The organism is Pedobacter sp. KH_004 (genome assembly GCF_057840755.1).
This window is the reverse complement of the sequence record NZ_CM174519.1, coordinates 575,626-633,296: the sequence shown is the minus strand read 5'-3', so window position 1 is coordinate 633,296 and position 57,671 is coordinate 575,626. Positions and strand designations below refer to the sequence as shown.

Annotated in this window: 54 protein-coding genes and 1 tRNA gene (1 of these 55 running past the window's edge); 16 read left to right on the top strand and 39 right to left on the bottom strand. The window is 39.0% G+C overall.

The genetic code is table 11. The features are described from left to right. The first annotated feature begins 516 nt into the window (after positions 1 to 516). The 3 genes from AC3ITD_RS02955 (at position 517) to AC3ITD_RS02945 (ending at position 1,868) form a co-directional block, all read left to right on the top strand. Entirely contained in the window at positions 517 to 759 is a 243-nt protein-coding gene (locus AC3ITD_RS02955; protein ID WP_489363850.1) for a hypothetical protein, read from the top strand. A gap of 125 nt (positions 760 to 884) precedes the next feature. Next, positions 885 to 1,526 (top strand): DUF3667 domain-containing protein, encoded by a 642-nt coding sequence (locus tag AC3ITD_RS02950; RefSeq protein WP_489363848.1) that lies wholly within the window; start codon positions 885 to 887, stop codon positions 1,524 to 1,526. Positions 1,527 to 1,616: 90 nt separating this feature from the next. Next, positions 1,617 to 1,868, top strand: a complete 252-nt coding sequence (locus tag AC3ITD_RS02945; RefSeq protein WP_265797737.1) for a hypothetical protein — start codon at positions 1,617 to 1,619, stop codon at positions 1,866 to 1,868. Positions 1,869 to 1,935: 67 nt separating this feature from the next. Here AC3ITD_RS02945 and AC3ITD_RS02940 read toward each other — a convergent pair whose 3' ends face one another. The 3 genes from AC3ITD_RS02940 to AC3ITD_RS02930 form a co-directional block, all read right to left on the bottom strand. Beyond that, complete coding sequence (locus tag AC3ITD_RS02940; protein ID WP_265797738.1) at positions 1,936 to 2,709, bottom strand: NIPSNAP family protein; 774 nt, start codon at positions 2,707 to 2,709, stop codon at positions 1,936 to 1,938. 342 nt (positions 2,710 to 3,051) lie between these two features. Continuing rightward, entirely contained in the window at positions 3,052 to 3,669 is a 618-nt protein-coding gene (locus tag AC3ITD_RS02935) for a hypothetical protein (protein WP_489363845.1), read from the bottom strand. Between the two features lie 4 nt (positions 3,670 to 3,673). Beyond that, positions 3,674 to 4,093 (bottom strand): RNA polymerase sigma factor, encoded by a 420-nt coding sequence (locus AC3ITD_RS02930; protein WP_489363843.1) that lies wholly within the window; start codon positions 4,091 to 4,093, stop codon positions 3,674 to 3,676. Positions 4,094 to 4,202: 109 nt separating this feature from the next. Here AC3ITD_RS02930 and AC3ITD_RS02925 point away from each other — a divergent pair, with 109 nt between their 5' ends. The 3 genes from AC3ITD_RS02925 to AC3ITD_RS02915 all read left to right on the top strand — a co-directional run bounded on the left by AC3ITD_RS02925 (position 4,203) and on the right by AC3ITD_RS02915 (position 6,507). Continuing rightward, entirely contained in the window at positions 4,203 to 4,982 is a 780-nt protein-coding gene (locus AC3ITD_RS02925) for a MutS-related protein (RefSeq protein ID WP_489363841.1), read from the top strand. Then, positions 4,979 to 5,302: a MutS-related protein gene (locus tag AC3ITD_RS02920; RefSeq protein WP_489363839.1), complete on the top strand. Its 324-nt coding sequence runs from the start codon at positions 4,979 to 4,981 to the stop codon at positions 5,300 to 5,302. The genes AC3ITD_RS02925 and AC3ITD_RS02920 overlap by 4 nt, the downstream gene beginning before the upstream one ends. A 212-nt stretch (positions 5,303 to 5,514) precedes the next feature. Further along, positions 5,515 to 6,507, top strand: coding sequence for a hypothetical protein (locus tag AC3ITD_RS02915; RefSeq protein ID WP_489363837.1), 993 nt, complete (start codon positions 5,515 to 5,517; stop codon positions 6,505 to 6,507). Between the two features lie 295 nt (positions 6,508 to 6,802). On the opposite strand, the gene AC3ITD_RS02910 is transcribed toward AC3ITD_RS02915, so the two are convergent. The 12 genes from AC3ITD_RS02910 to AC3ITD_RS02855 all read right to left on the bottom strand — a co-directional run bounded on the left by AC3ITD_RS02910 (position 6,803) and on the right by AC3ITD_RS02855 (position 18,706). Continuing rightward, a complete protein-coding gene (locus tag AC3ITD_RS02910; RefSeq protein WP_489363835.1) occupies positions 6,803 to 9,148 on the bottom strand; it encodes a mechanosensitive ion channel domain-containing protein in 2,346 nt (781 codons plus the stop codon). Positions 9,149 to 9,433: 285 nt separating this feature from the next. Beyond that, positions 9,434 to 9,898, bottom strand: coding sequence for an SRPBCC family protein (locus AC3ITD_RS02905; RefSeq protein ID WP_489363833.1), 465 nt, complete (start codon positions 9,896 to 9,898; stop codon positions 9,434 to 9,436). 476 nt (positions 9,899 to 10,374) lie between these two features. Then, a complete protein-coding gene (paoC, locus tag AC3ITD_RS02900; RefSeq protein WP_489363831.1) occupies positions 10,375 to 12,573 on the bottom strand; it encodes an aldehyde oxidoreductase molybdenum-binding subunit PaoC in 2,199 nt (732 codons plus the stop codon). Position 12,574: 1 nt separating this feature from the next. After that, on the bottom strand, positions 12,575 to 13,525 hold the full coding sequence (locus tag AC3ITD_RS02895) for an FAD binding domain-containing protein (RefSeq protein ID WP_489363829.1): 951 nt from the start codon (positions 13,523 to 13,525) through the stop codon (positions 12,575 to 12,577). A 22-nt stretch (positions 13,526 to 13,547) separates the two neighbouring features. Beyond that, positions 13,548 to 14,195, bottom strand: coding sequence for an aldehyde dehydrogenase iron-sulfur subunit PaoA (paoA, locus tag AC3ITD_RS02890; protein ID WP_489363827.1), 648 nt, complete (start codon positions 14,193 to 14,195; stop codon positions 13,548 to 13,550). A 64-nt stretch (positions 14,196 to 14,259) separates the two neighbouring features. Continuing rightward, positions 14,260 to 14,742, bottom strand: coding sequence for a cyclophilin-like fold protein (locus tag AC3ITD_RS02885; protein ID WP_489363825.1), 483 nt, complete (start codon positions 14,740 to 14,742; stop codon positions 14,260 to 14,262). A gap of 7 nt (positions 14,743 to 14,749) precedes the next feature. Further along, on the bottom strand, positions 14,750 to 15,811 hold the full coding sequence (locus AC3ITD_RS02880) for an alpha/beta hydrolase (protein ID WP_489363823.1): 1,062 nt from the start codon (positions 15,809 to 15,811) through the stop codon (positions 14,750 to 14,752). Position 15,812: 1 nt separating this feature from the next. Beyond that, a complete protein-coding gene (locus tag AC3ITD_RS02875; RefSeq protein ID WP_489363821.1) occupies positions 15,813 to 15,992 on the bottom strand; it encodes an acyltransferase in 180 nt (59 codons plus the stop codon). Next, the gene (locus AC3ITD_RS02870) at positions 15,968 to 16,363 is read right to left on the bottom strand and encodes an LbetaH domain-containing protein (RefSeq protein ID WP_489363819.1); all 396 of its coding nucleotides are present in this window, start codon (positions 16,361 to 16,363) and stop codon (positions 15,968 to 15,970) included. Before AC3ITD_RS02870 ends, AC3ITD_RS02875 begins: the two co-directional genes overlap by 25 nt. A 696-nt stretch (positions 16,364 to 17,059) precedes the next feature. Beyond that, positions 17,060 to 17,533 (bottom strand): MarR family transcriptional regulator, encoded by a 474-nt coding sequence (locus AC3ITD_RS02865; protein ID WP_489363817.1) that lies wholly within the window; start codon positions 17,531 to 17,533, stop codon positions 17,060 to 17,062. Continuing rightward, complete coding sequence (locus tag AC3ITD_RS02860) at positions 17,520 to 18,020, bottom strand: GNAT family N-acetyltransferase (protein ID WP_489363815.1); 501 nt, start codon at positions 18,018 to 18,020, stop codon at positions 17,520 to 17,522. Before AC3ITD_RS02860 ends, AC3ITD_RS02865 begins: the two co-directional genes overlap by 14 nt. 266 nt (positions 18,021 to 18,286) lie before the next feature. Beyond that, positions 18,287 to 18,706 (bottom strand): nuclear transport factor 2 family protein, encoded by a 420-nt coding sequence (locus AC3ITD_RS02855; RefSeq protein WP_489363813.1) that lies wholly within the window; start codon positions 18,704 to 18,706, stop codon positions 18,287 to 18,289. A 104-nt stretch (positions 18,707 to 18,810) separates the two neighbouring features. On the opposite strand from AC3ITD_RS02855, the gene AC3ITD_RS02850 reads away from it, so the two are divergent. Next, entirely contained in the window at positions 18,811 to 19,179 is a 369-nt protein-coding gene (locus AC3ITD_RS02850) for a winged helix-turn-helix transcriptional regulator (RefSeq protein WP_489363811.1), read from the top strand. A gap of 314 nt (positions 19,180 to 19,493) precedes the next feature. Here AC3ITD_RS02850 and AC3ITD_RS02845 read toward each other — a convergent pair whose 3' ends face one another. The 3 genes from AC3ITD_RS02845 to AC3ITD_RS02835 all read right to left on the bottom strand — a co-directional run bounded on the left by AC3ITD_RS02845 (position 19,494) and on the right by AC3ITD_RS02835 (position 21,663). Continuing rightward, positions 19,494 to 19,883: a RidA family protein gene (locus AC3ITD_RS02845; protein WP_489363809.1), complete on the bottom strand. Its 390-nt coding sequence runs from the start codon at positions 19,881 to 19,883 to the stop codon at positions 19,494 to 19,496. A gap of 109 nt (positions 19,884 to 19,992) precedes the next feature. Continuing rightward, on the bottom strand, positions 19,993 to 20,556 hold the full coding sequence (locus AC3ITD_RS02840; RefSeq protein WP_489363807.1) for a Crp/Fnr family transcriptional regulator: 564 nt from the start codon (positions 20,554 to 20,556) through the stop codon (positions 19,993 to 19,995). A 339-nt stretch (positions 20,557 to 20,895) separates the two neighbouring features. Beyond that, entirely contained in the window at positions 20,896 to 21,663 is a 768-nt protein-coding gene (locus AC3ITD_RS02835; protein ID WP_489363805.1) for an SDR family oxidoreductase, read from the bottom strand. Positions 21,664 to 21,811: 148 nt separating this feature from the next. Between AC3ITD_RS02835 and AC3ITD_RS02830 the strand changes: the two genes are divergently transcribed. Further along, on the top strand, positions 21,812 to 22,147 hold the full coding sequence (locus tag AC3ITD_RS02830) for a winged helix-turn-helix transcriptional regulator (protein ID WP_489363803.1): 336 nt from the start codon (positions 21,812 to 21,814) through the stop codon (positions 22,145 to 22,147). A gap of 143 nt (positions 22,148 to 22,290) precedes the next feature. On the opposite strand, the gene AC3ITD_RS02825 is transcribed toward AC3ITD_RS02830, so the two are convergent. Further along, the gene (locus AC3ITD_RS02825) at positions 22,291 to 23,250 is read right to left on the bottom strand and encodes a Na/Pi cotransporter family protein (RefSeq protein WP_489363801.1); all 960 of its coding nucleotides are present in this window, start codon (positions 23,248 to 23,250) and stop codon (positions 22,291 to 22,293) included. A gap of 427 nt (positions 23,251 to 23,677) precedes the next feature. Here AC3ITD_RS02825 and AC3ITD_RS02820 point away from each other — a divergent pair, with 427 nt between their 5' ends. Further along, the gene (locus AC3ITD_RS02820; RefSeq protein WP_489363799.1) at positions 23,678 to 25,168 is read left to right on the top strand and encodes a PhoX family protein; all 1,491 of its coding nucleotides are present in this window, start codon (positions 23,678 to 23,680) and stop codon (positions 25,166 to 25,168) included. A gap of 77 nt (positions 25,169 to 25,245) precedes the next feature. Next, positions 25,246 to 27,027: a cytochrome-c peroxidase gene (locus AC3ITD_RS02815; RefSeq protein ID WP_489363797.1), complete on the top strand. Its 1,782-nt coding sequence runs from the start codon at positions 25,246 to 25,248 to the stop codon at positions 27,025 to 27,027. A 306-nt stretch (positions 27,028 to 27,333) separates the two neighbouring features. Here AC3ITD_RS02815 and AC3ITD_RS02810 read toward each other — a convergent pair whose 3' ends face one another. From AC3ITD_RS02810 to AC3ITD_RS02785, 6 genes are all read right to left on the bottom strand, one after another. Continuing rightward, entirely contained in the window at positions 27,334 to 28,236 is a 903-nt protein-coding gene (locus tag AC3ITD_RS02810) for a metallophosphoesterase family protein (protein ID WP_489363795.1), read from the bottom strand. A gap of 115 nt (positions 28,237 to 28,351) precedes the next feature. Beyond that, positions 28,352 to 30,205, bottom strand: coding sequence for an alkaline phosphatase (locus tag AC3ITD_RS02805; protein ID WP_489363793.1), 1,854 nt, complete (start codon positions 30,203 to 30,205; stop codon positions 28,352 to 28,354). Further along, a complete protein-coding gene (locus tag AC3ITD_RS02800; protein ID WP_489363791.1) occupies positions 30,199 to 31,722 on the bottom strand; it encodes a RagB/SusD family nutrient uptake outer membrane protein in 1,524 nt (507 codons plus the stop codon). The genes AC3ITD_RS02805 and AC3ITD_RS02800 overlap by 7 nt, the downstream gene beginning before the upstream one ends. 10 nt (positions 31,723 to 31,732) lie before the next feature. After that, complete coding sequence (locus AC3ITD_RS02795) at positions 31,733 to 35,035, bottom strand: SusC/RagA family TonB-linked outer membrane protein (protein WP_489363789.1); 3,303 nt, start codon at positions 35,033 to 35,035, stop codon at positions 31,733 to 31,735. Between the two features lie 103 nt (positions 35,036 to 35,138). Further along, positions 35,139 to 36,080 carry a FecR family protein gene (locus tag AC3ITD_RS02790; RefSeq protein ID WP_489363787.1) on the bottom strand — a complete coding sequence of 314 codons (942 nt, stop codon included), beginning with the start codon at positions 36,078 to 36,080 and terminating at the stop codon, positions 35,139 to 35,141. Between the two features lie 68 nt (positions 36,081 to 36,148). After that, complete coding sequence (locus AC3ITD_RS02785) at positions 36,149 to 36,709, bottom strand: RNA polymerase sigma factor (RefSeq protein ID WP_489363785.1); 561 nt, start codon at positions 36,707 to 36,709, stop codon at positions 36,149 to 36,151. A 902-nt stretch (positions 36,710 to 37,611) separates the two neighbouring features. Between AC3ITD_RS02785 and AC3ITD_RS02780 the strand changes: the two genes are divergently transcribed. The 3 genes from AC3ITD_RS02780 (at position 37,612) to AC3ITD_RS02770 (ending at position 40,006) form a co-directional block, all read left to right on the top strand. Next, positions 37,612 to 37,824 (top strand): hypothetical protein, encoded by a 213-nt coding sequence (locus AC3ITD_RS02780; RefSeq protein WP_489363783.1) that lies wholly within the window; start codon positions 37,612 to 37,614, stop codon positions 37,822 to 37,824. A gap of 294 nt (positions 37,825 to 38,118) precedes the next feature. Then, a complete protein-coding gene (locus AC3ITD_RS02775) occupies positions 38,119 to 38,700 on the top strand; it encodes a TetR/AcrR family transcriptional regulator (protein ID WP_489363781.1) in 582 nt (193 codons plus the stop codon). Between the two features lie 127 nt (positions 38,701 to 38,827). Continuing rightward, complete coding sequence (locus tag AC3ITD_RS02770) at positions 38,828 to 40,006, top strand: MFS transporter (RefSeq protein WP_489363779.1); 1,179 nt, start codon at positions 38,828 to 38,830, stop codon at positions 40,004 to 40,006. Between the two features lie 514 nt (positions 40,007 to 40,520). Here AC3ITD_RS02770 and AC3ITD_RS02765 read toward each other — a convergent pair. Both AC3ITD_RS02765 and AC3ITD_RS02760 read right to left on the bottom strand, forming a co-directional pair. Then, a tRNA-Leu gene (locus AC3ITD_RS02765) sits at positions 40,521 to 40,600 on the bottom strand. Between the two features lie 80 nt (positions 40,601 to 40,680). Then, on the bottom strand, positions 40,681 to 40,986 hold the full coding sequence (locus AC3ITD_RS02760; protein ID WP_489363777.1) for a DUF3817 domain-containing protein: 306 nt from the start codon (positions 40,984 to 40,986) through the stop codon (positions 40,681 to 40,683). A gap of 223 nt (positions 40,987 to 41,209) precedes the next feature. Between AC3ITD_RS02760 and AC3ITD_RS02755 the strand changes: the two genes are divergently transcribed. Together AC3ITD_RS02755 and AC3ITD_RS02750 are read left to right on the top strand one after the other, a co-directional pair. Next, positions 41,210 to 42,367: a pepsin/retropepsin-like aspartic protease family protein gene (locus tag AC3ITD_RS02755; RefSeq protein WP_489363775.1), complete on the top strand. Its 1,158-nt coding sequence runs from the start codon at positions 41,210 to 41,212 to the stop codon at positions 42,365 to 42,367. Between the two features lie 501 nt (positions 42,368 to 42,868). Next, complete coding sequence (locus tag AC3ITD_RS02750; RefSeq protein WP_489363773.1) at positions 42,869 to 43,480, top strand: GIN domain-containing protein; 612 nt, start codon at positions 42,869 to 42,871, stop codon at positions 43,478 to 43,480. Between the two features lie 138 nt (positions 43,481 to 43,618). Here the strand turns inward: AC3ITD_RS02750 and AC3ITD_RS02745 are convergent, their stop codons facing one another. After that, positions 43,619 to 43,888: a DUF3072 domain-containing protein gene (locus AC3ITD_RS02745; RefSeq protein ID WP_265797872.1), complete on the bottom strand. Its 270-nt coding sequence runs from the start codon at positions 43,886 to 43,888 to the stop codon at positions 43,619 to 43,621. Positions 43,889 to 44,302: 414 nt separating this feature from the next. On the opposite strand from AC3ITD_RS02745, the gene AC3ITD_RS02740 reads away from it, so the two are divergent. Beyond that, positions 44,303 to 45,460, top strand: a complete 1,158-nt coding sequence (locus AC3ITD_RS02740) for an alpha/beta hydrolase-fold protein (protein ID WP_489363771.1) — start codon at positions 44,303 to 44,305, stop codon at positions 45,458 to 45,460. Between the two features lie 39 nt (positions 45,461 to 45,499). On the opposite strand, the gene hscB is transcribed toward AC3ITD_RS02740, so the two are convergent. From hscB to AC3ITD_RS02685, 11 genes are all read right to left on the bottom strand, one after another. Beyond that, positions 45,500 to 46,039: a Fe-S protein assembly co-chaperone HscB gene (hscB, locus tag AC3ITD_RS02735; RefSeq protein ID WP_489363770.1), complete on the bottom strand. Its 540-nt coding sequence runs from the start codon at positions 46,037 to 46,039 to the stop codon at positions 45,500 to 45,502. Between the two features lie 76 nt (positions 46,040 to 46,115). Next, positions 46,116 to 47,504, bottom strand: coding sequence for an RIP metalloprotease RseP (rseP, locus tag AC3ITD_RS02730; RefSeq protein WP_056849609.1), 1,389 nt, complete (start codon positions 47,502 to 47,504; stop codon positions 46,116 to 46,118). Positions 47,505 to 47,533: 29 nt separating this feature from the next. Beyond that, positions 47,534 to 48,694, bottom strand: a complete 1,161-nt coding sequence (locus AC3ITD_RS02725) for a 1-deoxy-D-xylulose-5-phosphate reductoisomerase (protein ID WP_265797876.1) — start codon at positions 48,692 to 48,694, stop codon at positions 47,534 to 47,536. Between the two features lie 251 nt (positions 48,695 to 48,945). Then, the gene (locus AC3ITD_RS02720) at positions 48,946 to 50,448 is read right to left on the bottom strand and encodes a GH3 auxin-responsive promoter family protein (RefSeq protein ID WP_489363767.1); all 1,503 of its coding nucleotides are present in this window, start codon (positions 50,446 to 50,448) and stop codon (positions 48,946 to 48,948) included. 114 nt (positions 50,449 to 50,562) lie between these two features. Next, the gene (locus AC3ITD_RS02715) at positions 50,563 to 51,351 is read right to left on the bottom strand and encodes a hypothetical protein (protein WP_265797878.1); all 789 of its coding nucleotides are present in this window, start codon (positions 51,349 to 51,351) and stop codon (positions 50,563 to 50,565) included. Then, positions 51,348 to 52,316 (bottom strand): glycosyltransferase family 2 protein, encoded by a 969-nt coding sequence (locus AC3ITD_RS02710; RefSeq protein ID WP_489363764.1) that lies wholly within the window; start codon positions 52,314 to 52,316, stop codon positions 51,348 to 51,350. Before AC3ITD_RS02710 ends, AC3ITD_RS02715 begins: the two co-directional genes overlap by 4 nt. A 70-nt stretch (positions 52,317 to 52,386) precedes the next feature. Beyond that, positions 52,387 to 53,337, bottom strand: a complete 951-nt coding sequence (locus AC3ITD_RS02705) for a glycosyltransferase family 2 protein (RefSeq protein ID WP_489363762.1) — start codon at positions 53,335 to 53,337, stop codon at positions 52,387 to 52,389. Positions 53,338 to 53,453: 116 nt separating this feature from the next. Next, on the bottom strand, positions 53,454 to 54,023 hold the full coding sequence (locus AC3ITD_RS02700) for a DUF4199 domain-containing protein (protein WP_265797881.1): 570 nt from the start codon (positions 54,021 to 54,023) through the stop codon (positions 53,454 to 53,456). A gap of 15 nt (positions 54,024 to 54,038) precedes the next feature. Next, positions 54,039 to 54,707, bottom strand: a complete 669-nt coding sequence (locus AC3ITD_RS02695; RefSeq protein WP_489363760.1) for a hypothetical protein — start codon at positions 54,705 to 54,707, stop codon at positions 54,039 to 54,041. 121 nt (positions 54,708 to 54,828) lie between these two features. Then, complete coding sequence (locus tag AC3ITD_RS02690; protein WP_265797883.1) at positions 54,829 to 56,085, bottom strand: dihydroorotase; 1,257 nt, start codon at positions 56,083 to 56,085, stop codon at positions 54,829 to 54,831. After that, on the bottom strand, positions 56,082 to 57,671 hold the 3' portion of the coding sequence (locus tag AC3ITD_RS02685) for a vWA domain-containing protein (RefSeq protein WP_489363757.1). 450 nt of this gene lie beyond the right edge of the window; 1,590 of the gene's 2,040 nt are visible here — the last part of the coding sequence; its start codon lies beyond the right edge, outside the window; its stop codon occupies positions 56,082 to 56,084. Before AC3ITD_RS02685 ends, AC3ITD_RS02690 begins: the two co-directional genes overlap by 4 nt.

The following is a 57,671-nucleotide window of genomic DNA, read 5'->3' as shown; positions in this document are numbered from 1 at the left end:
GGCTTTGTTTAACGATAGATGATGCCTCACCAGTTTTTGTTCACCGTATTCAGCCCTATCTTCCTTTGAAAAATTGTTACCTGTTTAAGATTTTAGCAAACGTAAAATAAATTTAACTCTCAATGTTGAGATATAATAATATTTTGATAAATTTGAAGCAGGCATCGGGAAATTAAATAACTAGAAGAAGCTACAATTTTTACATAATTCGTAAAGGCATCACCTACTATTGAAACCCATTTTTACAGTTTTGAATAATGTTAGCTTTGGTACTGAATGAAATTTTCTCGGATGGCTAAATTTGGTTACATTTTACGATGAAACGATTAAGATTTGAAGAATAGCATGCTGACAGATAAGAATTACATCGCCCGTTAACGGATGATGTGACGTTAAAAACGGAAACACTAACCCTGTTGCTTTAACCGAAAAATTATGTTGCTCCTTCGCTAACGCGCCAGAAGGAGCAGGATAAAATGTTTAGAAATTTAAGCTTTTAACAATACATATAAACGAATGAAAACTGAAGTCTCAGATCAAAGTATCGAATCATTAAAAAAACAGCGAAACCTAATGAAAGGCGTCGCGATAGGATATGCGCTGGTAATGGCTGTTGCCATAAGCTTAGCTTTGTATTTAACCTTTACCAAACATAATGCATATTTACTGGCTATCGTTCCAGTTTGCCTGCTCGTGATGATCCCTATATTGATGAGAGTTAATCAACTTAATGCTGCTATAAAAAACAGAAATAATTGACAGTGGAAGGCTCAAAACATCTAGATCTACATTCCTGCTTAAATTGTCAGTCGGAAACCTCCGGGACTTACTGCGCAAATTGTGGGCAAAAAGCAAGCACTCATCGCTACTCTTTAATTCATTTCATGGAACACGATCTTATTCACGGTGTTTGGCATGTTGATAAAGGAGTCTTATTTACACTAAAAGAGCTGATTTTAAGACCGGGTGATAGCGTTAGGGAATTTATTCAGGGAAAAAGGGTGAGGTTTTTTAGTTTTGTTACCCTGATTATTCTTTTACTGGCCATTTCGAGTTTACTATCGCCATATGTAAAAATCCATTTATCAGACATCATGCCATTGAACAGTAAGCAGACAATGAGTACCTATGAGGGTTTCGCCACCAAATATCCAAAGGTGATTATTTTGATATTGATCCCCCTTTACTCTTTATTTAGCTATTTCTGGTTCAAAAAGGCTAAACTTAATTATAGCGAACACCTGGTCTTGAATTCTTACAAGACGGCAGTAGAACTTATTCTTGCTTTAATATTTACAGTAGTTACGATTTTTTACACGCATATCCCTACGCTATTATTCTTCTATTATTTATTTGTAGCGGTAGGCGGCTTCCTTTACAGTATTTGGTTTTATAACCAGTTTTTTACCGGGTATGGCTATTCAAGGAGATCAAAACTGTTAAGAGCAATAATGATCCCTGTCTCTTATTTAATTATTTCGGTGTTGGTAGGCTTTTCAATGGCGCTGATCAAACTGATTAATTAAAATATTTCAATTGCCTTCAAATTCTAATCGAGTGGTTCAATCAAACAGGAAATTTTAAACGGTGTAATTTACAATATCAAATTTAACCTTATGAATACGATACAGGAAATCAAGCAGCTATCTGACCAAGAGCTACTTAAAAGACATCAGACAGCAAAATCAAGTTTAATTATTACCTGTATACTTATTGGTGCTTTGGTGGGTGTTGCAATCTATAGTTCACTAAAAAACGGGCTTGGCTTTTTTACTTTTTTCCCTTTATTTTTTGTGTTCCTGATTATTAATGGCCAAAAAACCAGCAAAGCTATTGCCGCAGAAATTAAAAACAGAGGGTTAACTTAAGAATTTCTTCTTAGAACTACTAACATCAGCCTTTGCCATCTCATAAAAGAGGGAAAAGCCTGTCTGTTTAAAAATCAGAATAATCTGCTGGATATAAAAATAAGGTGACATTTTTGGACACATTATGCTGATACTGAGGCAAACCGCTGATCTTTTTATATTCAGGACCAAAAGCTGCCCAATGGCTATCTCTATCGACCTTATTATTAAAAGTTGTCAAATACATTAAATTAGGCATTTTACCACCTGAAATCACCTGCCCATAAAAAACAGCATTGAAATTCAACTTTGAAAAAATTGCGACTTCATAATCGTTGAACATCTCAATTTTGTTGCGGGAAAGATTTTCCGTTGCCGCTTCGTAACTTCTTAATTCATAAACCCGTTCATTTTTAGGTGTAGTGAGTTTTGGAAGCGAATATTCTGGCATCGAAGCAAAAGCCTTCAAAATGATTGATTCTATACGGGTATACGGCGGTTCATTATATGACGCATTTAAATAAGGGCTTCCTTTTTCAGCAAACGCTTTGTCCTTGCCAACCGCCGTATTGATTCTATCCAGATCCGTCAGTTTTTTAAGCGGTATAAAAACGTAAATCAGCCTATCTGAAGTATCTTTGGCAATCGGCTTAAAAACACCAATATCCTTAATGCCTTTGGTGTGCAAAGCGGGCAAAAACGCAGTTTTTAAATATTCATCAATGACTTTCTCCTGCTGATCAGTTTTAAAATGATATACTTTAATCTGATAATAAAATGACTGCTTTACGGCATAAACATGAGCTGATAAAGCAATGAAAGCAACAGTTGAAAAAAGGATTCTTTTGAGGAAGGATTTCACGATATGATCTGATTTAAATTAACATCTACAACTTTATAAATAAGATTTTGTTTAGTCCAAATTTACGATAATCCTTGTTTGAAAATCATCTATTTCAAAAATGGTTGTGCACTATCATAATCTAATACTGACATAAAATAAGTTGACTATCACTATCTATTATATTTAAGGGTGACGTTAAGATTTAAACCTGTGCTGTTTTTTTGACTTTCATCCCCGTGATTGGCCGCTCAATCATCATCAAACCATAAGACGATACTAGTTCCTCGAACGTAAGTTGGCAAAATTCACATCTTTAAAAAAGATCCCGCAGCCATTGGTGTTTTCATTATATTTTGAGTGTTATTCATTTAGGCTCTTCGTTTCAAATTCAATGAGCTCTGCCAGATGAGCCTCGGATTTTTTTAAGGTCCTATCGTATTCTGCGTAGGCTTTTCGGCTTAAAGCTATCATAAGGGAAAGCGCAACACAACCAACCAAACAAAAGATTGCTAACGCCTTATTGCTATTAAACAACGAAAAATTGTAAACAATTTTAATGAAAATAGGCACTACACTTAAAACCCATAATGCAACTAGAAAGATGTCGTACTTGGCATTTGCGGCCAAATGAATCCTAAATTTGCAAATATTCTTTTGTAATTGGACTATCGAATCATTATAGTCAGGTTTTTCTATTGATAAATGAGAGATAAATGACCAAAGCATTGCCATGCCACCGAATATCGCCGGTACGCTGTATTCAATTGCACCAATCATAAAAATAGCCATGCCAATTGATATAAAGCAATAAACTAAGGCCATATTCCTCCCTAACAATGATATGTTGATAATCTTGCTAAATTCTCCGGCTGCATTCTCTATATTCATTTTCATCAATTGTGTGTTGTTAAGTCTTATTCTGCTATCTAAGTTCTTGTCATCTGCTTGCCAGAGATTTTTTAATTCGTCGAGTTCCATATAACTAGTCATTTAATAATGAAATGCTTTCTTTCAATTTTCTTTTAATTCGGTTAATCTTAGTGCCCACATTTGTTTCCGTTAATCCAATGATTTCTGATATTTCTTTATAGCTTTTATCTTCTAAATAAAGGATAATGATTGCTTTATTTAGCTCATCAAGCTTGTTTATAAATTTATATAAGAGCTGCGTTCTATAGGTATTCTCTTCAGAACAATTTTCTTCCTCGGAAATTTGAAAGACAGCATCATCATAAGGTTCATTAGTCTCCTTGCGTTTCACATCTCTTCTATAATGCGATATTGCCACATTCAGAGCTATTTTGTATATCCAGGTAGATAGTTTGAATTCCTGGTTATAGTTTTTAAATGACTTCCATAGTTGGATTATAATTTCTTGCTCAAGATCTTTCCTGTCGTCCAAATTTCGGGCAATAAGAATAAGTCACTTTATACAGAAGTCTCAGGAGGGACGGTGTTAGGTTTTTTTTGATAACCAAATTAATTTTGATATCAGAAATGAAGAAATCGATTTGATTGATTTCTATCTTGAAAGCAAATTTAAGCACTTTAAAAATAATCCACTTGATGCTTTATCGGATTACTTAATACGTAATTCTAGTAATAATTATTATATTATAAAAACTGGGCTCAATTATCTTATCAAGACTACAAAATACATTTTAAACTTCATAAACGATCAAAAAGCAAATAATCCTCCAACATATCTTCATGAAATTTTCGATGAGATTTTTGATATCATTGATGGAGGTGTTTTGATGAAAGCTTCATTGCTCAACGAAAAACATCTTCGTTTCTTAGATGTAACAAAGTTAGACAGAGCTATACGCGGAGCAGAAAAACATAATATTAAAAAATTCCTACAGCTGATGTATGAATTAGACGTTTTTGAAAATGTCGCTTTAGTTGCTGCTTCTAAAGAATTTTCGTTCCCGATTTTTAATATTGAGGAAGATTTAAATATATCTATTACTGGCCTCTTTCATCCTTCGATTAAAGAACCAGTTAAAAATGATCTCCAGATAGATGTTACTAAAAACATAATATTTTTAACAGGATCTAATATGGCTGGAAAGTCCTCGTTGTTAAAGTCCCTGGGGTTAACAATTTATTTATCTCACCTAGGCTTTCCCGTCCCAGCAGAGGAAATGAAATTGAGTGTGCTCAATGGTTTGGTAACTACAATTAATCTTCCTGACAATATCAACGATGGTTTAAGTCATTATTATGCGGAAGTAAAGAGAGTAAAGGAGGTTGCAGAAATTTTGTTAAGAACCAAAATGTTTTTGTGATATTTGATGAGTTATTTAGAGGAACTAATGTAAAGGATGCCTATGATGCATCTTCTCTAATTATAGCGGAGCTACAAGCTATTCAAAATTCAGCATTTGTTATCTCTACTCACATCATAGAGCTAGCTACTTCTTTAAATAACTTTAAAAATATCTCATTTCGATACCTAGACACCTATTTTGAAAACAAAAAACCGATTTTTACTTATTCACTTAAAGAAGGAATTTCCAACGAAACTTTAGGAATGTATATAGTAAAGAATGAAGGGATTGTGAAAGTCTTAAAACTGGCTGCAAAAAAATCTTTATATAAATCTTAGTTTTCTACTTTCAATCTTTAAATTTGATTTTCAAAACCTGGGGATTTTCTTGTTTGTAATTTTAGATATGAATTTTAGAGTATCTTGTCTCAAAAAACGAATGTATTCTGCCCCTCTTACCACTTCCTTTTACTAATGATTTCATTAAATATCAGCAAAACCAAATCGCTCATAAAGTGTTTAGATGTTTAAAAAATCTAAAGCCCTTGTCATTGAAATCATTATCGAAAACCCGTTGGCGGATTGAGCCGGACCGTATAACAGTTTACCCATATGGCCTATCCTATATTCTTGCTGCCGTACTATCCATTTTTTTCCTGAGCGGATACCTGGTCTATCTTTATTATCTCCGAAATTCTTTTACTTCTTCCCTGCCAATACTTATTATCCTGATAACGGTCGTTACCCTATTCATCCTGTGGGCGGGCACATCTGTAGAGTTTGACATTAGTGCGGGCGTCATGCGAAAAAAAATAATGGGCTTGCTGACCATATCTTCCCTTCCATTTTCTAAAATATACAGTATTTCACCTGTTTCCAACATGGCTGGGTCCTATACCTACAGGCTATTTAAAAAAAAGGATCGATATGGAAAAGGGATATTGGTATCATCCAGTTATGGAAAAAATGATGATCCCAATGCAATCGCCTTTGTCGATGAGGTAATCACCCCTCTACACCGTCATCTGGAGGCGCATGATAGCCTGGGAGATTTCGCCCCACAGTATATTGATGAGTATAAGTTTTTTATCCCAAATGGTGGCGCATACACTCTTAAAAGAAACAGAATCGGCAGCCTTTTACTTGGCGTTTGTCTTTTGGCTATAGGCATTCACGAAATTACACCCTATGCATGGCTAGGCGGCGGCTTTAATATCGGGAGAGTTTGCTTTCTGCTCTTTACCCTCGTTGGGGGACCAGCGATTATCCTGTCGGGTTTTACCGAAATTACTCTTGACAAGGGTTCCAGAATGCTCACGCGAAAAAACCCTATCGGATTGGGGAACAGAACTTATTCATTTGATGATTTCAATGGAATCCAAACGGTTAGAAAATCAACTAATATGATTTATTCGGGAACCGATGTACAGGTATATTTTTTTAAACCGGGAAGCCAGAAAGAAGATGTGTTGGTTCTATCAAGTTTTTTTAGCACAAAAAAAGTGGAACGTTTTGTAGCGGAAGTAAACAGCATCCTTCTTTAACAAATCATATAGTCAGAACAGACCGGTAACTCAAATCAAAAGAAATTAAATATTAGCAAACGATTAGTTAAATAAGCTATTATCAAGGGCGACCCAAATTGAAACTCACAAAGAATATAGATCTAATGCTTTTTTCTTCAGGTTCCGTATATTTATTAAATCTTCATCTGGAAAAATTAAAAAATGAGACTGGGCTTTTGCGCATTGGCAAATAGTAATTTGCACAAAACAAGAAAATATGCAGGGATTTTCTTCAAAGCGTTTACTCAACCTATCTGATGTAACAAATCGCGAATTACATCACTTTGATATCTGCTTCCTGGAAAGCAACCATGATGCGCAAGAGCGTCTCGCTTTTAAAAGCGGCTTCTACATACACATTGTTAACCCAAACTAAAACTTTAATTTCCACACTATCGGCTGCCAAATTATTAACTAAAATTTCTGGTGGGAGCTTGTTTACGGTGTGGACTGATCCTTTAATCACGTCGGAAATGATTTCCTGAACCTGCTGCATGTTAGCAGTAGAGCTTACTTTGATTAGTAATTCGGATTTCAGATAATCATTGCTCAGCGTCCAGTTGACCAACCTGCCGGAAAGCAAATCACCATTTGGGATGATCACTTCTGAGCCTTGTGGCGTGAGTAATTTGCTCGACCGGATACCAATATCCTGGACCTTGCCTTTCTTATCTGCAAGTTCAACATAATCACCAATACGGAATGGTTTCTCGAAGATTAAAATAATACCGGAAACGAAGTTGTTGACAATGTTCTGCATGCCTAATCCAATTCCAACACCAAGTGCGCCCAAAACAACGGTAAGTTTATCCATCGGGAGGCCAGATGCGGTAAAAGCCAGAAGCAGTCCAATCACGATAATGATTAACCGAAAAAGTGCCACTTTTGAACCCTTATGATCACTGGCGCCATCGAAACTGATTTTTTGTTCCCCAAAAAATAACGGCACATGTTTTTGTAATTTATTGGAAACGTATATAATGATGAAGAAGAAAAGCACATTTCCAAGCGAAAAGTGGATGCTTCCGAAACTTCTTTCTTTGGAGAGTATGCCGGTCATCAGGCTATAAATCCCGGATGACATCCCCAGATTATTAAATAAGATTAAAAGCCAAACAATAAAACTGAATACCTTAAGTACCTTTTTGAACTGCGATTTCATCGCATCAGGATTTAACCTGGAGAAGAAGCCTTTGTTGCAAGAACTTATTTTGATCTGCAGTTCGAGTGCATCCAGCATAATCTGAATAAATACAGCCAACGAAATCATTTGTGTCAGATTAATGACCCCAGCTATGCCAAAGACTTTAGATAAGCTGATTCTGCCAAACACATTCATGATTATCGCCAGTCCGTTCATCAATACCAGCACCCAGATAACTAGTTTAATGAACCTTTTGGAAAACTGCGGAATTTTTGTTTTCCCATACATCCTCACTCCTAAAAATAGCAAACCCAAATGGATGGCCAACAACATCAATCTTGGCAAGAGCGCCTCACTGATCAGGCTCGAGGCAAAAACCAGGAACACAAAGCCACCGAGAATCATAAACCACAACCTTAACGCTTCTTTTGGCAAAACTCTTCTCAAATGGATGGTAATCAAAACCATCAAAATAAGTTGTACCACCTCGATAAAAATAGAGGGTGCATCGGAGTGAAAGGCGAGCAAAAGACATAAAAGAACAATGGAACTGGCCATGATGGGATAAGCCCGCAAATAGTCGAATTTGAGTTCTCCTATCTTTCGTTTAACTGATAAACGATTTGCTGTTACAAAGTTCCGGTGAACCCAGATAAAAAAAGCCAGAACAACAATCAGTAACACAACGCCGGTATCCCAGATTGAATTGATAAAATATTGGAAGATTTCTCCCTGCCCGAAATAGGCATCGGACAATCTTGAACCAATTTGGCTAAACCCAAACAAGCGTAAAGGTGCTGACCAGATGTATGGAACTTCCCTATTAGCAGCAATTCGCCCAGATTTTTCCAGCTGGTCATCAAGGGCAACCTGTAAATCATTTACCTCACTGCTCATGGAAGAACTTTTCGCCAAAAGCTCGCTTACTTTTGAAAGATTTTTGCCTGTAACCTCTCCTGTTTCATGTAAACGGGTTTTTATTTGCAAGAGTTGAGGTCTGTACAACATTTTTTCTGAATCCTGATCTGCAAGAAGCAGCGAATCTGAACTGAGGTCGATTACCTGTTGCGACATTCGCTGAAGTTCAGAATTGGTTTTGACCAGGCGGGCAGAGATTGCCGAAAGTTCAGTCCGCACATCTTTGAGGATCAGTTTAAAACTAACCAGGCTTCTGTTTTGCGCATTATTTTTTCCATTGCCAAAATCCCTTTTTACGGAAGCAATACTAGAACCAAGTGATGCTAGCCGATCCTGAATTGCACTCACATCATAGCCTGTTTTATTGGCTGCATTAATTTCCGTAATGGCCGCCTGGGCAGTCTGGATTCTGAACAGCAATGTATCAGGGATAACCTGAGCAGAATCCTGCGCTTTTTTTAAAGAATCTTGTGCCTTGGATGATCCTACCCAAAACAGCGAAATTGTCAATAAAACTATAAGATTAAGTAAAGCTTTTGGAAACCGGGATTTATTCATTTTTTTTTAAAGTGATTTGAGTTGATAACGGGCCCTGATTCTGGCGGCCGCTAAAATAGCAGATTATCAGTTTTGCTTTAAGTTTATTTGAAAATATCAATTAATGAGCTCGACCTTCTCCCCAAATTTGGTTGCCTCATAGACGGCATCAGGCATTTTCGCGATTGCAGAAAATGACTTTGCATATAAATGGGAAAGACTAGATCGTTGATGTTATTCGAGATGCCCATTTCAACATCTCAAATAACAATAAAACAGGGATACTTTAAACAACTAATGTTAAGCTTACTTTCCGTTTAACGCTTCGTTTTCCAGGTAAGTTTTTAAAGACTCCAGCGCTTCTTTCCAACCCTCCTCGTGTGGATGTATTCCTTCAGTTTCACTTTGATTTTCCTGAGTGATCGTTAGTTCAGAGCCCTCCCCCGCAACTTCAAAGCCAACAGTAAGCAGATAATTACCATTTTCAAGTGCTGCATCATTAACTATCCAGTTCCAGGTATAAACCAGTTTTTGTTCCGGAATTACAGATTGATACTTACCTTCAATGGTTAATTTACCGGTGGTATCGGCTTCACTTTCGAAATGATACGCAACTTTTCCGCCATCCTTAATATCGTTTTCTACATTTGAAAGCGTTTTGCCTGTTGGTTTCCACCAGGCTTTCAATGCAGATTCATCTGTCCAGGCCCTGAACAATGTTGCTGTGTCAACATTAAATTTTTCACTAATTTTAATGGGTTCGTTTTTCATGTTATTGATTTAAAAGTATAATTTACAACATCATAAAACTGAAAAAGTTCCATTAATCTAACTTCACAGGTGGCTATTGCGTGTTATCTTAACGAGAAATCTTATTATAAAACCATGCGCAATCGCTTCCTAAAAAGGCGCAACAACAAAAATTTTCATCCTAAACCAAGTTCTTCAGCCTGCTCACAAACCATATGGAGATCCCAAATAACGAAAACTATGTTTGACGTTAGTGTCAGAAGTTGTTGTTCAGATTATTTTTAACAGGTACAATAACACATTAAGCGGAAAAATTTGAACCAAAAAACTAGATTAATTTTGGGCAATTATTCGCCCAATTGTCTCTATTTCAATTCATTAAAAACTCATTATAACACTAAGAAATTCACGGGATTATTGGAATAAGTTTACAAGAATCATGCTCAAAAAACCATTTTTTTTTGAAAAGGCTGCAACTAGTTGTTTCCTTCTTAGTTCTAACTTGATTCAAGAATTTTATGAAGAGTTATAGGGTATTCTCTGATCCTTACTCCGGTAGCATTATAAACCGCATTTGCAATAGCGGCAGCCACACCTACCAGGCCAAGTTCACCAATGCCCTTGGCTTTCATAGGCGACATCGTCGGATCAAGGTCTTCCAACAAAATAACATCCTGATGTGGAATGTCGGCATGTACGGGAACCTCATATCCGGCTAAGTCATGGTTCACAAAAAAACCAACATTAGTATCAACTACCAACTCTTCCATCAATGCGGCACCCACACCCATGGTCATCGCACCGATCACCTGACTTCGGGCGGTTTTAGGGTTTAAAATTCGGCCAGCATGGCAAACGGCCAACATCCGCCGGACTCTGATTTCGCAGGTGTATCTATTAACGGCAACTTCTACAAAGTGGGCACCAAAAGTATCCTGAGCAAACTCTTTGGAGAGTTCGCCGTAAGTCATTTCATCCTCAGCTATTAGCTCCCCAGACTCAGCCGCTTTCGATAAAGGATACTTCTTACTCCTCACGCTAACTTTTCCATCAGAAAACTCTGCCGTTCCAGGTTCGAATCCGAACAACTGCTCAACCTTTTCGCGAAGCTTAACGCATGCAGCATAAACTCCCGATGTGGAGGAAGCAGCACCCCACTGGCCCGCTGAGCCTGAAGACTCGGGGAAAATGGAGTCACCTAATTTTACAATAACCTTATTAATTTCAACGCCCATCATTTCCGCTGCCGTTTGTGCGATGATGGTATAACTACCGGTACCAATATCAGTCATATCGGTTTCCACCGTAACAATCCCCTTATTACTCAGACGAACTCTGGCTGCACATTTGGTAATCGGTGCACCCCGCACCGCGGAAGCTACACCCATTCCCATCAACCAATCTCCTTCCTCTTTACCACGTGGTTGCTTGCTGCGGCTTTCCCATTTAAACTTTTTTGCCCCTGTTTGCAGGCACTCCACCAGTAACCGGGTTGAAAAGGAGCGCTTTGGATTTTCAGGATGAACTTGTGTATCATTTTTTATCCTGAACTCTACCGGGTCCATCTTGAGCTTTTCGGCCATTTCATCCATAGCGATTTCAAGAGCCATCATACCCGAGGCCTCGCCTGGGGCACGCATAGCTGCTCCCTCGGGCAGGTTGAGCAAAGCCAGTTTAAGTTGGGTCATCCTGTTCTTGCCGGCGTATAGTGTTCTTGTGGATGTAGTAGTATATTCCGCAAACCCCCGTGGAATATTGCCCGAAAGGCTTTCATGTCCAATGGATGTTACGGTACCATCAGCGTCTGCTCCGATCCTCAATCTTTGAATGGTGGCGGGTCGGTGAATGGTATTATTGAACATCAAGGTCCTTTGCAGGGTGATTTTGACTGTTCGTCCGGTAAGCCTTGCAGCAAGTGATGCTGCCACGATATCTGAAAGCACGGTGCCCTTTCCGCCAAATCCCCCACCGATAAAAGTAGAAACCAAACGGATATTCTTTGGGTCTATGCCTAAAATGTTAGCCAGATCCCGAACGCCCCAGTTAATTTGCTGAATGGAGCACCAGCAGGTAAGTTTTTCCCCCTCCCATTTGGCAATGGTTGCATGAGGTTCCATCATCGCATGAGATTGATCAGGAGTAGTATAGGTTTCATCAAGCTTGAAAGGCGCAGATTTAAAACCGTCTTCAAAACTGCTGACCTTTGATGTAGCTGCTGTCGAGGGTCGGCCCGGGTTCAGTATTGTTGCCGAAGCTTCTGCTTGCTTTAAATCAAAGGAACCTTGGGATTTGACATAATCGACCCTAATTAAAGCAGCACCTGCACGGGCCTGCTCAAAGGTTTCGGCTACCACTATTGCAATTGCCTGATGGTAATGATCAACATCCGGGCCTGCTAAGAGTCTATCTGCATAAAATTTTCCGGTTTTAAGTGGGCCAGCATTCGAAGCGGTGATCACCCCGATGACACCCGGAAGTGCTTTTGCTGCCGTTTGATGAATAGCCTCAATTCGTCCCTTTGCAATACCTGCGCCAACAATAAATCCATATGCCGGTTTTGTATTAGCTATTTGATGTTCATAGGCGTAGGTTGCACGGCCTGTTGTTTTCAATGGCCCGTCTATCCTATCAATCGGTTTACCAACCACTTTGAGCTGATCGATAGCATTTTTTCCTGCTGGTTTATCAAATTTCATATTACCTTTTAGCTTGCTGAATAACGGATTCTATGGTGCGCTCGACCAGCATAATTTTATACCGGTTCTCTACGGTTGGTCTTGCTCCCACCAATAAACTTTCTGTAACCTGTTTAGAACCTTTGGGCAAAAGTGCCTCAGCTTGCTCAATACGCCAGGGTTTCGCAGCCACCCCCCCAACCGCCAGTTTCCCCGATCCGTCTGGATAGATAATTGCGCCCACTGAAATGGTTGCAAAAGCATACGATGCTCTATCCCTTATTTTCTGGTAGATCTGTTTACCACCCACGGGTGGGGGAAGAAGGACTGAAGTAATCATTTCGCTTGGTTGGAGTGTGTTTTCCAGATGAGGCGTGTTTCCTGGAAGACGGTAAAAATCGGCTATCGGGATTTTTCTTTGCTCACCTTTTGCATTCAAAGTTTCAACTGTAGCATCGAGGGTCATCATTGCTACCGCCATATCACTGGGGTGGGTAGCGATGCAATGATCGCTGCTACCGATTATAGCCAGTTGCCTACTGAATCCCGCAAGAGCAGCACAACCGCTACCGGGCACCCTTTTGTTGCAAACCTGATTGGTATCATAGAAATATGGGCATCGGGTACGCTGCAGCAAATTGCCGCTCGTGGTAGCTTTGTTACGGAGCTGACCGGATGCACCTGAAAGCAGTGCTCTTGCCAACAACCCATAGTCGCGACGAACCACATTGTGCGCCGCCAGATCGGTATTATTTACCATTGCTCCTATGCGAAGCCCGCCATCTGCGTTCAGTTCAATCTTATTTAACCCGGTTTTGCTGATATCGATGAGATGGGCAGGTGCTTCAATCTGCAGTTTCATTAAGTCAAGAAGATTGGTTCCTCCGGCAATAAACTTTGAACCCGGAATTTTTTCGGCGGCCTTTGCAGCATCCAATGCGGTAGGGACTCGCTGATAGGTAAATGATTTCATTTTTGCTTTTGATATGGACTGTTTATCGGGCTTTTTTAACTGCTTTTGAGGCGACTTCTGAAATGGCCTCTACAATATTTGAATAAGCACCGCAACGGCAAATGTTGCCGCTCATTCTTTCTCTGATCTCCTCATTATTTAATAAAGGAGATTGGTTCAAATTACTACTCACATGACTCGGTATCCCGGATTTTATTTCATTTATGACGGCCACTGCAGAACAGATTTGCCCCGGAGTACAAAACCCGCATTGATAGGCATCATGCTTTATAAATGCAGCCTGCATGGCATGAAGTTTATCCGGCGAGCCAAGGCCTTCAATAGTCATAATATCATCGTCTTCATGCTGAAGTGCAAGAGAAAGACATGAATTAATTCTGCGGCCATTTACCATTACAGTACAAGCTCCGCATTGTCCGTGGTCACATCCTTTCTTCGTACCGTTTAATTTAAGATGTTCTCTAAGGGCATCAAGCAACGTTGTTCTGGTATCAAGTGCTAACTGCTGTTTTTTTCCATTTACAACAAACGAAACATCTGCTAAAGCAATTTTATTTGATTTGCCAGCCGCTATGCCTGTAACTTTGGTAGCAGCTATAGCCGAAATCGCTGCCGTTGTGCCAATTATCATTTCCCTACGGGACAGCTTTAAACGATTATCGTTTTCCATAAATTTTTATCAGATGATTACTCTCGAAGCTATGTTTACATTGATTTTCACATCGTATGATGTTCTATTTATTCTCAAATTTTACGACAACATTTCCATTGCCCAAAGCCGTGGCAAGTCCGTTGGGATTGTCAACATAGCCTAGTTTTGTATAGCTGTATGACGTGTTGAAGCCTTTATAAAATAAAACAAGGGTATTGCTTCCGTAAAGCGTTAAATCGCCCACTTTGATATTTCCACCAACCGAGGCATTGGCGGGCAAACTGTTTGGCAGATCGTAATATTTTTCGTTGCCGTTCAGTTCCGTCATATTGATGGTGAGCGGCAACCTCGCCCTCAAAGCGCTCGCACTTGGATTGTCATAAAGCGTTACCGTAAATACATCGCTTCCTATTGTAATTTTCATTTTGGTGGTAGATAGGTTGGTAGTGATTAAATTTGAATCTCCATTCTCCTGGATGGAGATGGTTTCATTACCCTTGTCGCAGCTTGCCATACCTAACGATAGGGAAGCAAACAGGATCATGCATGACAGTACGTTTTTCATCCTATTTCTATTTTAAATTGGTTTTAAAGAATTTTTCCAGTTTATCAAACGGGATCAAATCGGTTTTATCATAAAGGTCTACATGGCCTGCACCTTTTACATAAACCAGCTCTTTGGGCATCGCTGCTCTTTTGTAGGCATCTTCGCTAAATTCTTTTGAATGCGCCTGGTCTCCGGTGATGAAAAGCAGTGGACGTGGAGAAATGGTTTCGATATCATTGAAAGGATAAAAATTCATGAATTTCGTATTACTGCTTGAGGTTGGTTTTGTTGTCGTTTCTTTAGATGCTCCTTTTGGCGTGTATTCCCCACGGGGAGTTCTGTAAAAATCGAAAAACTCACGCTGGATTGGATGGGTGTTTGCCTCTAATTTTAGAACTGTTCCGCCAGTGTATTTAGCTTCACCACCTGTAAATTCTGCATATCTCTGTTGTGCCGCCTCAGCAATAATCTGCTTTCTTTGTTCGAGGGTTTGTGAATGGTTCAGCGCATCACGGTTCGCCGATCCCATATCATACATACTCACCGTTGCGATGGCTTTCATCCGGGGATCGATCTTTGCAGCACTGATCACAAAGCTTCCACTTCCGCAAACGCCGATAACCCCGATATTATTCCTGTCAGCAAATGGTCGTGTTCCCAAAAAGTCAACGGCCGAACTGAAATCTTCAGCATACACATCAGGCAAAACTGCGTTACGAGGTCCGCCCTCACTTTCTCCCCAAAACGAGAGGTCGATCGCTAAGGTGATAAAGCCTCTGTCAGCCATATTCGAAGCATATACATCGGCGCTTTGTTCCTTCACCGCCCCCATCGGATGACCGACAATAATTGCAGGGTTCTTCGTTTTTCTGTCCATATTATTGGGGATGAAAAGATGCCCTGCAACTTGCATTTGATATTGGTTCCTGAAGGTAACTGCATACATGGTTACCTTATCACTCACCTTAAACGTGGTATAGTTCTTTCCTGATATTTCTTTCATCGGTAGTGAATTTGATGTAGATTGTGCGACTGCCGTACCATAAGAAAAGATCGCAGTCAGCGCTATAAAAAGTAATTTTTTCATGTTAAATGTTTTTAATGAATTTTGCCGGAACTCCCCCGACAATTGTATCTGGAGCAACATCTTTGGAAACAACTGCTCCCGCGGCAACAACGGCGTTTTCGCCGATGGTTACACCCGGAAGTATGGTTGCACCCGCACCAATCCATGCATTTTTTTTTATGTGAATGGCTTTTGGAACCAATGAATGCCGGTCTTCAATTGATATTGGATGTCTTCAGATAGCAGACTTACTTTCGGAGCGATAAATACATTGTCCTCAATGGTAATTCCGCCCAGATCCAAGAACACACAATCGAAATTGATGAATACATTTTTGCCTATCTTGGTATGCTTCCCATAATTAATATGCAAGGGCGTAAAAACCACAACACTCTCATCGATTTCCGAACACGTTATTTGGCTTAAATAATTTCTTATTTCATTGGGATCTGTGGTGCTGTTGATCTGTACGAGAAATTTCAAAGATTCTTCCCGCATTCTGTATGCTTGGGGATCGTTCGGTAAAATGGCTTCCCCATTGCGTAACCTCTTGAAAATATTCCTATTGCTCATTGTCCTGATTTTTATACTGAAACAAAGATAAAAGGAACTGAGAGGTATTCTGTTACATTTATTTCGCAAGTAATGTCACATATCACCTATTACCGGATAAACAGGAGTACGTTGATCCCGTCTAACCAGTACAACATTTGTTGCAAGTTTTAGAATATTTATATATGTAAATTGGAAAGAAGGGTTCAAATTTATTGGGATATCCAATTAACCAACCTCCAATCCTTTCTAAGCATTGGCCGATAGACGAACCCGCTAATTTAAAAATGAACAAGCTAGAATACTCTTTCTTATTTGATAAGAATGATACTTTGGGTCCGCTTAATTGAAGATGCGACCAAAGTTGAAGAAATGATTGATTTTTATAAGGGAAGAAAGGAAAAGTTCAAATTACGCTCTCAAATTAGGAACAAATTCGCTCACATGAGTTCCGTGTCAGATTACAAAAAGAGTATACACACCAAAAACAAAGTCCTTTAATTGTTTAAATTACAGGACTTGCTTATTTAAGAGTACCGATCAGCGGCACTATTTTCAATATTTAAAAGCCTTTTTATTGCTTATTGAACCAATTGCGGACGGTTTAAAATTGAACGTTCCTTGAATCACCTCAATCATCGTATAATCACCTACATTAAGCGCAACAACTGTCATCCTAAACACCTTATCGATACCACTGGTGTATAAAAACTCATGCTAAGACTTTAAAGCAATTGCCCTCTGCAGGAAGCTCTGTCTTTCTAAGGCTTCTTCGGCCTGTTCAATCGCTTTTAAGAGATTATCATTATTCGTTGTAATTTCTGTTAGTGCAGTTTTCATTATTGACCATATAGGTTTTAGCTTTTCTACCAGCTTCTCACCTTTTGAAGAAAGACGTAGGCGACGCTTACGTTCATCAATTTTATCTTTCCTTGAAAGGATAAGCTTTTCCTTCTCTAACTCCTTAAGTAAGCTGATGGTAGAAGGATGAGAATACCCAATCTCTGTCGAGAGCTCACTCACGGTGAGCAGAGGTTGATGAGCAAGAACTAAAATTACAGGAAACCATTTAGGTTCGAAAGCAATACCATATGTATTATAAAAAAGCGCTCCATCTTTCCTTAATTGCTCAGCGAGGCTTTGCAGCCGTGAGGACAGCGCAAGTTCACCCGCATCTTTAATGATTTTCATTGCCGAAACCTAGTTTAAAATAAATATTGTCCGATTTCATCAAAGGAAAATCCACAGGAAGTTCGCTTTTATCCACTTCTACAAACCCATTTTTTTCATAAAACCTAATTGCCGCTTTTAAAATATCAACCGTACCTAGATAAATTTCAGATATACCACCTTCTCTACTGTATGTTATCAATTGCTTCAGCAACGCTACAGCAAGGCCGAATTCCTTACCTCGATATTCTTTTCGAACAAACATTTTCCGAACTGCAGCTTGATTTTTACCAAACCTCAGTAGTCCAATAGTGCCACATAGCTCATCATCTACAAAAGCCCCCCAGAAATTTCCGCCCTGAATAATGTAATGGGTTTCTATATCTTCAAGGTCTGGTTGATCTTCAATGGTGATGGGTACTCCAAATTCTAATTGTTGAATAGGCAAAATGATATCAATTATGCGCCGGGCATCTAGATTTTGCAAGGGTTTTATTGTTATTTTCATGATTATATTTACGTACAATATACGTAGTTGGCTACATAAATGGAAATAATTCATTTGGACCGATATCTCCGGGCAGATCTAAACGGTAAATAAACGAGATATCCTGCGCTAATGCAAACTGAAGATGGGCTTTTAAAGGCAGCGCTGGTGACAATAAATGCAATTAAAGATCATGAAATAGAAAACCTTTGGGGCAGTCCATTCCCCCAAAGGTTTCCTTTCTTTAAGCATCTTTACTTTTCAGGGTTTGATTCGATCCAGAAAGTCTACATAAATGCGTCCATGATCCATATCGGATTCCAGAACTCGCGATAAGCCGATATTTTCCGGTCCCTTAAAGTTATACGACCAATATAGAGCTGATGGTATTTTTTTCCGGTAGCGATTACCTCGGCACTTCCGCCAAATTCTACAAAGACCGTATTTGGATCAGTTGTTGCCGAAAACTGAAAATTTTTAAAGTTCCAGTTTTTTGCTCCGTTAACAACATTTATGATGTAATCCGCAATAGCATCCCGACCGGTTACTTCTTTTGCATAAGGGGCCGGTGCATATGGAAATTGCTGCACTGCGTCTTCGGTAAATAATTCGACATAGGCGTCACGGGTCATATCCGGATTTGTAAATTTAGTAAGGTGTGAATGAAATAAACGTTCTGCGACGGTAATGTTTGTTGTATTGCGCATAATAATCTTTGGATTAACTTATAATGTAATTGATGCGACAAAAATATTAATGTATAGCGATACCTTTGCCATGGGTTACAAATAGGATACCATCTAAAAAAGATATGATGATAAATAAAGATCGTTGTCTGAAGCCTGTCTCCGACGAAGAATGCAGGAAAGCATGGCTGACGCTTAAGGATACAATGGACATCGTTGGAGGGAAGTGGAAACTGGTGCTGATCTCCATTTTGCGGAGCGGCAACTTCAAATTTCGTGAACTTTGCAGGGAAGCCGAAATATCACCCCGGATTTTATCGAAAGAGCTAAAAGAGCTGGAAATAAATGGGCTGGTTAAACGAACTGTTCTAAACACCAGACCGATCACTGTTGAATACCAACTTACCGAATACAGCAATTCTTTGAACGGCTTGATAATGATGATGTATGACTGGGGCCAGATCCACCGGAAAAGGGTAACCGGAAAATCATAATATTCTAAAATCAATACTTTGCCGATTCTGTTTACCAAGATTGGTATTTATACCAATAGGCTGGGAAAACTAAGGCAAGGGCAATACTGGAGATGCCCTATAATTTTTGCATCTTAGGTCCTCCCCTTACCTAAGATGCAAAATCCGTAAATCATTATCCGCTTGGCTAGTGATAGCTGATTTAGAATGGATTCGGTAATTAAGTTATCCGCTAAAAAGACTAATTTCAATCCATGTCCCGTAAGCTGAAATCACTTTAGATCAATTAATAAATCTAAATATTCGTTTCATTACCCTGAATTAATTGAAAACTGTTATCGAACCACCGTTGCTTCGAGCTCCACCTTTAATGTTTCAAATAATGTTTTCACCTGCATTACTGTTGTAGACTGTTTGATATTTTTCTCTACAATCCATTCCTGCAAAACGTGAAATGCACTAAAAAATTCATTTGTGCTGGTATGATAAACGTTGAGCCTAACAATATTTCTGCATTCGTATCCTGCCTGAGTGATCAAATGTTCGAGATTAGTAATTGCCCCTTTTAATTGGGTCTCCATATCTTCATTGCTGGATATCCCATCCGCACTTATTGCGGTCTGACCTGAACAATAAAGTGTACCTCTAACATCGGTGACCTCAACAGCCTGTGAATAATTTCTTTCCTCCTGCCATTTCCACGGATTAATCTGCCTTATTTCCATTATAAAATTATTTTGATAAGCACTATTGCTTGACGTCACAAATATCAAAGGAAATTAAAGAATGAAGTGGTGAGGTAAGGCACCTTTTTCAAGTGATCTATATCACACATCAATCCGAGAACCTGCTTAGGGTCTCTCTTGATACACCTAAGAAGGAAGCCAACATTGATTTTGGAACACGCTGAAACAATGTAGGATATTGTTTCAATAACTGATCATGCCTTTCCTTTGCATTCGAAGTCAGCAAAGACAGAATCCGTTTTTGTGCAGCAATATTTCCAAAATGCGCTTTTTCAAGAAAGAAGTACGATATTTTAGGCACGTTTGCACACAAATTTCTGTAATCTGCTAAAGAAATTCGGAGTACGCTAGTATCCTCGATGCATTCCAGGGACAAGGTGGCATTCTTACCGGTAAGGAATGCCTGAAAATCACTTTCCCACCAGTCTTCCATAGCAAAGGATATGATATTGCTCTTCCCGTTTTCAGCATAATGAACCAACTTAAGCAGGCCTGAAATTATGAAATAAGAATATTTAACAAGCTCCCCCTCCTGAATAATAAATTGATGCTTTTTATACTGGCGATAAGAAAAATACGCTTTCACTATTTCGAATTCGCTATCTGTTAAGGGGACATGCTTCTCCAGATGTGCCCGCAAAATATCGTACATAATGGGGTTATTCAGAGGTCAGGTTGTCTAATTAATTATAAAGTCACGGGTTAGCACGATAACGACTGTAATTTTACCGGCCTTTCGTATCTTATTATTGCAAACGCTGTTGCAATAATAGGTATCGTAATTAGTTTTGCCAACATTTACAGCTATAAAATTTAGATATTGCATCACCTATCAGACCCGGAATAAATCACGAAGAACACTGCCTGATTCGAAAGTTAGCCTATTTAGCATGGAATGATTGATGAAATTGTCAGGTAATTTATAACTTACGAAAAATAATAACCACAACCGATGGAGAAATATAGGATTCACTCAATCTTATTCTATCATCTATAGAGCATTCCGTAACTGCACTCGCTGCTTAGCTTCATCATTATTCAATTTATAAAAGCTATATCTTGGCGCTATACGCGATAGTAACTTAGCCACTTTAGAAAGCCCTATCAATATTTCTTCTTTGCCTGTTATTACCTGTTCAAAAACTTTTTTCGCAAATAGATCAACATCGATCACTGATACACTCTTACCCTTATTCATTGGTGTGTCAACAGCGGGCGGCACCACCTCTATCACTCGAATGTTAGTTTTTCTAGTGGTGAATCTAAAACTTTGGGTAAGGGCACGAAAAGCTACTTTGCTCGCACTGTATGCGGAAGCCTGGGCAGATGGGATAAAAACGTAACCAGTAGTAACATTTATAATGGTTGCTTCGGATTGCATTTCCAGAACCGGCATCAGCTGTTGCGTTAAGGCAATGGGCGCAATCAAATTTACATTTAATTCCATTTCCAACACTTTTATATATTGTGGATCCATCATGTCTGTCATACTATAAATACCAGCATTATTTACCAGTACATTAAGCTTTGGAAAACGCGTGAGTATTGCTGTTTTCAAGGATTCTCTTCCATCGACTGTGGACACATCAGCAACGATAGTATGTAGCTCAGGAAAAGTCTGTTTGGCATCATCAAGCTTTATCTTGGTCCGCCCGCAGATAATTACTTCGTTTCCTTCACTTAGAAATATTGCAGCTAAAGCTAGTCCAATCCCAGAACTGCCGCCGGTTATTAAAACTGTGTTTCCTTTTCTTTTCATTTATTAAACATTTTATTTCTCTTGCAAAACTAAGGCTAATACTATACTTTTGAAAGCAGTTACCTAAATGTATATTAATATACTTTTGGTTACTTAACTGATTATCTTTCAATTAAATTTAATAGGCATGGAGCAATATGAGAATTGCATGATGAATGTATCCGACCTTCAATTTATTCTGCAGGTTTTGGGAGGAAAATGGAAGCTCCACATACTTACTAATTTATATTTTGGAAAGAAGCGTTTCAAGGAACTGGAAAGAGAAATTGTGGGGATCTCCCCAAAAATGTTGATCAAAGAGTTAAAAGATCTTGAGGCTATTGGCATTCTTAGAAGGCAAACGTTTAATACTGTTCCCATCACAGTGGAATACAGCATCACAAAGGAGGGCTCATCATTGAAGCCGGTTTTGGATAAAATTAGAGAGTGGGCAATCGATTATAAAGTGCAACTGCTTAAACTAAGCGCCGATAAAACTTCTTAAGGCAGTGTAAAGTAGCCGTAATAACGCAAACAAAATCTAACAGCATCCGGACATTACTGAAAAAGACCTGCTTTGAGGAATTAAACTTGTGAGCATTCAGACAACAACTAAGAGCAATTTTGGACACTTAAAAGCTCTTTGCATTAATCCTTCGCTGATTGAAGGTTAATCTTTGTGGTGGGAAGCAGCCTGTTCAACAGCTTTTCGATCAGCGAAATTAGCGGTATAAACACGAGTACACCGGCCGTGTTGAAGATCATGTGGGAACTGGCTATTTTTTGCTCCATGCTGGCATTTCCTGAAATCTGTTCAATCAAACCTACAAACAGCGGAAATACCAATAGGCCGATAGCAATTGAAATGATATTAAAGAGCAAATGAAATAAACCCGTCTTCACTGCCTGCCTGTCCGAACGGATGGTCGCCAGCAGAGTGTCAGAACAGGTGCCGAGTTCAGCACCGATCATTACCGCAATACCACCACCAAGATTGATGAGTCCTTTTTTGGCCAGGGTGATCACCATGCCTACGGTGGCAGATGACGATTGGATAACGAGTGTGACCAATGCACCAACAGCGGTTCCCCTTAACGGATTATCTAGTTTTTCCATCCAGCTCAAAAATGCCGGATCATCTTTCAAAGGTTCAACGGCTCGTTCCATCGTATATAAGCCAAAAAACAGGATGCCGAAGTAAAGCACCACTCTACCTGTTTTGGAAAGTTTTTCGCTCTTAGCAAACAGGCTTAATAAGAGGCCGAGAACAATGGGTATGGGCGAATATTGGCCGATATCCAGAGCAATAAGCTGACTTGAAAAAGTAGTGCCAATGTTTGCGCCCATTACAATCCCTATAGACTGCCTGAAAGTAAGTGCACCTGCATTGACCAGCACAATGGTCATGATGATGACAGCTGAAGACGAATCAAGAATAGTGGTAATCACTATCCCACTTAATATAGCAGTGAACATGTTTTTGGTAAAGTAACCCATCCATTTTTTTGCCCTAACTCCAAGCAGCTCTTTCAGCGTATCAGACAGATTGTTGATCGCGAAAAGGAACAGACCAAGTCCGCCCAATATCATCAAAATAATTTCCCACATAGGTTACTAAGCTTGCCTGTAATTTTATTTTCGCAATGAGCCTTGTAGATTAACAATGTGCCTGTTTTCAGGTTTGATGTGCTAGGTTATGATTACGTTAATAAATGCTACCGCAAATTACCAACCTAGCGCAGTAATTTCGAATTTATGAAACGCTGTTTGCTCATTCCGTTTTTGACTCGACAGCTTTATCTAAGTTACTTCGAGCAGGAATATGAAAAAATAGGTTTAAGTGAAGAAACAACATTTTACCGTTAATTATGAATGAGATCAACACTTGGGCAAGTTCGGTCTGATGGGAATTGAATTTTGAAATACACCTGCCAGTAATAATCATTCTAAATTGTAGGCAAACAAACACTTAACAGGAAATTAAAATTGCCGACATATCCCCTCACTAGTTTTGCAGCAAACGGAAAACAAAACTATGAAATACAAACTGATCAGCAAACAGTCACTGGCGCTGGCAGTGGCTGCCTTTGTAGGTGCTGCCATTACCATTAGCGCTTGTAAGAAGGATCGCGACGAGGAAACACCGGCGCCGACCACTCCAATCGATTTAAAAGATTATTCTGTCAATCCTTCACTATTGATGAGCATGCCAGGCTTTGAGGCCCTGAAGATCACCACATTGATCAGTTCCGATGATGTGTTACCAGAATCCCCAGCATTTGTGTTCGGCGCTCAGCCAGATGGTGCCGGGATTCTGAAAAACCCAAGTGGCGAAGGCTTCATCATGATCAATAACCATGAAATCCTTCAATCGGTTTCAAGAGTGTATCTTGATAAAAACTTCAAACCCATAAAAGGCGAGTACATTGTAGATTCTGATGGAGGAATGACCCGTCTTTGCTCAGCAACCCTGGCTACCCCGGAAGAGCACGGTTTTTCAAAGCCAATGTTCCTAACAGCTGGAGAAAGCGGAGCGGAATCCATGATCCATGCGATCGATCCGTTAGCCACTGCTGATAAAAAGAACAACCAAAGAACCTTAAGTGCATTGGGAAGGTGGAGTGCAGAAAATGCTGTTCCATTACCAAAAGCAAGCTACACTGGTAAAAGTGTTATCCTTATCGGCGAGGATGAAAGCGATGGTCAATTGGCGATGTATGTTTCCAATACACAGGGAGATCTGCAAAACGGAAAATTGTACGTCATGAAACGAAGTAATAACGACCCGATCGAAACCAATATGGATAAAGGTACCGCTTATGATGTGGAGTTTGTTGAACTTGACAATGTTAAAAGCAGCACCGGGGCACAGTTGCAACAACAGACCATTGATAAGAAAGCACTGATGCTGGCCAGAGTCGAAGATATTGATTACAGAAAGGGAAGTGCTGCCAATGGCAGGGAAATATACTTCACGGCTACAGGCGTCAGCCAGGGTGATAAAATCACTCCCGTTAGTGGAAAAACCATGTGGGGCCGAGTGTACAAACTGGTTCTGGATGAGAGCAATCCATTAAAGGGCAAACTGGAAGTGGCGGTAGATGGAAATGATAATCCCGGAAAAAGCATTGTCAATCCCGATAACTTATGCGTAACAGAAAACTACGTTTATATTCAGGAAGACGGTGATTCATTTTACAAAAACAATGATCATGATGGTACCATCTGGCAATATGCAATGGGTTCAAAAGTAATGAAACCAATGCTTAGAATGAATCATAGAAGAACTGATGCTACATTCAATGCGAAATACAATCCATCAAACAACCTGCAGTTAAGCACCTGGGAGTATGGCGCAATGTACGATATCTCTGCTCTTACGGGCATCCCAGAAACATTTGCGGTTAATTTGCATCCACACACCTGGACAAGCGATAAATATAAAAATGCTGATGGCGGTTCCACAAGGCTGGTTAACAACAGTGAGGGAGGCCAGGTAGTTATTGTAAGAGGCATCTCAAAATAAGCACATCTTTTAAAAACATTTCTCAAACTAAAATCCCTGGTCACAGATTGTGCCAGGGATATTTTTATATTTACCACATGCGCTTCAACAGGATTGCCATTATTATTTCACTCATTGTCTTTTCTACGTTACTTGCTGTATTCTGTACCTCCAAAAACAATCCTGCGGACAGAATAAAAACATCCTTTTCAGGTTCACTCAAAGACCTGCAAAAATCGGTCAAGCTATCGTTTTATACCACAGTAGAGAGAGGTGATCACGAGGAAATCAAAAAAGCATTTCTGAAAGCACGGTCTAAATACAAATCAATAGAGTATTATATTGAATATTTCTTCCCTACTACTGCCGTTATGCTTAACGGAGCACCCATCGACGAAATTGAACTGGGTGAAAACCTTATTGAAAATCCGACCGGTTTTCAGGTAATGGAAGCCTTGGTTTATGAAACCCCAACCAAGGTAAATAAAACTCAACTGCTGAATGAGATAAAAAAAATGAACCTTAATCTGGAAAGAATAGGCAGATTTAATGAGCAGTACCAGATCACGGACGCACAGATTTTTGACGCGATCAGGCTGGAAATTTTCCGCATTACTTCACTGGGAATTACAGGTTTTGATGTGCCGATAGCATTAAGTTCCATTACAGAGGCTGATGCCGCATTGCAGGGCATCGGCAATGCAGTTTATCTTTATCATGATCAGAAAACAGCAGAAAGCATCACCGCGGCTAGAGGTTATCTAGAAAAGAATACTGATTTCAACAGCTTTGACCGACTAACATTTACCACCAATTACCTTCAGCGGATCAGCGATAACTTAGACCGGCTGAGAAAGCAGGAAAACATCCCAACAGTATCCAGTGGTTCAGGTTTTAGTGACAGCACTGTAAACATGTTTCAGCGCAATGCTTTACTGACCGACCGGTTCGTGGGCAACAGTACCTTGTACCTTACTAAAGAAAAGGCGATGCTGGGAAAAATGTTATTCAGTGACGTCATCCTTTCCGATAAAGGAAACAGAAGCTGTCAATCCTGCCATCAGAACGATTTGGCATTTACAGATGGAATGGCTAAACCAAACGCACAAACCAAAGGCAAAACTTTGGAACGCAATACCCCTACCCTTACCTACGCTTCATTACAGCGAGGTTTCTTTTATGATCTTAAGGCTGGTAGTCTGGAAGACCAGGCTTTGGATGTGATCCATCAGAGCGAAGAGATGGGCGGATCGCTTGACAAGGCAAGCCTTAGAATTAACCGATCAAAAAGGTATCAGCAGCTCATCAGAAAAGCATTTGGTGATACCACAACAAAAATAAATCCATGGAAGATCCAGCATGCACTGGCATCCTATATCCGTACACTAAATTCGTTCTCCTCAAGACTAGACGGGTATATGAGGGGAGAAAAAAATCAGCTCGACAATACGGAAAAAGCAGGATACAACCTTTTTATGGGCAAAGCAAAATGTGGGAGCTGCCATTTTGCACCACTTTTCAACGGTACGCAGTCCCCAATGTTTTCAAAAAGTGAAGCGGAAGTATTGGGCGTTCCGGCAAAAGCAGATACCAGTATGGCCAAGATTGATGGTGATCTTGGAAGGTATGCGCTATACCAATATCGACAATACAAACACTCCTTTAAAACCCCTACCTTAAGAAATATTTCCAAAACAGCACCCTATATGCATAACGGCGTATACAAGACATTAGAAGAAGTGCTGGATTTCTATAGTCGGGGCGGAGGTGCCGGCATCGGCATTAAACTTGAGAATCAGACCCTTTCTTCTGAAAAACTCAATTTGAATAAAAAGGAGATTAATTCAATTATTGCTTTTCTTAAAACGCTCGAAGATTAACCATTAACATTCTTCATCACGAGTTCAACAGATGTTTGGGACTTAATTGAAAATCGTACAATTTTATCTATGCACAACGAAAAGAACAGGGAAGCAATGAACCCTCAATTTTTGCCTATTACACAGAAGTTCATCTCTAGATAATCTGTAAAGAAGAATAATGTTTAATTAACGTTTCGTAAATAATCAAGCCTTATTTTTGTGGCGTAAATATTTGGTTAATATATACAAGTTTAGGTTAGTTGATAAGAAAAGCCCTGATGGATATCCGGGCTTTTTGTGTAACTGCTATTTTCGAAACCTCTTTTAATAAGGAACGTAGCTTTCTTCAAAACGTCCATCGGCAAATACATCTATAACACCGTATCCTGGAGCTGTTTCTCGCCGCTGCCCTTTCCACCAGGCGCCAGAAACGGCACCATTGCATAGATAAGTTACATTGTTGTAAACCACCTTGTCTCTCATGTGCAGATGACCGCTTAGGCAAAGCTTTACATTGGGATATTCGTAGAATAGATCGATGATCTTTGCCGTATCGGTATGCATATCGCCACCGAGCATAGTCCATTTGTTTACGATATTATCTTCGATCATTAACAAAGCCGTAAGAATTGGAATGTGAGACATCACCAGAACAGGCATATCTTTTGATGTATTTTTTAGTTCCTGCTCGAGCCAGTCAAACTGCGCATCACCAAGTTTCCCGATGTACCAGGTTTGATCTATATCCAGATGAACGCTATCTAATATCAAAAATTTCCATCCGCCTTGCACAAAACTATAATATGGTTTTACCAGACCTAGCTGATCCATAGAATATTTTTTCCCATAAAAAGCTTCATTTTTACTGGTTTCATTCCACCAGATATCATGGTTTCCCAGACAATAATGAACGAGAAGGCTTGACTCATCCTTCATCGTGTCTTTGACCAGTTTCCACTGATCGTTAATGGTAGAGATATTCTCTTTATTCATATCGAAAACCACATCTCCCCCATTAAGGATGAGATCTACCTTTGGCGACTGCGATTGCAAGTGATGTAAGCATTTGATAAACTTTTCTGGTGCACCAAATTCGTTCTTCAGATGCACATCAGTAATGTGGGCAATCCTGAGTGCTGGCATTTTTCCGTTTTCGCTAGCACTAAATCCCAAAGATGGAAGAATTATGAGTCCACCAAGATTTTTAATTGCTGATCGTCTTTCCATGATATGATATTTTTTTGAGGCAAAGCTAAGCTTGCGGTATTTCCTTAATATTAATTTTTACGAGCAAAAAAAAGCGCTGCATTTCCTGCAGCGCTCCAAAGAAAAATAATCTATCCTATTTCAATTGATAAGCCCTAATGATCTTGGAAAAGATGTTGGTATTTGGATAGACACCGATGAAATCGGTGGAGCCTGGCCCATAAGCAAACACAGGAACCATAATATTGGTGTGGTCATCAGTACTGAAATTCCCCCTCACCGTTCCTTTTTTATAGGAGGCATCTAAAAGTGATAACCCTCCGGTTTCATGGTCGGCAGTTACGATAACCAAAGTCTCTCCATCCTGATCGGCAAATCTCAACGCCTCTCCCACTAAACGATCGAAATCGTGCTGCTCGGTTACTGCAAACGGAAGATCATTGGCATGACCACCGTGATCAATCTGTGCACCCTCAGCCATGATGAAAAATCCCTTTTTGTTTTTTGAAAGCAGTTCTATTGTTTTCAAAAAAGATGCTTTAAGCATTTCCCCTCTACCATCAAGCTTTCTTCGGGTAACAGAATCATCAAGCAATACAAGCTGTTTTGTAGTATTTGAGGCAATAAAACTTTGCAAATCCTTTTGGTAGGCATAACCTTTGCCAGCCAATTGCTCCATCAATCTGGAATTTTTATTATCAAAAAAGCTTTTGCGCTTAGATCCTACAAGTATATTCACATGGCTGTTGAGCAGGTCAGCGGCAATTTCCTGCGTCATCGATCGCTCGTTTTGATGGGCATAAAATGCTGCAGGGGTGGCATCTGTGACATCTCCATTACTGATAATGCCACTTACAATACCGTAGGAAGCGAGCAACTCTGGAATTGCTTTTAGCGGCCTGCCATTTGAATCGACACTGATGTACCGGTTATTGGTTTTGCTACCGGTGGCCATTGCCGTTGCTCCAGCTGCCGAATCTGTAAAATCTGAATTGGATGCCTCTGTTCTTGAAAACCCAATATGTTTAATGTTAATCATATTGGACTGCCCAAAGTTTGCGCTCAAACCCGCCTGTATTTGCGCCAGGCCCATTCCATCGCCAATCAATAGAATTACGTTCTTCGCTTTGTTGGTTAATCCATCTGTTTTGTAACTGGGTTTGTAAGGTGTGTATGCTGCTGGGTTTATATATTCGAGCTTAGCACGGTTTTGATAAAAGTCTTTCAACATCGAGGGATGATCCGTGCCGATCCAGTCAACGCCCATGTGCTCCAGTTCCTTCCAACTGTTGGGATTATCTTTTGTAGCCCAAAAACGAAAAGCCTTACCCTTTGTGTGAGCTTCTGCAATTACAGCCTTCATTTTCTGTAAATCAGCTGGAGTAGGCGTACCTTTTCCATTCCATACCGAATAGTTGGACATATCATCGCTGATCATGCCGATACGCTTCAACTGTTCAGCAGTATATTTTTTCCCTGGCCGGCCATCAAAACTGATCATCTGCGGATACTCCCTGAACTGATCAACCGGTGGAATGTCGCCGCTCATCACAATTTTAATGGCAGATGGATTAATGTTGGGATCAAAAACAAACTCATAACCCTTTAAGTCAGCTAAAAGTGTGCTAATAACCTTCTGGTAATCTTCCTTAATGTCGATAATCAATTGAAGTTTCTGTCTCAGATCCGGGTAAGGATGTCGATCATTTTCCTTATAGAGCCTGATCAAGGGATCAAGGTAAAGTTTCTTTAATGTTTTACCCGGGTTGATTTCTTTACTTTCATGTGCCACAAACAATTCACCATCACGGTAAAAAACATCGGCCTCAATAGAACCCATTCCGGCGTAGTAAGCTTCCAGAAGTGGGATCTGCTGTTTATAATCATTATGACTATGTCCATTGCCAGCATTCAGTTTCTGCTGCGCAGAAACTGAATGAATGCCCAAAAAAATAAATAAAATCCATATCGACCTAGCGCTTTTTACCATCCTGCGTTTTGTTTGATTAAACCAGAACTGTTATCAATCTCTCTTTGGGGAACTGCCCAAACATCGTGCACCTGTGGGTTGAAAGTTCTTGCTTTCCAAATCACGCTTCCATCAAAATCATGCAAAGGCTTTGCGTAGGTCGCTTGTGCGTCTTCCCATCTCACCAAATCGCGGTGGCGGTCTGCCCATTCTCCGGCAAGTTCGTTTCGGCGTTCACGTTTTAAATCCACCATCTTCATGCCTGATTTTGGCGATAAGCCTGCTCTGACCCTGATTTTATTGAGTTCTGCATCTCCGGCTCCTGTACCGCTTAAAGCAATCGCAGCCTCTGCTTTTATTAACAGCACTTCTGCGTAACGCATCAAAGGAACGTTTAAATCTGTTGTTCCGTTATCCCCATTGGGATTAACATGAGTTGGAATAGGATTGGCATAAGTAAACGGCTCCATATATTTTTTAAACTGATAGTTGGATGTCGCCCCGGCATCTCTGGCAAAGCTCCGCTCAGCTCCGAAGAACATAAATTTATCACCAGGTTTTAAGATGGTAGCCTCACGACGCTGATCGCCCGCTTCAAAGGAATCATAAAGTTCTTTTGTAGGCAGATAATAGCCCCAGCCGTTGTAAATCCCCCAGGCCTTATTGGTTAACATTACGCCTGGCAATTTGCTTCCCCAACCTGTTCCACCGCCACTCGGGGTACATACTACAGACCAGATATACTCTTTAGACCAATTGTTAGAAGCCTTGAAAACATCTGCAAAACCCGTTGTAATCAATTCATGCTGACCAGAAGTGATCACCATATCGGCATACTTAACCGCATTTGCATAATCTTTTTTGTACAGATATACCTTTGAAAGATATGCCCAGGCAGCAGTTTTATGTGCTTTGCCATAATCGGCTGCTTTCATGGCAGTAAATAAAGGAAGGTTATCTGCCGCCTTTAAAAACAGGTTGATAATATAGTCGTAGTTTTCGTTAACATTTTTTGCTCTTGGAACTGCCACCGCCGGATCACCCTCCGGGGTTACAATCGGAACGCCGGCTTTATCGTTTCCATAGTTGGCGGCCAGTTGGAAATATACAAGCCCGGCGTTAAAATACGCATCACCGATAATCTGTTTTTTTAATGTTTCATCCATATCAATTCCAGGAACATTGCTGATAATATCGTTCGCTCTTTTGATGATGGCATAACGCAGGCTCCATTGGCTTTCTGTATAGCCTCCACCGATGTAACTTCTGTTAAAATCCTTGATATTGTCCCCTTCTGGTTTATTTCTCCCTGTAACCATATCATCACTGGCATTGATAAACCAAAACATCCCTCTTCCATAGAAATCCTCTGAATTATAATTTTCATACATACCAGCTTCCGCTTTGATCGCATCTTCTTTGGTTTTCCAAAAATTCTGTGCCGACGGCGAACCTTCCGGCGTAATATCCAATTGCTTGGTACATGAGGCAAATACGGCTACTGCCAATAAGCCTAAATATTTTATATTCGTTTTCATTTTTCAATTATTAGAGGTTAACACTTAATCCCAGGATGAAACTTCTTGCTTGTGGATAACGGCCTACATCAAGTCCATTATTATCCATACCAATCTCCGGATCGAAACCAGAATAATCAGTAATGGTGAAAAGGTTGTTCGCAGTAGCGTAAATTCTAACCGCACCTGTTTTAAGTTTGCTGGTCAGCGATTTTGGCAGACTGTAACCCAGGGTTACGTTACGGATTCTTAAATATGATCCGTCTTCAATATAAAAATCAGAGGCATTAAAATTTCCGTTGTTATCGCTCGTTGAAATGATGGGCACCTTCCCACCCGGATTTTCTGGCGACCAGGCATCCAATATCCCTACAAGCTTGTTGTATGATGGACCACTGGCGCTGTAAGTAGTTCTTTTTACAGCATTAAATAATTTATTTCCCTGAACACCCTGTGCGAAAATATTGAAATCGAAATTTTTATAACTGGCGTTAAAGCTCAATCCATATGAAAAATCCGGGTACGCACTACCTGCCAAATAACGGTCCTTGCTATCAATTGATCCATCGCCGTTAATATCTACAAACTTGAAATCACCCGCTTTTGCATTGGGTTGAACTTTCTGCCCATTTACATTTTTATAATTATCTGCCTCGGCATTGCTTTGGAAAATCCCATCAGTTTTTAACACGTAATAGCTGTATAAAGGTTGCCCAACATTAATGGATAAAGGAGCAAGTTCGTTTCTAAAATTGGTGCCAACTGCAATGTTCTGCAATCCCGGAGCGAGCTCCTCCACTTTATTATTCAGCTTAGTTAAGGTTGCATTAACCGAATAGGTAAATGCAACCTGTTTGTTGCTGTTGTAAGTTAAACCCAGTTCAATACCCTTATCCTTAACCAAACCAGCGTTGATGGTTTGCGTATTCAGCCCGGCGGTACCAGGTAAGGTTCTGGTTAAAATCATTTTATTGGTTTCCTTGATAAAATAATCGGCAACAAAACTCAGACGGTTAAAAACGGTAACATCAAGTCCGATATTAGTCTGTTTACTTTCTGCCCAGGTGAGGTTTTTATTGGCCAAAATGGTTTGAATATAACCTGTTTGCAAGGTTGGCGATTGTCCAAAATAACTCTGCGTGGCGCTTAATAAAGGATTGACCGCTGATGATTGTAAACTACCCAGGTTGCCAAGAATACCATAACTACCCCTTAACTTCAGCTCGTTTAACCAATTTACTGATGAAAGAAAATCCTCTTTACTGATGGTCCAGCCCGCAGAAACAGAACCATAATTCCTGTATCTGTTTTCTTTTGTCAACATCGAAGAACCATCTCTCCTACCGATTAACGAAAGCAGGTATTTTTCCTTGTAATTGTAATTAGCCCTCAAGAAAAATGACGAAATCGCTTTAGCATCATAATAACTTGATGAAGGCTGAATTACTGTTGCATTAACTAAATAACGGTATTGCGCAGATTCATCATCAAATCCTGCACCCGATGCAGACAAACCACGGCTTTGCGTTTTCTGAAAAGTATAGCCCCCTGTGAAATCAAGCTGATGAGATCCGAGCGCTGTTTTATAGCTCAGTACCTGTTCTGCTAAAAAGTCATTGGACTGCGCTGAACTTTCTGATAAACTGTTGCTTAATACCGGCTTGCCCACTTCTGGCCGTTTTGGAACAAAGCTTTTGTATTGAGATGAGTTTCTGGTGATGCTCATATTGGATCTAAAACTCAGACCTTTTGCCAACTGAACAGTTGCGTATGGATTTACCACTAAAACATTGATGGGATTATTGATGTCTATCCGCTTAAGTTCTGCTACAGGGTTTACAATATCACCATAATCGCCGGCATATTGCCCACCTGGCAAGCCTGCAAAACTTCCATCGGCATTGTAAGGGGTTCCGTTTGTTGGATAGTAAATAGCCGATAACAATGCACCTGTATAATCGCTGCTGGTATTTGCGCCATTACCGTTGGTATTGCTGTAGGAAAGATTTTCGCCAACTTTTAACCAGGGTGTTACCTGGTGCTCAGAGTTTATCCTGAAATTATAACGCTGGGTTTTGGTATTCAGCACAATCCCTTCTGCACTGCGGTAATTGAAGCTCATGTAATAATTCGATTTTTCACTTCCACCATTGATTGCGGCGTTATAATCCTGTAATAACCCATCTCTAAAAACCTCATCCATCCAGTTGGTACGGGTAACCTGTCCATCAGGGTATTTGGCTACATCAAAAGCTGGAAGAATGGTTGTACCACCATTTTTGGCCGCGGTTGCCGCTACCTGGGCACGTTGCGCAGCATTTAATGGCGCTAACTTTCGCCATGCACTTTGCTGACCCACTTTAGCATCGAAGCTGATTTGCATTTTTCCGCTTTTACCTTTTTTGGTGGTGATCAAAACAACTCCGCCTGATGCTCTGGCACCGTAAATTGCTGCAGAAGCATCTTTCAGTACTGAAATCGATTCGATATCGTTTGGATTGAGCTGTGGCGTACCTGAAAAGATGGAACCATCAATTACATACAAAACATTTTCACCGTTTATCCCACCGGCACCCCTGATGTTAATTCTTGGAGTTGAGGTTGGATCGCCGCCCTCGTTGGTAACAATTACCCCTGGAGACTTACCAGCAAGTACTTCGCCAACGCTATTTAAAGATCTGGAATTCAGCTTATCGAGTGAAACAATACTCACTGCGCCAGTTAGGGTTTCTTTCTTTTGTGTACCGTAACCCACCACAACCACATCGGCCAATAGTGACCGTTCTTCGCTCAAAGTAACGTTGATCACCTGGTTATCCCCGACCGTTAGTTCTTTGGTACGGTAACCGATCATTGAAAAGGAAAGTATACTTTCTGCACCGACTTCAATTCTAAAGGCACCGTTAGCATCAGTTATGGTGCCTGTTTGCGTACCCAGCACTTTTACTGATACACCTGGTAAACTCAGGCCCGTTGAATCTTTTACCAAGCCGGTAACGATACGATCTGGCTTATTGAAGGTGGCATTATTTAAAATCACATAATTACCATGCTCCATCACTTTTAAACCTAATTTATCCAATAAAGACCGAACGGGTTCCCTTTTGAAATCGCCACTTACAACGGTGTTCCTGTTTTGAAGCAACTCCGGATTATAAACAAAGCTCAGTCCTGAGCGGGATTCGATTTCCCGGATAATCTCCGTTAAGCGGTGTCCTTTGGTGATTTTGATACTAATTCTACTGTTCTCCAACCGCTGGGCCATGCCCGCTGAGGCGAAGATTGAGCTGCAAAATATGCAGAGTATTGAAAATGTTAAGCATGAATATTTCATGATTTTAAAAAGGGCTAGTGTCCTCTTGAGTGAGGTTGTTCTCATTTGTTTGATTATTGTATAAGTGAAATTTGTCTGTTGCTACTTTGGGTTTATTTTTCTATTATTGATAGATTATAAAGCGTTTATGATCTTTACTTTCGATGAGTCGCAGGTGATGCAGATCGCAAAGGATGTCCAGGATTTCTGATGGCTCTTGTCCACTGTTGAAGTCTGCGGTACATTTTAAACTCAAAAACTGTTGCTGGCCAACCTGTATTTTAATGTTGTAGATATATTCCAGTTTTTCAATAACCTCAGCTAATGAACTGCCGTCAAATGCTATTTTTACCACTTTTGTCCGAGTACCAGCCTGAACAGCAATCTTTCCCGATTTTTTATCGAAGCTTAGTACGTCTCCCTTTATTAAAGCGCCGAGTGACGTGGATCCCTGCTGTACGGCAACCTTTCCAGTTGCTACCGTGATGTTCATGAGATCTTCATCGGGAACATCGCGAATGCGGAATGAGGTACCCAAAACCTTTACTTCGAGATCGGATTGTAATTTTACCAGAAATGATCTTTTAGGTTCGTGTACCACAGAGAAGAAAGCATCTCCGGCAAGAAGTTTTACGATTCTTTTTTCAGTTGAAAAATGAGCGGGGTAAGAAATTTTAGTGTTCGGTTCGAGAAGAATTTTTGAGCTGTCCGGCAATATAATTTCCTTGCGCTCATTAACGTTGGTGTAAGCCGTCAGCTCAATTTGTGGTTCACCGTTTCGCTCTGTAGTTTTCCAGAACAATAACCCAATTGATAAGGTTACCAGCAATAAGGCAGCAATTTTTATCCAAGGGGAATAAATTAGTTTTCTTTGAGCGCTTTTTGAATGTGTGGCACGTTTGATGTGCTGACGCATGCTCTCTGCGATTTGCAGTTTGCGCTCGTGAGCTAACGATTGATAGGAAGGCAATGCACCGTACCATTGATCAATCCTGTTGATCTCATCTTGATCAGCATTTCCTTCCGAATATTTTTGCAGCAATTTGACTGCTTCTTTCTGTGTCATTTGAATAGATGTCAATTCAAATAAAAAAAGGTACTAGCTAAACTTGTTATCGCTAAGTTAAGTTTTGGTTAAGAAAGAAGAAACGCGATGAAAAGGACGTAGGAAAGGTTTTCGCGGAGTATTTTCATGGCAGCGGTAATCTGATTTTTTACGGTTTGTACCGATATACCAAGTTCTGCTGCGATTTCTTTAATCGACCGGTCCTGTGTTCGGCTCATAAAAACTACCAAACGCATTCGCTCTGGCAGGCGGTTCAAGGCGGCCTCAACATCCTGGCTCAAATCCTTTAAAAGAAGTGCTGAGTCAGTTTCTTTGGCCTGTTCCAGGTTCATCAGGTAACTGAGTTCTGCATGGTGGCCATTACGCATAGCTTCAGCCCTGAAGTGGTTAATTACCCGATATTTGACTGCGCCATAAAGGTAGCCTGTTAAACTTCCTGTAATTTCAATAGCCATTCTATTCTCCCACAAGGAAATAAAAATTTCCTGCGTAATATCCTGAGCAACTTCCTCATTCCCTGATTTCTTGAATGCGGCATCAAAAACAAATTCCCAATAACGGTCAAACAGTTCATCCATTGCCCGATGATCGTTGATTTTTAAAGAATCGATTAAGGTGTTGTTCAGCATAGTTTTTACTGCTGACAAAACTAGGCGGCCAATATTCCCTTATCATTAATAAATCTTAAAGATTCCAGATTGCAAGTGATTTGTGTAGCATATTTGCAAATAGAATGTTCTATAAAAGAATTTTGGTGAGCATCATGCTCAAAATAATGGATTATAAAAATCTAAGGAACCCCAACACCTACTACGCAAATCGATAGCTTGAGGAATTGTAATTGTGATAAAACTTACGTACCAGTAGGTTTTAGTGAACAACCAATTCTTGCTCGTCTAAAATATCGGTTTTAAACCCTCTTTTATTGATCGTAATTAAATTATGTAAAGCAAAATTTGCCATAATGATGATCATATATGTTAAAGACTACAGTTCTAAATTCCTCACCAAATCGGTACAATCATTCCAAATGTCTGATGTCATTTTACTAAATGGTTTTTATTATCTCTTTTTTGGAGTTTTCCAAAAGTATTGAATATAAAAAAGAGCGGTAGTTGAGAAAGAAATTCTTAGGGATCCCTACCAGGAGTGTGTAATAACCTTTCAAATTCGGTTATTATTACGATAGAGTACAGTGGAGAAACTACGAGATTAGACACCGACATTAAAAATAACCTTAAATCATTCTGTTTGTTGAAAAATCACCAAATACATTCGGCAGCTGCTTTTACAGAAACAATAAGTAACAGCGCAACAAAAACCTGGTTTCAAAAAATTCGAAAATGAAAAGCCAATGCTCAACTATTCGTTAAGCGGCAATCAACCATCTAAATCCGAAATGAGCATGAGCTTATTGACCGAATTTTATCTACCCTAATAACCTCAATAAGATTTATCAAAAAGGCAACATTACACAGAAGCATACGCTGATGAGTAGGGTGTTAAAGATTATCTGTTATGAAGTGACGATATGTTTAGAAACGCTTTTATTGACCCAACGCTCAACGATAACATACTGAAAGTGAAGCAAAAAGGGTTGCTTTTAAATGAGCAACCCTTTAAGGTTTTGGGCTTGAGCCCGGTTAGTACCCATGAGCGGGAATACTTTGAACACCTTGACAGGTTTCTAAGCCTTCTAGAACCGATAATTGATGATTTAACAACTAAAGGTTTCATGGATTAGCGGCTGTTTATTTTGTTTATTATTCTGTTGATTTCAAAAAAAAGACCCTGTAGCGGACTACTTTAGAACCAAAAATTTGGATAATACAAATATCCTATTTTCGGTTTTCATAGGTGCACAAATGGAATTTAAACTATCATGATTTCACCTTTATATTCGTGACTGGACCAAGATGATGAGGTAATGGCTCCCAGTATTACTCTAATAGTTGTCGGTTAGGTATTCAATTGCAATTAATATATCAAAAATTCAAATTAAATTATAAACTGATCGGTTTATAATTACCTTTGTACCATGGGAAGAAACAAAGAATTTGATTATGACCAAAAACTGGATGTTGCGATGAATCTCTTCTGGTCACAAGGCTACCATAACACTTCTATAAGTGATTTGGAAAGTCATATGGGGATTAATCGAAGTAGTATTTATCCGACTTATGGTGATAAAAAGGATTTGCTTATTAAGTGCTTAGATAAATATTTAAGCGGTAAAATTTTAGAATACGCGAGGATTTTAAAGGGAAGTCACTTAGGCGCAGTTAAAAATTTGAAAAAAATTTTAAGATTGGCAATAGATGAAAGTATCAGCGAAGGCAGGACATGTTTAGCTGTTAAAATTGCCTTTGAAATTTCAACAACTGATGAAGAGATTATACGTCTATTATACAAAAATGAAAAAATGATTGAAGAGATCTATTTTCAAATCATAAAAGATGGACAAGAGAAAGGTGTTTTTAGGGATAATCTAAATACAGAACTGACAGCTGCTTTCTTTTCATCTTCATCCAGTGCATTGTTAAAAAAATATGCGCTAACTAAAAACCGAAAAGAAGTTTATGATATGATAGACACTCTAATCCAAATGGTTACAGCCTAATTACAAACTACAGAATTAGCTTCATTAACCTAGTAAATATTGAGCGTAAATTTGTCCTAAATAGCGCTATAAAAGTACAATTTAACAAATAATTTTTTTTCTATATTTTTAAACCGATCAGTTTATTATGAATGTAATTACAAATAAAAGAATAGCGTATATAGGATGCCTGGGCGTTATAGGTATCATAAGTACCGAGTTTGGTATCATTGGTATTCTACCCCAAGTCGCTGAATATTATGATATAAATATAGGAACAGCTGGGTATCTTCTAAGCGGATTTGCATTAGCAATCGCTCTCACAGGGCCTTTTATGGTATTATTTGCGTCAAGATATGACAAAAAGAAAGTTATGATTTACGCTCTAGGCTTATTTTTAATTTCTAATTTCTTGTCTTGTTTCAGCCCCCCTTTCTGGTTATTAATAATACTGAGAATACTGCCAACAATTTTGCATCCGGCATTTTTCTCCATGGCAATTGCTGCTGCAACAAAAGATACTGATCAGAAAACTCAGATGCAATTAACCAGTATAATAATTGGAGGTATAGCTCTTGCACAGGTGACCATTATTCCCTTTACAACATTTATAGCCGGTATTTACACATGGCAGCTGAGCTATGTTATTCAAGGCACTGTAATTCTTTTCGCATTACTGGTTATTTATAGATACTTGCCATCTATGCCTAACAAAGAAGTGAAGTCCTTCAAAAATCAACTAAGCATACTGTTCCGACCAACGTTTATTGCGGGTACAGCATTAAATTTATTATTAATAACGGCCTGGTTTTGTTCCTATAGCTATTTTGCCGACTACCTTTCAAAAGCAAAGGGTTTAGGTACGCAAGAAATAAGCTACATGTTACTTTTATTTGGTGTAATGGGGGTAATTTCAAATTTTGTAGCAGGTCGTTTATTAGGAAAACACATGGTCTGGACGGCCTCCTTTTTCATTATAGGTACATTTTTACTGCCATTTGCATTTGAATATATTAATAGTTCAATAAGCAGTATTGCATTTGTGGTGGGGTTTTGGGGAATTATGTACGGTCCGTGTTTCCTAATAGGTGTTGGTTATATGATATCGGCGGCTCCTGATGCTAAAGAATTTGCAAATAGTCTGCAAACCTCTTTTGGAAATTTAGGGGTATCCTTAGGTACCGCCACCGGAGGATGGTTCATTAATCATTATGGTATACAAATCACTCCTTGGGTAGGGATTGGGTTTGGTTTTCTGGCAGTTATCGTGATCATTTGGAGGGCTTTTTTAGATAGAGCTATTAAAAAATTAATCAAAATCAAATGATTCACCTTGATATTACTACATACCATTAAGCCGTAGTAGAGAAATGATCGACTATGCCTTGTGATCAGGTCAGGCTTTTTCTGGTGTTTTCCTAATAATTATCAATATTCCCTAATTTTTTGATCACCTACAACGAAACACTCACAGGATCCATATAACTTATAAAACAGAATTTCTGCTAAATAGACTTAAACCATGATCTTCAGTAATCTATCAAGAACTCATTTCATTAATCAAATCCATTTTGCTGTTTTTGATGATGAGTTTATGATAAAATAAGCAAAGTAGTTAGGCATGGAAAGATATGGCATATATATAAGGTTCCCTACAGAGTGATTTCTTGTTATGCCGATTGGGATCAATTGATTATACAACATCTTGGTTCAAAGATAGCCCGATTACATTGTTTGAGTAAATTGATGTTTATCATAAATACTTTGAACACACCTTAATGAACTTTTAAGTAGGAAAAAGTCGTAAAAAAACCGGAATCGATGTGTTCGATTCCGGTTAGTACCCAGCGCCGGAGTCGAACCGGCACGGTTTCCCACAGGTGTTTGAGACCAGCGCGTCTACCAATTCCGCCAGCTGGGCATGTGTTGGACGGGGTTGCAAATGTAGAGAACGAAAGTTAAAATGCAAAAAATAATTTAAAATAATTTGTAATGCATTTATTATCGGGTACTTGCATTCTCCGGCCTCTCATCTTTTAGCTTCCTGTCTACAATAAACGGTGCAAAAGGCAACAATGAAGCCACAAAAATAAGGAGCGCTTTACCAAATTTCCATTTTTGTTCTTGCCAGGCAAGAACCAGTGTAGCAGTATACAGTACAAACAATAAACCATGAGCCCAGCCCGTATATTTAACAAATAGTGGCAAATCGGCAAAATACTTTAGTGGCATCGCGACGAAAAGCAAAAGCAAATAGGAAATTCCCTCTGCTACTGCTACCTTTCGGAAAATGGATAGTGAACTCATAAAATCTGATTTTGAGTCGAAAGTAACCCAAAGGAAGGCACAAACAAAAAGTAAAAAATGATTTTACACTTTGATGTTGCAATAGAACACGAACTTTTCAGGACTGCTAACAAGATGAAAATCACATTCTTCTTGCATACGAACATGGTTGCAGGTGAAATCAATCAGCATAAATAAAAACATTTCAATAATTATTTTCATCTTTAGGGCTGAACTATTTTAAATGAAAGCCCTCATCACTACACTATTATGTGCTTTGTCTTTGTGTTTACAAGCGCAAACTAAAATTCCGGTAATTAAAGCTGGAAGCAAGTCCGCCAAAATTTATGAAGAAGGTAATTCAGTTTCATCATGGGGAATAGATCCTAAAACCTCTCCCGATATCTATACCACTAACAAGAATACCAATCGAAAAAAAGTTACTTTCCAAACCGATATAGATTCCATTACCTTGTGGGTTAAGCCTGGCGAGCAAAAAGATTTCATCGTATTGCTGAACGGTAAAGACTCCTGCTTGACAAGGATTAAATCTCCGGAAATCAAAAATTTTAGCAATCTGAAGCCAGAATTGCATGACTCTATCCCATTCCGCCTTAATCAATACAATACCAATCTGATTGCTGTTTTCTTCAACCACCAGGATTCGCTTCAAATGAATTTCGATACTGGAGCAACGGAGATGTCGTTAACTACCGATGCACTTACAAAAAAAGTAAAATCCAATCCTGAATTATATTCTCGCCTATTGGACATAAAACTGGGAAAGCGGACTTATCAAAGTAAAGTTTATGATACTCAGGTGGTGGGTCATGAGGCTGATGGTTTATTGGGCTGGGACATTTTCGACGGGATGGTGTTGGAACTCAATTATGATAAAAAGCTGATGGCTATTCATTCTAAAATGCCGGATAACATCATCAATAATCGCAAAACCTCCAGATTTAAGATCAAATACATCAACAACAAACCTTTTATAGAAGGATTCATCTTTCATAATAAGCAGGCTTATAAAAACTGGTTTCTCTTTGATACGGGTTATCAGCGAACAGCGATGTTAGATAACGACTTGCTTAAAACAGATAAATTTCCAACGGAAAAGATGGAAGTAATTAAAAAGGTAATCATGCGTGGAACCCAAAACAATGAAATTCCTGTGATTACAGCGAAACTTCAGAAGCTTAAACTTGGAAAATTTGTTCTTGAAAATATACCCGCACAGCTTTTAGGATCAGCTAAACCCATGCCTGGGATAAATATCCACATCCTGGGTTCTGATATCCTGAAACGTTTCAATACATATATTGATTTGCAAAAGGACCTAATTTACTTAATGCCTAATCAATTGTACAGCATGAAATATGCTGACCAGAACAAAAGCTAATTCTTCTACCCTAGCCCCCACAAATCATCTAGTTCTTCCTTCTGATTCTCGTTTTTAAAAGACGTATCGCTGCCGAACGGCAATATAAATTACCTATTCCCCTGGCCATATTTTTATCCCGCTAACAGCTTTTTGCACAAGTATCTATAAAAGCCAAGTTTGCCCACAACCACCGCATCCCTATTGCACCGCTAAGGCAGGATAAAGGCATTTTAGGGCATAGATAAAAATGTTAGACTGGAAAGTGGAAACTTATAAGCCAGAAGAATCCGCTCGAAAATCTCTTTTTAACAAATAATTCTACCTATAAAGGAGAAAGCCTCATTACGCCAATCATATTCTAAAACTAAAGAACCATACCAACACTTTTTCGTCGACAAATTACAGGCGTTGGTCTGATGCTTTCTTCGGCTGGTATAAAAGCCAATTTTCCGCTGAAACGTTTCCTGGGTGACCACGTCTTATTATCAGAAAACATTAAGAAACTTAAAATATAAAGTCATGAAAAATTTAACAAAAACATTATTCGCAGTAGCATTAACAGCAGTAGTATTTACCTCTTCAGCAATCAGCAGCGCTGCTTCAGAACCATTAATTAAAGAAACTAAAGCTGCCGTAGCTCCAGGCTTTAACAGAATTTGGGTTAGCGGCAACGTTAAACTGGTTTTAACAAAAGGAAAAACTCAGCACATTTCGGGTGCCGAAAATTTTGATGCCAGCAAAACTTCAGTAAACAGTGATGGAAAAACCTTATTCATCAATTCGATGGAGCATAACCTGGTAACCATCAATATCACTATGCAGGATTTGGAAAGAATTGAAGCTTACGGACAATCTATCGTGGTAACCAGCAACAATTTCGATGTTAAAAACCTGCAGTTGTTTTTGCACCAAAGTGCAACAGCAAAAATTAAAACTTCCGCAGCCAGCTTGTACACCGTAGTTAATGAAGATGCGGTATTAAAACTAAACGGAAAAGCAGAGGAAAGCACCTTAATTGCAACCAACATGAAAAATGTAAGCACTAAAGATTTTGCTACTCTAAAATCAGCTACCTACTATTCAAAAGCAATGATGGAAGCAGAACAAAATGCGCTTGCATTAGCCAAGTAATCAGATAATCCTAGTAACAACTAAAAAAAATGTCCCACGAAGTAAATACTTCATGGGACATTTTTATTAAAATATAATTTGAGTAAATCAGGTGAAAATCGGACATAACCGCATCATGATCATGATAACAATCAGATCTTATTGATGAGATTCCAATCCTCTACCGGTTTTGTGTTGCAATTCATCGATCCTTTTTGATGCTTCTGATTTAGATAAAGTTTCATCAAAGGATTCACCAGCTTCATCAGAAAGGGTTTTTAGATACGACTGCTGTGCACCCGTCATCGGCTCATCTCCTGTTGTCCAATCATCGGGATTTTTCACTGTATTGGAGCCCGTTAAACCATTGTGTTGATCATTGGCAGAATTTTCATTCTGAGGAATTTGTTTTTCTTCGTTAGTATTCATGACATGATTGTTTTAATGTTCAATTTCAACACTAAAACAAGAGGCAATGTTTTGTTTATTCCGATAACGAATCGGAATACTGATATACAGCTAACAAATAAAAATTAGAAGCCCGAAGTATCCGCTTAATACCCCGTTCCCCGGCCGCCCCTTGGACTAAATTTGCTTTGAAATGCCGGACATGCTCTTTGCGAACAAGCTGAAAATAAAGTTAAAAGTATTAAGACAGTGAAAATGTAAGCGAGCTTCATGGGATCTTTTTCTTACAAAGAACAGCTTCTGCTTTCATTACTGAAATAGTCTTTTATGGCTACAGAAAAAAATTTTTAGTAACTAAATCGGTAACATTCTCAATGCAATATTTTCTTATTTGAGCTTATAATATTACCTTGATGCTGCTATATGAATCCTCCAATGAAAAATTTCATCCTCGTCTTTTTACTCATCGCTTCTTTTAGATTATCTGCCCAGGAAAACTTAAATTTTGGCAAACAGAAGGAACTTGTCTCACCAGAAATTCATACTGATAAACGTGTAACTTTCCGATTGTATGCACCACAGGCAAATAAAGTAGAGCTGCAAGGCGATATGCTTAATCAGCCTGGAAATGCGCAAATGCAAAAACAAGCCGACGGTACCTGGACTTACACCACTGCTCCATTAAAATCAGAATTATATAGCTATTCATTCGTATTAGATGGTGTGAAAACCAGAGATCCGAGCAATGTTTACCAGATCAGAGATGTAGCTTCGGTAGTAAATGTGTTTTTAGTGGGCGATGGAAAAGCAGATCATTATGCAGTGACTGATGTTCCCCACGGCACCCTGGCTAAACGTTGGTACAACTCGCCCGGAAACAATATGAACAGAAGATTAACGGTTTACACTCCGCCTGGCTACGAAAGTGGAAAACAAAAATGTCCTGTTTTGTACTTACTTCACGGCATGGGTGGCGATGAGGAGGCCTGGGCAGCACTCGGACGTACGGCTCAGATTTTGGATAACCTGATTGCCAAAGGAACCGCCAAACCAATGATTGTGGTAATGCCGAATGGAAATGTTGCGCAACAGGCAGCGCCAGGTGAAGATGTAAAAGGATTTTATAAACCTACCATGCAACTTCCCCATACGATGGATGGAAAAATGGAAGAAACCTTTAGCGATATTATTAAATTTATAGAAAGCAATTATCGGGTAAATGCCAATAAATCGCAAAGAGCCATTGCTGGTCTTTCTATGGGCGGCTTCCATTCCTTGCATATTTCCAGGTATTATCCGAAAACATTCGATTATGTCGGGCTTTTTTCTCCCGCTATTATGCCCTTCGGAAAAACCAATTCTCCAGTATACGAAAATATAGATGCCACCTTAAAAAACCAATTTAGCAACGGGTTAAAACTGTATTGGATAGGAATTGGTAAAACAGATTTCCTTTACAAAACCGTTGCCGATTACCGCAATAAGCTAGACAATAATCAGATGAAATACACTTATGTAGAAAGTGAAGGTGGGCATACCTGGGCAAACTGGAGAGATTACCTCGTACTTTTTGTGCCGCAGCTGTTTAAATAGTAAAGAACATCTGCATGAATGGAGCTAAAAACCAAGCAGTTAAGTTTTCGGTAAACGCTCCCTGATTCTAGAAATATATTTCTGACGATAAAAGATATCTTTGATAGCAGGCAGTAAGCTTTGAGCATCAGCAGGACTTTCATCAAACTGTTTAACCAGTTTATCCAGCTCGTTTTTAAGCTGCTGCTCAATTACATCTACCTCTCCCCGCACCTGCGATAATTTATCGGCATCAGGCTCAAATTCCAGATCCATCAGCGCTTCATTCACCTCCATCACTTCCATCAAAAAACTTTGTGGTAATTGATATCCCTCATCAGTTTCTACAATCCCTTTAAGTTCCAGCACATATTTCAATCTTCTTTTAGCATTGCTCAAAGTTTGATAAGCTTTATTGTTCAGAGTGGATAAAGTCAAAACTTCATCTTGTTTTTCAACGCTTTCATTCGCGTAAAAATCTGGATGGTATTGCTTGCTCAAAGCATAAAATTTAGCTTTTACCTGCTGCTGATCGGGATTGAACTGCACGGGCAAGTCATAGAACTCGAAATAATTAGACTGTTGCGTTTGCTCACTCATAATAGGATATCATTAAAAAGCCGTAGCTGCAGTTCGAAAATCAAACTTCATCTGCGGCAATATTATTAATTTGATTTTACTTCCCGAAAGATTTTAAAATATCATTACCAAAAGCAAACACCATTAAACAAATGAGGATTACAAAGCCTACAATCTGTGCTTTCTCCAAAACCTTTTCGCTTACTGGTTTGCGTTGTACCATCTCAATAAGTAAAAACACTACGTGGCCTCCATCTAAGCCTGGGATGGGCAATAAGTTCATAAAGGCCAGTGCCATGGAAATTAATCCGGTAAGCGTCCAGAATTTTACCCAATCGAAGGTTGAACCATAAACTTTAGCAATACCAATCGGACTGCTGATGTTACGGGCGCTTAATTTACCGGTGATCATCTTCCCAATACCTTTCGCATTATCTAAAAAGGTGCTGTAAGCCATTGTTGCACCAATAGGTAGCGACTCTGCAAAGCCAAAACTTACATGCGCAGTTTCTGGCATTTTAAATCTCGGCCCAATTCCAATTGTTCCATCTTTGCCAACATTCACATCGAAATTGATTTCTTTTCCACCTCTAAGCGCAGCGATACTTATCTTCTTACCCTTATTTGCAAAAACCTCATCTTTAAACTGATCAAAGAAGGTAACCGGTTTTCCGTTAACAGCTAAAATGCTATCTCCTTTTTTAATTCCGGCAGCATAAGCTGGATAAACCGGTTTTGTATAGGGCCTTTTAAACAGTTTATCGAAAAACGATTGTTTGTCGGCTTTTTCATCTGGTTCCAAAACGGTTTCCACTCTTGCCATCCGGTAGCGTGGGGCAATAAAGTTCTCTTTATCGTTTTTAGAAAGTTTATTTAAAATAGTATCCGGAACAGAAATATAAAGCGTTTGATTGCCACGCAAAATAGTCAGTTGTGCTCCATCAAACAATACTTTACTAGAAATGGCATCTTCAAATTTAATCAGCTTGCTTCCATTAATGGCCAAAATTCTATCTCCGTTTTTAAGCCCGATTCCTTTTCCTATCGAACCTACAGAGATTCCATCTGTTAACTTTCCATTTACGGTATAGGTTTGTCCATATTTAAAGGTAAGCATCCAAAAAATGATTACACCTACCACTATATTGACAATAATACCCCCAAGCATCACAATTAAACGCTGCCAGGCTGGTTTCGAGCGAAATTCCCAGGGTTGAGCAGGCTGAGCCATTTGCTCGGTATCCATACTTTCATCAATCATCCCCGCAATTTTCACGTAGCCACCTAATGGCAACCATCCCACACCATATTCAACATCTCCTTTTTTGAAGCTGAAAAGTTTAAAACCCCATGCATCAAAAAATAAATAAAACTTTTCTACTTTAATGCCAAATGCTCTTGCTGCAAGAAAATGCCCTAATTCGTGTAGTATTACCAATAAAGACAATCCGAGCAACAGCTGCCCCGCCATAATCAATCCATTCATATTTGCTTATAAAATTTTTATGTTAGATGTTAAACTTTACTTTTTGTTACTAATTCGCTGGCGAAGATACGGCTATGTTTGTCAGTTTCTAAATAATCGCTCAATTGTGGCTTCTCAATGAAACTAATCTCTTGCATACACTGCTCAATTACTTCGCTCATTTGCAGGAAACCAATTTTATCCTTTAAAAAAGCTTCAACTACAACCTCATTGGCTGCATTTAAAATACAAGGCATGTTCCCACCCTTCCTTAAAGATTGAAATGCCAGTTTTAAATTTCTAAAGGTTTCCATATCTGCCTGCTGGAAGCTAAAATTTGGATAATCCAGAAAGTTAAAACGTTTAAAATCGTTTTTTAGCCTATCTGGGTAATTTAAAGCATATTGAATAGGCAGTTTCATATCCGGAACGCCCATTTGTGCCTTCATTGATCCGTCAGTAAATTGAACAATGGAATGAATAATAGACTGCTGATGCACAATCACGTCTATTTGATCGACATCAAGATTGAACAACCACTTTGCTTCAATTACCTCCAATCCTTTATTCATCAGAGAGGCCGAATCGATGGTTATTTTCGCACCCATTACCCAATTGGGATGTTTTAAGGCTTGCTCTTTTTTTACTGAGGATAAAAATTGCTGGTCTTTACCCAGGAACGGACCTCCGGATGCAGTGAGGTAGATTTTTTCGATTTCATTCTGCTCCTCGCCTACCAGGCACTGAAATATGGCGGAATGTTCTGAATCAACCGGAAGGATTTTAACCTGGTATTCCCTTGCCAAATTTGTGATATACTCTCCAGCAACAACAAGGGTTTCCTTATTGGCAAGGGCAATATTTTTGCCTGCTTTTATTGCGGCAATAGTTGGCTTCAATCCCACTGAACCCATCAATGCCGTCAGCACAATATCGCTTTTCGGATAAGCTGCAACTTCTGAAAGTGCTTTCTCACCTGCTAAAACTTCGATGTTAAAAGACGATAATGAATCCTTTACATACAAATATTGGCTTTCATCACAAATCACAACGGTTTCGGGCTTAAAGTCCTTTGCCTGCTGAATAAGCAATTCAGCATTTTTAAGTGCAGACAATACAGAAACCTTAAATATTTTAGGATGATCCCGAACAACTTCAAGTGCCTGTGTACCTATACTTCCTGTAGAACCTAAGATGGTTATGTTTTTCAAATTTTATTCTTTTATTCAATTCTTTTTTGGACAGGTATAATCCAATATACCTTCCGCCCAGCTTTGCCTGAGTACTGTATCTTCGTTCAGCTTAATCCGGCCTAACAAATTTTTGGGAATGCAGTACCCTAGCCTAAGCACAAACTCTAATACAAAAATTTTCAGCCGGTAAATATCACCCCACCGCTAGAAGCCCTTTATCAGGAAAGGTTAAATGAGATTGCCACGTCGTGCCTCCTGGCAATGACGGTCTACTTAACAATATATTCCTCCAACTCATCAGCCAACTTCCTATCATTACTCAATCTTGGCACTTTGTTCTGCCCGCCCAATTTACCTTGGCTTTTCATATAATTTACAAAAGCATCTTTTTGCAAAGTACGTATAATTAACGGCTTAAGGATATTCCCTTTAATGAGGTCAAAGTAGTAAATATTTTTCTTTTGCAAAGCCTGATCAACTTTTTTGCTAAAGGCGATTATATCTTTTGGAAGCGATGAAAACTCCACAAACCACTCATGATATGGAAGTTCACCAGCCTTCGGATTAACCTGAGGCGCCACTGTAAATTCCGTAATCTCCACTTTTTCTTCGTTTGCCACAGTTAACAAAGCATGCTCTACCTCTTCTCCAATTACATGTTCGCCAAAGGCGGAAATAAAATGTTTAATACGCCCCGTAACTATAATTTTGTATGGATTTTTAGAAACAAATTTAATGGTATCGCCAATGCTGTAACCCCATAAACCGGCGTTTGTATTAAGTACGAGCGCATAATTGGTTTCTAACTCAATCTCCCCAAGCGATAAACGAGTAGGTTTTTCGTTGTGATACTCATCCGCTGGAATAAACTCGTAAAAAATCCCAGCATCAGCCAACAACAGCAAACCTTTATCTTTTTGGGAGTCCTGATAAGCGATAAAACCCTCTGATGCGGGATAAGTTTCAATCGAATCGATTCTCTTGCCGATGCTTTGTTCTATTTTCGCCCGATAAGGTTCGAAATTTACTCCGCCATAAATAAACAAGCTGAAATTCTTAACGATGTCGGCAATTTTCTTTCCTCCGCTCTTTTCTGATAGTTTATCGAAATACATCTGCACCCATGGTGGAATACCAGAAATTAAAGTCATGTCTTCGCTGATGGTTTCATCTACAATGGCATCTACTTTTTGTTCCCAATCTTCAATAATGTTATTTTCATAAGAAGGCAATCGATTTTTTTGCAAATAGCCAGGAACATGGTGCGCCACAATGCCTGACAAGCGACCAACATTGATTCCGTTTTTTAGCGTCAGCACAGGGCTCCCCTGTAAAAAAATCATTTTTCCGTTTACAAAATCTGTTTTACCGGTTTCATGAATATAAGTGAGTATGGCATTCCGGGCAGCTTTGATATGCTCAGGCATTGATTCTTTGGAAAGCGGAATATATTTTACGCCAGATGTTGTTCCTGATGTTTTGGCAAAGTAAAGCGGCTTTCCTTTCCAAAGCACATCACTTTCGCCTGCAACAACCCGATCTACATATCCTTTTAAAGCTTCGTAATCGCGAATGGGAATAGTTTCTTTAAAATCCTGATAATTTTTGATCTCCGCAAAGCGATGGTCTTTCCCGAAAGCTGTATTTTCCGCCGTTTTAATAAGATTTTGAAGAATTTTATTTTGTGCCTCAACGGCATTCTTTTTCCACTTATTGATTTGCCATACTGCAAATGCTGCAAAAGGTTTACTTAACGCCGCTTTTAACCCCATAACTCCAAACCCTTAAACGGGCTTCTCCTTTCTAATGTTAATATTCAGTTCGTTAATAATAAAATGCATAAAATTTACTATGTTTTTAACGCTCTCATTTTGGAGAGCTGAGACCTAAACGATATTGTGTAAAATATCTGGATGTTCATCGCCCTTATACTCTCCTGCAATTTTACGGTAGGCTACTGTTAATGCCACACTCGATAACGGAACAATAATAAATGAGCTTAAAATATTTACTGCGAAGGCTACAAATGGCCAGTGTAACATATTAAAAACCAGATAAATTAAATACCCCCCACCTAAAACCAGTAATAATAAAAGAATTTTAGTGAAATTTCCTTTGGTAATGGCAAGACTTAGTTTAATAGATTCAAAAGGCGCTACATTTTTATCGATGATAAAAAACGGAAAAAAAGAAATCCTAAGCCAGGTGATAAATATGGCCACAATACCTACCGAGATGGCAACGTTTTTAATTACATCTAAACTTAACCCAGTGTAGATAAACGGAAACGCAACTAAGATGACCACCAGGTAAACACCTAATATACACCCAACAAAATAGAGTGTAGCGATAAGAAAGCGAATAATTTGCTGCCGTGTTGGAAGTGTGTCTACAATTTTGACATCATTTTCCTCATCATCCATTAAATGAAAAATGTATTTGAATAGGGATAAATTGATGGTAAAATAAAGAAAGACAAAGATAATGGCCATTACAGCACTCAACGCTTTGCTCACATCTTTAATAAAAAATGCCATTAAGCTGGATGCGCTTGCGGTGATAAACATCAGAAAGCAGAGCGTAGCGATAGAAAAATAGTGTTTTCTGGTAATGCCCCATGCTTTTTGAATAACATCGTTAACGGCAAAAGTGCTTTCTTTTAGATAATTGATCATTGTTGTTTGAATACCACTCGTTTAAATAAATCCTGTATAAATCCTAAACCATAGGCGGTTAGTTGGATGAACGAAGATATAATGCTCAAAAATGCAACTTTTAACGATTTATTTACAGCCCAGGAATGAAAAAATATCAACATAAAGTACACCAAAAGCAGAAAGTTACAAACATAGGCTAATGGCGGATAGATGAAGTTACATAAAATGGCAAAGCCAAGGCCAATGGTAAATACTGCTGGAAAAAAGTGGACCAACTTGAGCTCTTTTGGGAAGTGTTTATAAATATTAATCCTTGCCCTCCCGAAAAAGTGCAATTGCTTATAAAACTGGCTAAAACTAGTTCTGCGTTTGTGGAATACTTTAGCCTCTGGAATTAACCCGATTTTAAAGCCAGCTGCATGGATCCTGATGCTATACTCGATATCTTCCCCTAAACGGGTTAAGATGAAACCACCAACTTTTTCCCAGGCCTGGCGAGAAACGCCCATATTAAAACTTCGGGGATGAAACTGGCCAACATGTTTTTTGTTACCTCTGATGCCACCGGTTGTGAAAGGCGATGTCATGGCGTAGCTAATGGCTTTCTGTACTGGTGTGAAGCTTTCGTGTGCAGCATCCGGACCACCATAGGCATCTAAGTGGTGCTCGTAAAGATAGTTCCTTACAATTTCCAAATAATCTGGCGGAACCAGAATATCAGAATCGAATATGATGAAATAATCTCCTGAAGCCCGCTCGAAAGCATAATTCCGGGCGAAACCTTGTCCTGCGTTTTCTTTGAAATAATATTTTATATCGAGTTTTTCCGCATAAGAATCTACAATTTTCTTGGCATCATTTTTAGAACCATCTTCAATCACCAAAACTTCAAACTGTAAATAAGTTTGTTTAGTTAAGGTGTACAAAAGCTCGTCGATTTCTTGCGGACGATTATAAAGCGGAATGATTATAGAGAAAAACATTTTTGAGGTTGAGGGTTGAAAGTGTACAGGTTGAGGGTTTGAGTGGATAAACCTTCCGCATTGAAGCCACCTACTTTAATTCCTTTTCTATCAAATACTGGTTTCTTTCTGGTGCGTTCCGAGACAAAAGTTCGGCAATAAAGCCTGCTAAAAACATCTGCGAACCCACCACTATTGCCACCAACGACAAATAAAATAACGGCTGCTGAGTTACATCGCGATAGGCTAAGCCTTTCCAAATGAGAATCTGCTTTTCTACCAGTACATAAAGTGACATGATAATTCCCAAAAAAAAACTCAATACTCCTAATGAACCAAAAAAGTGCATAGGCCTTTTACCAAATTTACCAACAAAGAAAATGGAAAGTAAATCTAAGAAACCATTAATAAATCTGCTAAAGCCAAATTTAGTTGTTCCGTATTTACGGGCACGATGCTCTACAACTTGTTCTGAAATCTTATTAAAACCTGCCCATTTCGCTATTACCGGGATATAACGGTGCATTTCTCCATACACTTCAATGGTTTTAACCACATCGCTCCGGTATGCTTTTAACCCACAGTTGAAATCGTTCAATTCAATTCCACTCATTTTGCGTGTGGCTGCATTGAATAATTTGGTCGGAACTGTTTTGGTGATGGGATCGTAACGCTTTTTCTTCCAGCCCGAGATCAAATCAAGTTTTTCTTCGTTAATTCGACGGTATAATTCTGGAATTTCATCTGGACTATCTTGTAAGTCAGCATCCATCGTAATGACCACATCGCCTTGGGTAGCCTCGAAGCCAACGTTTAATGCCGCAGATTTACCATAGTTTCTTCTGAATTTGATACCCTTAATAGCTGGATTTTGAATTCTAAGTGCTTCGATAACTTCCCATGATCGATCAGTACTTCCATCATCAACTAAAACAATTTCATAACTGAAATTATTTTCAACCATCACTTTATCAATCCAGGCCGTTAATTCGGGCAGCGATTCATCTTCGTTAAATAAGGGTACTACAACTGATATATCCATTGTTAAGCATAAACCTCGCTAGTTTCCAAAACTTGCGAGGTTTGTTTAAAGTAAAACGTGCAAATTTCATCAAATTAAATGATAAAACCTGCACGTTCGAAATTTTATAAGATTTACTAATTTTCTTTCGGGAAAGTATTAAAAGTTGTTGGTTCTTTTTTCTTCAAAATTGCGGCAAGTATTAAAGATAAAACGCCATACATGGCCAAGGACACACCAAAACTTGTGAATGAATTTTTCAAAGTTGGAGCAAGTTTTTCTTCCATATTACCTGCTTTTTCTAAAGCTTCGTCAATTTGCTCTGACGCCATCCCAAATTTCTCCATCATCGCTCTTTGCGAATCTGTAATTGCAGCGGCAGCTCTTGCTGGCAACCCGGGATCAATAACAGTCATTAATAACACATTATATAGCACTGAAACCAATGCTAATATTAAAGCAATAATTAAATAAGACTTAAAAGCTTCTCCGAATGTCCAAAAACCACCGATCTCTTTACGAATGGTAATTCCTGCGAACACCAACAGCACGATAAAAATAATTAAGATGATAAAAGGCAATGCAAAATTGGTAAAAAGCATTACAGGATTAATAAAATGTAGCGTTAATGATATTGCAACGGATACAGCCGCAAGTATGAAACCATACTTGAGTGATAGTTTGGTAATTAAGGCACTTTTGTCCATAGCTTTTCTTTAAATTTAGTTATTAATGGTTGTGATCAATATATACGTAGCCGAATCGAAGGATTTGTTACTGCTAAATTGAATTAATTCTTTTGTGGTGGTTGCACTACCTTCTACATCAAGGAAAAAAGCCATAAAAGGAACAAATAATTCTTGCATTTCTTCGCTAATGTTAAGCGTTGGAGCGGTTTTACAAATCTCTTCTACGCTGCTCTCGGCTAACTGCTGATTGCTAATCATTTCTTCGTAAATTTCAAACTCATCTTGAAATTCATCGTCTTCAACTAGTAAAAACTCTTTTAAGAAATCGCCCAACTCTGGCTCAATATCTTCATCTTTACATTCTTTGATGTATAAAAGTAGATTTAAAAGCTCCGTTCCTCTATCAATTGTTTCTTCCTCGATATCAGCCCATTCATCGCTTTCTAAGTAATCATCTTCTAATTTTTGAACATCGCTGCTAAAGAAATTAACCATCAACAAGTCGAAAAATACTTCACGCAATTCTTCAAATTTTGGATGCGAATCGAAGACTTCGTCAAAAGCAACAACTTTGTCCATGAACTTCACATCAAGCTCGAAAGCCGCAATGAGTTCTGTTTCGAAACCTTCTACGTTGATAGCCGCAACTTCAGCATATTTATTTAACGATGCGACAAGCGCCTTTTTTACTCTGTTATCCATATTTTAAAATTTAAATGAGCAAAGATGAAAGAAGAATGATTAAAGGTAGTAAGCCTAATAAAATCTTCTCCTTGCTTAATCTTCACCGTTGCCCCTTATATTGTTCTTTGTTCCTTATTCTTTAATCCTTAAACAATTGTTGATTATTATAAACTAATGTTACTTTTCCGGTTAGTTCTGTTCCTAAAAGTGGACTATTAGCAGATTTTGAATAGTTATTTACCGCATTATATAGCCATTTTTCATTCGGATTATAAACCGTAAAATTAGCTACAGCACCTTCTTCAATTACAGGAATATTTAAATTTAGCAATTTACGTGGGTTAATCGCCAATTTCTCCGCAATTAAGCTGGCGTCCAATCCTGTCTTTAACAATAATGGAAGAACTGTTTGCAACGCAATGATACCGTAATGTGCAATTTCAAACTCTACATTTTTAAATTCAATTTCCTCAGGGCGATGTTGCGAAGTGATGGCATCAATTGTACCATCTTTCAAACCTGCGATAAGTGCTTTTACATCAGCTTTGCTACGTAATGGCGGTTTCACCTTGTAATTGCTATCGAAATCTGTCAGCAAGTCTTCTGTGAAAACCAAATGGTGTGCTGTAACATCGCATGAAATTTGAACGCCATCTTTTTTCGCCTTGCGTATTAAAGCAACTGAACCAGCTGTAGAAATATTGCTGATGTGAATTTTTGTCTCATTGTACTGCGCTAAAAAAATATCGCGGGCAATATGCATTTCCTCGGCCAAAGCTGGCAAGCCTTTCATACCTAAAAGAACCGAATTTTTGCTCTCATTAATTTGCGATTTGCCTGCAATGGACTTATTTTCCGGGTAAACCATCAGCAAAGCATCAAAACCCTTGGCATATTGTAAAGCACGACTCATAAAACCGTCGTCTTGCAGCGCTTTGTCGCCATCGGAAAAAGCGACAGCACCTGCCTGTTGCATATCAAACAGTTCTGCCAATTCTTTAGCCTCCCGATTTTGACTGATGGCTCCTAACGGATATACATCAATCAGATTATTTTTCGCTTTGTTGATGATATATTCTACCTGCGATTTTGATTGAATAACCGGATCGGTTTGGGGCAAAAGTGCCAAACCAGTAAAACCACCAGCCCTTGCAGTAGCAGTTAAAGTTTGAATATCTTCTTTAGTTTCGAAACCAGGATCGCCGGCAGCGCAATTTAAATCGAAAAAACCGGGACTTAAGAAAGAACCTTCAGCATCAAAAACGTTTTCTTCTTTTTCTGGTGATAGTTTTCCTATGCTTTGAATTTTACCATCAATTACCCGAATATCGCATTGCTGCTTATTAAAACTACTTTGCGGATCGGCAATGGTTACATTTTTAACTAGGAGATTCATATTGTTTTTTTAGGGTTGTTAAAAAATCGAATGAGCAGAATTTCAGCAGCAATAAAAATCAGCGACAAAATTAGACAAAGTTTCCATAAAGTTTGTCCGATTTCATTAGCACCTGCAATTAATTTTACTGCATCTTTATCAGCATCAAATACTTTCAAATTACTTTCAGCGGCAAGATTGTCCAATTCTGTTTTATTCAAATAATGCATATCAGATTCCGTTCTACCGCCATTAAAAGCATAAACAGAAATCAGGGAGTCGGCCAAGGCAAGGTTATAAAAGCCCGCACTTTTTATTTGATCGGCGACATAAATAAGCGTTTTGCCATTAATCTGACGGATTTCAGGAATTGCCTCGAAGTTTTTAGCGCTTAGCTTTAAGGTTTGATTTTTACCCAAATTAATTTTTTTGCTGGCCAATGCATTATCGTTTCCAAGATTATAATACAGTGCTATTTCATTGCCAGCGTTTAAAGCCAAACGGTACATTAAAGGAACAAAAACCGGGTGCCGAGCTAAATTCCCATCACCGGTGTTGAGGCCCGTTGCTGACAAATAAACAGCACCATTACCAGCGCCGTATTTAGCGAAAAAAAGTTTCCCACCCGGAAAGGAAAGAATATTCTCTTTGTTAGCCGAATTACTTTCAACAAAAGAAAAATATCGTTGAGCTACTGGTAAATCGAGATTTTTAGGAATATCTTCGAATACAGTTTTAAAAATAGGGTTCTGTAACTCAATCTGATCTACTTTAGTTTCTGTAGTATTTAAACTCTGAATAATAGGTAACGACAAGTCACTTAAAAAAGCATTGTAGGTTTGTATATTAGCATCTAAATCCGGAAAAATTGCAATGGCTCCGCCTGCATTTAAATAAGTCTTTAACTGTTGTGCCAATCCAGTAGATGGATTTTTCAATCCGTTAAGTACAATTAAACCGAAATTAGCAAAATCACTGTAATTTATATTGTTTTCTCCATTCTCAGTGAGTTTGTAATAATTGTCTGCAGCAAAAAGCGCTTTGATATAATTTCCTGCGTTTGCTCCGTTAATACTCAAAACAGGTAAACTTTCATCAACCTTAAAACTGAAAGATAGCGTATCATCAAACGTAACCGGGAAATCTTTAATGGCTATTTGCCCCTTTTGCCAGCCAGCTTTCAAGCCAGAAAAGCTCAAAGTATCCGTTTTAGTTTTTCCTGCTGGAATAGTCATTGCACTTAAACCTTTCTGCTGGTTGTTAATGCTTAGTTTCAAAGGAATATTCTTCGCCTCCTCATCAGAATAATTTTTTAACTGAACAACAAGTTTCTCACTTGCAGCCGGCTGGTGGTTAGGAGAAAGTGTCCACACGCTATCCACAGCAACATTTGGTAAACCAGTAGCATTCAACTTTATGAAAGCATATTGGATTTCTTTCTTTGTTGATAATGTTGGTCCTTTAGCAATATTTTTCTGAAAATCTGAGATAATAAAACTGTATTTGTTGACTGAGCCAGTTAAAACATTGCCTTGCCGGTTTAATATCTGCTGCAGATTTCTATTTGCCGCGGAAATCTGAACATCGTCAAGTGCTTTCAAAAACTC

Coding starts and splice junctions, on each gene's coding strand:
- AC3ITD_RS02945 (WP_265797737.1), top strand. CDS start 1,617: ATGAATACGATACAGGAAATCAAGCAGCTATCTGACCAAGAGCTACTT.
- AC3ITD_RS02745 (WP_265797872.1), bottom strand. CDS start 43,888: ATGAATACTAACGAAGAAAAACAAATTCCTCAGAATGAAAATTCTGCC.
- AC3ITD_RS02820 (WP_489363799.1), top strand. CDS start 23,678: ATGAAATACAAACTGATCAGCAAACAGTCACTGGCGCTGGCAGTGGCT.
- AC3ITD_RS02800 (WP_489363791.1), bottom strand. CDS start 31,722: ATGAAAACGAATATAAAATATTTAGGCTTATTGGCAGTAGCCGTATTT.
- AC3ITD_RS02810 (WP_489363795.1), bottom strand. CDS start 28,236: ATGGAAAGACGATCAGCAATTAAAAATCTTGGTGGACTCATAATTCTT.
- AC3ITD_RS02785 (WP_489363785.1), bottom strand. CDS start 36,709: ATGCTGAACAACACCTTAATCGATTCTTTAAAAATCAACGATCATCGG.
- AC3ITD_RS02910 (WP_489363835.1), bottom strand. CDS start 9,148: ATGAATAAATCCCGGTTTCCAAAAGCTTTACTTAATCTTATAGTTTTA.
- AC3ITD_RS02840 (WP_489363807.1), bottom strand. CDS start 20,556: ATGTACGATATTTTGCGGGCACATCTGGAGAAGCATGTCCCCTTAACA.
- AC3ITD_RS02835 (WP_489363805.1), bottom strand. CDS start 21,663: ATGAAAAGAAAAGGAAACACAGTTTTAATAACCGGCGGCAGTTCTGGG.
- AC3ITD_RS02955 (WP_489363850.1), top strand. CDS start 517: ATGAAAACTGAAGTCTCAGATCAAAGTATCGAATCATTAAAAAAACAG.
- AC3ITD_RS02895 (WP_489363829.1), bottom strand. CDS start 13,525: ATGAAATCATTTACCTATCAGCGAGTCCCTACCGCATTGGATGCTGCA.
- AC3ITD_RS02825 (WP_489363801.1), bottom strand. CDS start 23,250: ATGTGGGAAATTATTTTGATGATATTGGGCGGACTTGGTCTGTTCCTT.
- AC3ITD_RS02770 (WP_489363779.1), top strand. CDS start 38,828: ATGAATGTAATTACAAATAAAAGAATAGCGTATATAGGATGCCTGGGC.
- AC3ITD_RS02935 (WP_489363845.1), bottom strand. CDS start 3,669: ATGGAACTCGACGAATTAAAAAATCTCTGGCAAGCAGATGACAAGAAC.
- AC3ITD_RS02780 (WP_489363783.1), top strand. CDS start 37,612: ATGTTTAGAAACGCTTTTATTGACCCAACGCTCAACGATAACATACTG.
- AC3ITD_RS02755 (WP_489363775.1), top strand. CDS start 41,210: ATGAAAGCCCTCATCACTACACTATTATGTGCTTTGTCTTTGTGTTTA.
- AC3ITD_RS02695 (WP_489363760.1), bottom strand. CDS start 54,707: ATGGATAACAGAGTAAAAAAGGCGCTTGTCGCATCGTTAAATAAATAT.
- AC3ITD_RS02705 (WP_489363762.1), bottom strand. CDS start 53,337: ATGGATATATCAGTTGTAGTACCCTTATTTAACGAAGATGAATCGCTG.
- AC3ITD_RS02860 (WP_489363815.1), bottom strand. CDS start 18,020: ATGAAAATAACAATAAAACCCTTGCAAAATCTAGATGCCCGGCGCATA.
- AC3ITD_RS02775 (WP_489363781.1), top strand. CDS start 38,119: ATGGGAAGAAACAAAGAATTTGATTATGACCAAAAACTGGATGTTGCG.
- AC3ITD_RS02710 (WP_489363764.1), bottom strand. CDS start 52,316: ATGTTTTTCTCTATAATCATTCCGCTTTATAATCGTCCGCAAGAAATC.
- AC3ITD_RS02850 (WP_489363811.1), top strand. CDS start 18,811: ATGATGATAAATAAAGATCGTTGTCTGAAGCCTGTCTCCGACGAAGAA.
- AC3ITD_RS02795 (WP_489363789.1), bottom strand. CDS start 35,035: ATGAAATATTCATGCTTAACATTTTCAATACTCTGCATATTTTGCAGC.
- AC3ITD_RS02690 (WP_265797883.1), bottom strand. CDS start 56,085: ATGAATCTCCTAGTTAAAAATGTAACCATTGCCGATCCGCAAAGTAGT.
- AC3ITD_RS02750 (WP_489363773.1), top strand. CDS start 42,869: ATGAAAAATTTAACAAAAACATTATTCGCAGTAGCATTAACAGCAGTA.
- AC3ITD_RS02715 (WP_265797878.1), bottom strand. CDS start 51,351: ATGATCAATTATCTAAAAGAAAGCACTTTTGCCGTTAACGATGTTATT.
- AC3ITD_RS02760 (WP_489363777.1), bottom strand. CDS start 40,986: ATGAGTTCACTATCCATTTTCCGAAAGGTAGCAGTAGCAGAGGGAATT.
- AC3ITD_RS02865 (WP_489363817.1), bottom strand. CDS start 17,533: ATGAAAATCATTAAAGATGCGGGTGAACTTGCGCTGTCCTCACGGCTG.
- AC3ITD_RS02790 (WP_489363787.1), bottom strand. CDS start 36,080: ATGACACAGAAAGAAGCAGTCAAATTGCTGCAAAAATATTCGGAAGGA.
- AC3ITD_RS02880 (WP_489363823.1), bottom strand. CDS start 15,811: ATGAAAAAATTACTTTTTATAGCGCTGACTGCGATCTTTTCTTATGGT.
- hscB (WP_489363770.1), bottom strand. CDS start 46,039: ATGAGTGAGCAAACGCAACAGTCTAATTATTTCGAGTTCTATGACTTG.
- paoC (WP_489363831.1), bottom strand. CDS start 12,573: ATGAAATTTGATAAACCAGCAGGAAAAAATGCTATCGATCAGCTCAAA.
- AC3ITD_RS02905 (WP_489363833.1), bottom strand. CDS start 9,898: ATGAAAAACGAACCCATTAAAATTAGTGAAAAATTTAATGTTGACACA.
- rseP (WP_056849609.1), bottom strand. CDS start 47,504: ATGAATGGATTGATTATGGCGGGGCAGCTGTTGCTCGGATTGTCTTTA.
- AC3ITD_RS02855 (WP_489363813.1), bottom strand. CDS start 18,706: ATGCGCAATACAACAAACATTACCGTCGCAGAACGTTTATTTCATTCA.
- paoA (WP_489363827.1), bottom strand. CDS start 14,195: ATGGAAAACGATAATCGTTTAAAGCTGTCCCGTAGGGAAATGATAATT.
- AC3ITD_RS02740 (WP_489363771.1), top strand. CDS start 44,303: ATGAAAAATTTCATCCTCGTCTTTTTACTCATCGCTTCTTTTAGATTA.
- AC3ITD_RS02805 (WP_489363793.1), bottom strand. CDS start 30,205: ATGGTAAAAAGCGCTAGGTCGATATGGATTTTATTTATTTTTTTGGGC.
- AC3ITD_RS02700 (WP_265797881.1), bottom strand. CDS start 54,023: ATGGACAAAAGTGCCTTAATTACCAAACTATCACTCAAGTATGGTTTC.
- AC3ITD_RS02950 (WP_489363848.1), top strand. CDS start 885: ATGGAACACGATCTTATTCACGGTGTTTGGCATGTTGATAAAGGAGTC.
- AC3ITD_RS02885 (WP_489363825.1), bottom strand. CDS start 14,742: ATGAAAAACGTACTGTCATGCATGATCCTGTTTGCTTCCCTATCGTTA.
- AC3ITD_RS02720 (WP_489363767.1), bottom strand. CDS start 50,448: ATGGGGTTAAAAGCGGCGTTAAGTAAACCTTTTGCAGCATTTGCAGTA.
- AC3ITD_RS02870 (WP_489363819.1), bottom strand. CDS start 16,363: ATGAGCAATAGGAATATTTTCAAGAGGTTACGCAATGGGGAAGCCATT.
- AC3ITD_RS02830 (WP_489363803.1), top strand. CDS start 21,812: ATGATGAATGTATCCGACCTTCAATTTATTCTGCAGGTTTTGGGAGGA.
- AC3ITD_RS02845 (WP_489363809.1), bottom strand. CDS start 19,883: ATGGAAATAAGGCAGATTAATCCGTGGAAATGGCAGGAGGAAAGAAAT.
- AC3ITD_RS02815 (WP_489363797.1), top strand. CDS start 25,246: ATGCGCTTCAACAGGATTGCCATTATTATTTCACTCATTGTCTTTTCT.